This is a genomic window from Amycolatopsis sp. NPDC089917 (assembly GCF_040684635.1).
Taxonomy (GTDB): Bacteria; Actinomycetota; Actinomycetes; order Mycobacteriales; family Pseudonocardiaceae; genus Amycolatopsis.
On the sequence record NZ_JBFBGL010000018.1, the window covers coordinates 1 to 55,951 of the forward strand.

At 69.8% G+C, this 55,951-nt stretch carries 56 protein-coding genes (1 of these 56 cut by a window edge); 32 read left to right on the top strand and 24 right to left on the bottom strand.

Translation table 11 applies throughout. The features are described from left to right. Nucleotides 1-294 precede the first annotated feature (294 nt). The 6 genes from AB0N89_RS15470 to tsaE are packed head-to-tail and all read left to right on the top strand — an operon-like array spanning nt 295 to nt 6,349. Nucleotides 295-1,110 (top strand): DeoR/GlpR family DNA-binding transcription regulator, encoded by an 816-nt coding sequence (locus AB0N89_RS15470; protein ID WP_364204805.1) that lies wholly within the window; start codon nt 295-297, stop codon nt 1,108-1,110. After that, nucleotides 1,100-2,527 (top strand): xylulokinase, encoded by a 1,428-nt coding sequence (gene xylB, locus AB0N89_RS15475; RefSeq protein WP_364204807.1) that lies wholly within the window; start codon nt 1,100-1,102, stop codon nt 2,525-2,527. Before AB0N89_RS15470 ends, xylB begins: the two co-directional genes overlap by 11 nt. A 4-nt stretch (nt 2,528-2,531) precedes the next feature. Then, on the top strand, nt 2,532-3,623 hold the full coding sequence (ugpC, locus tag AB0N89_RS15480; RefSeq protein ID WP_364204809.1) for a sn-glycerol-3-phosphate ABC transporter ATP-binding protein UgpC: 1,092 nt from the start codon (nt 2,532-2,534) through the stop codon (nt 3,621-3,623). A gap of 28 nt (nt 3,624-3,651) precedes the next feature. Beyond that, nucleotides 3,652-4,791 carry an alanine racemase gene (gene alr / locus AB0N89_RS15485; RefSeq protein ID WP_364204811.1) on the top strand — a complete coding sequence of 380 codons (1,140 nt, stop codon included), beginning with the start codon at nt 3,652-3,654 and terminating at the stop codon, nt 4,789-4,791. Then, nucleotides 4,788-5,885 (top strand): alpha/beta hydrolase, encoded by a 1,098-nt coding sequence (locus tag AB0N89_RS15490; RefSeq protein WP_364204813.1) that lies wholly within the window; start codon nt 4,788-4,790, stop codon nt 5,883-5,885. Before alr ends, AB0N89_RS15490 begins: the two co-directional genes overlap by 4 nt. Continuing rightward, the gene (tsaE, locus tag AB0N89_RS15495) at nt 5,885-6,349 is read left to right on the top strand and encodes a tRNA (adenosine(37)-N6)-threonylcarbamoyltransferase complex ATPase subunit type 1 TsaE (RefSeq protein WP_364204815.1); all 465 of its coding nucleotides are present in this window, start codon (nt 5,885-5,887) and stop codon (nt 6,347-6,349) included. The genes AB0N89_RS15490 and tsaE overlap by 1 nt, the downstream gene beginning before the upstream one ends. Here tsaE and AB0N89_RS15500 read toward each other — a convergent pair. After that, nucleotides 6,346-7,677, bottom strand: a complete 1,332-nt coding sequence (locus AB0N89_RS15500; protein WP_364204817.1) for a carboxyl transferase domain-containing protein — start codon at nt 7,675-7,677, stop codon at nt 6,346-6,348. The two genes, tsaE and AB0N89_RS15500, sit on opposite strands and share 4 nt — an antisense overlap. Then, a complete protein-coding gene (locus tag AB0N89_RS15505) occupies nt 7,674-9,095 on the bottom strand; it encodes an acyl-CoA synthetase (protein ID WP_364204819.1) in 1,422 nt (473 codons plus the stop codon). The genes AB0N89_RS15500 and AB0N89_RS15505 overlap by 4 nt, the downstream gene beginning before the upstream one ends. A 294-nt stretch (nt 9,096-9,389) precedes the next feature. Between AB0N89_RS15505 and tsaB the strand changes: the two genes are divergently transcribed. The 3 genes from tsaB to tsaD are packed head-to-tail and all read left to right on the top strand — an operon-like array spanning nt 9,390 to nt 11,577. Continuing rightward, nucleotides 9,390-10,055, top strand: coding sequence for a tRNA (adenosine(37)-N6)-threonylcarbamoyltransferase complex dimerization subunit type 1 TsaB (gene tsaB, locus AB0N89_RS15510; RefSeq protein ID WP_364204820.1), 666 nt, complete (start codon nt 9,390-9,392; stop codon nt 10,053-10,055). Then, on the top strand, nt 10,052-10,531 hold the full coding sequence (gene rimI / locus AB0N89_RS15515) for a ribosomal protein S18-alanine N-acetyltransferase (RefSeq protein WP_364204822.1): 480 nt from the start codon (nt 10,052-10,054) through the stop codon (nt 10,529-10,531). Before tsaB ends, rimI begins: the two co-directional genes overlap by 4 nt. Further along, nucleotides 10,531-11,577: a tRNA (adenosine(37)-N6)-threonylcarbamoyltransferase complex transferase subunit TsaD gene (gene tsaD, locus AB0N89_RS15520; RefSeq protein ID WP_364204824.1), complete on the top strand. Its 1,047-nt coding sequence runs from the start codon at nt 10,531-10,533 to the stop codon at nt 11,575-11,577. Before rimI ends, tsaD begins: the two co-directional genes overlap by 1 nt. Here the strand turns inward: tsaD and wecB are convergent. From wecB to AB0N89_RS15535, 3 genes are all read right to left on the bottom strand, one after another. Beyond that, nucleotides 11,574-12,725, bottom strand: coding sequence for a UDP-N-acetylglucosamine 2-epimerase (non-hydrolyzing) (gene wecB / locus AB0N89_RS15525; RefSeq protein WP_364205004.1), 1,152 nt, complete (start codon nt 12,723-12,725; stop codon nt 11,574-11,576). The genes tsaD and wecB overlap by 4 nt on opposite strands. Before the next feature lie 105 nt (nt 12,726-12,830). Beyond that, the gene (locus tag AB0N89_RS15530) at nt 12,831-13,010 is read right to left on the bottom strand and encodes an LPXTG cell wall anchor domain-containing protein (protein ID WP_364204826.1); all 180 of its coding nucleotides are present in this window, start codon (nt 13,008-13,010) and stop codon (nt 12,831-12,833) included. A 21-nt stretch (nt 13,011-13,031) separates the two neighbouring features. Next, a complete protein-coding gene (locus AB0N89_RS15535) occupies nt 13,032-13,808 on the bottom strand; it encodes a choice-of-anchor P family protein (protein WP_364204828.1) in 777 nt (258 codons plus the stop codon). A 427-nt stretch (nt 13,809-14,235) separates the two neighbouring features. Here AB0N89_RS15535 and xrtP point away from each other — a divergent pair, with 427 nt between their 5' ends. Continuing rightward, nucleotides 14,236-14,739 (top strand): exosortase P, encoded by a 504-nt coding sequence (xrtP, locus tag AB0N89_RS15540; protein ID WP_364204830.1) that lies wholly within the window; start codon nt 14,236-14,238, stop codon nt 14,737-14,739. Beyond that, entirely contained in the window at nt 14,739-16,127 is a 1,389-nt protein-coding gene (locus AB0N89_RS15545) for a glycosyltransferase (RefSeq protein WP_364204832.1), read from the top strand. Before xrtP ends, AB0N89_RS15545 begins: the two co-directional genes overlap by 1 nt. A 66-nt stretch (nt 16,128-16,193) precedes the next feature. Here AB0N89_RS15545 and AB0N89_RS15550 read toward each other — a convergent pair whose 3' ends face one another. Beyond that, nucleotides 16,194-18,089, bottom strand: coding sequence for an N-acetylmuramoyl-L-alanine amidase (locus tag AB0N89_RS15550; RefSeq protein WP_364204833.1), 1,896 nt, complete (start codon nt 18,087-18,089; stop codon nt 16,194-16,196). 179 nt (nt 18,090-18,268) lie between these two features. Between AB0N89_RS15550 and AB0N89_RS15555 the strand changes: the two genes are divergently transcribed. Continuing rightward, nucleotides 18,269-18,967: an HAD-IA family hydrolase gene (locus AB0N89_RS15555; protein ID WP_364204835.1), complete on the top strand. Its 699-nt coding sequence runs from the start codon at nt 18,269-18,271 to the stop codon at nt 18,965-18,967. Here the strand turns inward: AB0N89_RS15555 and ubiA are convergent. Beyond that, nucleotides 18,964-19,824: a 4-hydroxybenzoate octaprenyltransferase gene (gene ubiA, locus AB0N89_RS15560; RefSeq protein WP_364204837.1), complete on the bottom strand. Its 861-nt coding sequence runs from the start codon at nt 19,822-19,824 to the stop codon at nt 18,964-18,966. The genes AB0N89_RS15555 and ubiA overlap by 4 nt on opposite strands. Nucleotides 19,825-20,114: 290 nt before the next feature. Between ubiA and groES the strand changes: the two genes are divergently transcribed. Continuing rightward, on the top strand, nt 20,115-20,408 hold the full coding sequence (gene groES / locus AB0N89_RS15565) for a co-chaperone GroES (RefSeq protein ID WP_007031106.1): 294 nt from the start codon (nt 20,115-20,117) through the stop codon (nt 20,406-20,408). Between the two features lie 100 nt (nt 20,409-20,508). Further along, complete coding sequence (gene groL, locus AB0N89_RS15570; protein ID WP_364204840.1) at nt 20,509-22,122, top strand: chaperonin GroEL; 1,614 nt, start codon at nt 20,509-20,511, stop codon at nt 22,120-22,122. A 361-nt stretch (nt 22,123-22,483) separates the two neighbouring features. On the opposite strand, the gene AB0N89_RS15575 is transcribed toward groL, so the two are convergent. After that, nucleotides 22,484-22,786, bottom strand: coding sequence for a WhiB family transcriptional regulator (locus AB0N89_RS15575; RefSeq protein WP_037335869.1), 303 nt, complete (start codon nt 22,784-22,786; stop codon nt 22,484-22,486). A 209-nt stretch (nt 22,787-22,995) separates the two neighbouring features. Here AB0N89_RS15575 and AB0N89_RS15580 point away from each other — a divergent pair, with 209 nt between their 5' ends. The 5 genes from AB0N89_RS15580 to AB0N89_RS15600 all read left to right on the top strand — a co-directional run bounded on the left by AB0N89_RS15580 (nt 22,996) and on the right by AB0N89_RS15600 (nt 27,439). Beyond that, a complete protein-coding gene (locus AB0N89_RS15580; protein WP_364204842.1) occupies nt 22,996-23,949 on the top strand; it encodes a MerR family transcriptional regulator in 954 nt (317 codons plus the stop codon). A gap of 9 nt (nt 23,950-23,958) precedes the next feature. Continuing rightward, nucleotides 23,959-24,798, top strand: coding sequence for a hypothetical protein (locus AB0N89_RS15585; protein WP_364204843.1), 840 nt, complete (start codon nt 23,959-23,961; stop codon nt 24,796-24,798). A gap of 140 nt (nt 24,799-24,938) precedes the next feature. Continuing rightward, a complete protein-coding gene (locus AB0N89_RS15590; protein ID WP_003073605.1) occupies nt 24,939-25,535 on the top strand; it encodes a response regulator transcription factor in 597 nt (198 codons plus the stop codon). Between the two features lie 383 nt (nt 25,536-25,918). Further along, nucleotides 25,919-26,491 (top strand): sigma-70 family RNA polymerase sigma factor, encoded by a 573-nt coding sequence (locus AB0N89_RS15595; protein WP_026467317.1) that lies wholly within the window; start codon nt 25,919-25,921, stop codon nt 26,489-26,491. Next, nucleotides 26,492-27,439, top strand: a complete 948-nt coding sequence (locus AB0N89_RS15600; protein ID WP_364204845.1) for an anti-sigma-D factor RsdA — start codon at nt 26,492-26,494, stop codon at nt 27,437-27,439. Nucleotides 27,440-27,514: 75 nt separating this feature from the next. Here AB0N89_RS15600 and AB0N89_RS15605 read toward each other — a convergent pair whose 3' ends face one another. After that, nucleotides 27,515-27,901: a DUF5319 domain-containing protein gene (locus tag AB0N89_RS15605; protein WP_005166667.1), complete on the bottom strand. Its 387-nt coding sequence runs from the start codon at nt 27,899-27,901 to the stop codon at nt 27,515-27,517. A 135-nt stretch (nt 27,902-28,036) separates the two neighbouring features. Here AB0N89_RS15605 and guaB point away from each other — a divergent pair, with 135 nt between their 5' ends. The 3 genes from guaB (at nt 28,037) to AB0N89_RS15620 (ending at nt 31,413) form a co-directional block, all read left to right on the top strand. After that, entirely contained in the window at nt 28,037-29,548 is a 1,512-nt protein-coding gene (guaB, locus tag AB0N89_RS15610) for an IMP dehydrogenase (RefSeq protein WP_364204848.1), read from the top strand. Between the two features lie 80 nt (nt 29,549-29,628). Then, the gene (locus tag AB0N89_RS15615; RefSeq protein ID WP_364204849.1) at nt 29,629-30,108 is read left to right on the top strand and encodes a DUF3574 domain-containing protein; all 480 of its coding nucleotides are present in this window, start codon (nt 29,629-29,631) and stop codon (nt 30,106-30,108) included. A 171-nt stretch (nt 30,109-30,279) separates the two neighbouring features. Next, nucleotides 30,280-31,413 (top strand): GuaB3 family IMP dehydrogenase-related protein, encoded by a 1,134-nt coding sequence (locus AB0N89_RS15620; RefSeq protein WP_005166670.1) that lies wholly within the window; start codon nt 30,280-30,282, stop codon nt 31,411-31,413. Nucleotides 31,414-31,515: 102 nt separating this feature from the next. Here the strand turns inward: AB0N89_RS15620 and AB0N89_RS15625 are convergent, their stop codons facing one another. Next, a complete protein-coding gene (locus AB0N89_RS15625) occupies nt 31,516-32,073 on the bottom strand; it encodes a DinB family protein (protein WP_364204851.1) in 558 nt (185 codons plus the stop codon). A 73-nt stretch (nt 32,074-32,146) separates the two neighbouring features. Between AB0N89_RS15625 and AB0N89_RS15630 the strand changes: the two genes are divergently transcribed. From AB0N89_RS15630 to AB0N89_RS15640, 3 genes are read left to right on the top strand one after another with little or no spacing between them, the layout of a single operon-like run. Then, nucleotides 32,147-33,853 carry a GMC family oxidoreductase gene (locus tag AB0N89_RS15630; RefSeq protein ID WP_364204853.1) on the top strand — a complete coding sequence of 569 codons (1,707 nt, stop codon included), beginning with the start codon at nt 32,147-32,149 and terminating at the stop codon, nt 33,851-33,853. 9 nt (nt 33,854-33,862) lie between these two features. Then, complete coding sequence (locus tag AB0N89_RS15635; RefSeq protein WP_364204855.1) at nt 33,863-34,585, top strand: maleylpyruvate isomerase N-terminal domain-containing protein; 723 nt, start codon at nt 33,863-33,865, stop codon at nt 34,583-34,585. A gap of 59 nt (nt 34,586-34,644) precedes the next feature. Continuing rightward, nucleotides 34,645-36,099 carry an FAD-binding oxidoreductase gene (locus tag AB0N89_RS15640; RefSeq protein ID WP_364204857.1) on the top strand — a complete coding sequence of 485 codons (1,455 nt, stop codon included), beginning with the start codon at nt 34,645-34,647 and terminating at the stop codon, nt 36,097-36,099. Here the strand turns inward: AB0N89_RS15640 and AB0N89_RS15645 are convergent. The 3 genes from AB0N89_RS15645 to AB0N89_RS15655 all read right to left on the bottom strand — a co-directional run bounded on the left by AB0N89_RS15645 (nt 36,096) and on the right by AB0N89_RS15655 (nt 39,216). Beyond that, on the bottom strand, nt 36,096-37,541 hold the full coding sequence (locus AB0N89_RS15645; RefSeq protein ID WP_364204859.1) for an aldehyde dehydrogenase family protein: 1,446 nt from the start codon (nt 37,539-37,541) through the stop codon (nt 36,096-36,098). The two genes, AB0N89_RS15640 and AB0N89_RS15645, sit on opposite strands and share 4 nt — an antisense overlap. A gap of 19 nt (nt 37,542-37,560) precedes the next feature. Continuing rightward, a complete protein-coding gene (locus AB0N89_RS15650; protein ID WP_364204861.1) occupies nt 37,561-38,595 on the bottom strand; it encodes a zinc-dependent alcohol dehydrogenase family protein in 1,035 nt (344 codons plus the stop codon). Between the two features lie 90 nt (nt 38,596-38,685). Continuing rightward, a complete protein-coding gene (locus AB0N89_RS15655; RefSeq protein ID WP_364204862.1) occupies nt 38,686-39,216 on the bottom strand; it encodes a DinB family protein in 531 nt (176 codons plus the stop codon). 127 nt (nt 39,217-39,343) lie between these two features. Here AB0N89_RS15655 and guaA point away from each other — a divergent pair, with 127 nt between their 5' ends. Then, complete coding sequence (gene guaA, locus AB0N89_RS15660; RefSeq protein ID WP_364204864.1) at nt 39,344-40,900, top strand: glutamine-hydrolyzing GMP synthase; 1,557 nt, start codon at nt 39,344-39,346, stop codon at nt 40,898-40,900. Between the two features lie 290 nt (nt 40,901-41,190). On the opposite strand, the gene AB0N89_RS15665 is transcribed toward guaA, so the two are convergent. Then, complete coding sequence (locus tag AB0N89_RS15665; protein ID WP_364204866.1) at nt 41,191-41,433, bottom strand: hypothetical protein; 243 nt, start codon at nt 41,431-41,433, stop codon at nt 41,191-41,193. Beyond that, nucleotides 41,426-42,691 (bottom strand): PspC domain-containing protein, encoded by a 1,266-nt coding sequence (locus AB0N89_RS15670; RefSeq protein ID WP_364204867.1) that lies wholly within the window; start codon nt 42,689-42,691, stop codon nt 41,426-41,428. The genes AB0N89_RS15665 and AB0N89_RS15670 overlap by 8 nt, the downstream gene beginning before the upstream one ends. Before the next feature lie 111 nt (nt 42,692-42,802). Here AB0N89_RS15670 and AB0N89_RS15675 point away from each other — a divergent pair, with 111 nt between their 5' ends. Genes AB0N89_RS15675 through AB0N89_RS15685 form a run of 3 tightly spaced genes read left to right on the top strand, consistent with a single transcriptional unit; the run spans nt 42,803 to nt 45,242 of the window. Beyond that, nucleotides 42,803-44,158 (top strand): PspC domain-containing protein, encoded by a 1,356-nt coding sequence (locus AB0N89_RS15675; RefSeq protein WP_364204869.1) that lies wholly within the window; start codon nt 42,803-42,805, stop codon nt 44,156-44,158. Nucleotides 44,159-44,198: 40 nt separating this feature from the next. Next, on the top strand, nt 44,199-44,873 hold the full coding sequence (locus AB0N89_RS15680) for a response regulator transcription factor (RefSeq protein ID WP_005165099.1): 675 nt from the start codon (nt 44,199-44,201) through the stop codon (nt 44,871-44,873). Continuing rightward, nucleotides 44,874-45,242 carry a DUF4345 domain-containing protein gene (locus tag AB0N89_RS15685; protein ID WP_364204871.1) on the top strand — a complete coding sequence of 123 codons (369 nt, stop codon included), beginning with the start codon at nt 44,874-44,876 and terminating at the stop codon, nt 45,240-45,242. 82 nt (nt 45,243-45,324) lie between these two features. On the opposite strand, the gene AB0N89_RS15690 is transcribed toward AB0N89_RS15685, so the two are convergent. Then, complete coding sequence (locus tag AB0N89_RS15690) at nt 45,325-45,672, bottom strand: hypothetical protein (protein WP_364204872.1); 348 nt, start codon at nt 45,670-45,672, stop codon at nt 45,325-45,327. Next, a complete protein-coding gene (locus tag AB0N89_RS15695; protein WP_364204874.1) occupies nt 45,669-46,610 on the bottom strand; it encodes a DMT family transporter in 942 nt (313 codons plus the stop codon). Before AB0N89_RS15695 ends, AB0N89_RS15690 begins: the two co-directional genes overlap by 4 nt. A gap of 102 nt (nt 46,611-46,712) precedes the next feature. On the opposite strand from AB0N89_RS15695, the gene AB0N89_RS15700 reads away from it, so the two are divergent. After that, a complete protein-coding gene (locus AB0N89_RS15700; RefSeq protein WP_364204876.1) occupies nt 46,713-47,612 on the top strand; it encodes a LysR family transcriptional regulator in 900 nt (299 codons plus the stop codon). A 118-nt stretch (nt 47,613-47,730) separates the two neighbouring features. Then, on the top strand, nt 47,731-48,399 hold the full coding sequence (locus AB0N89_RS15705) for an alpha/beta hydrolase (RefSeq protein ID WP_364204878.1): 669 nt from the start codon (nt 47,731-47,733) through the stop codon (nt 48,397-48,399). On the opposite strand, the gene AB0N89_RS15710 is transcribed toward AB0N89_RS15705, so the two are convergent. The 7 genes from AB0N89_RS15710 to AB0N89_RS15740 form a co-directional block, all read right to left on the bottom strand. Beyond that, complete coding sequence (locus tag AB0N89_RS15710) at nt 48,400-49,464, bottom strand: serine/threonine-protein kinase (protein WP_364204879.1); 1,065 nt, start codon at nt 49,462-49,464, stop codon at nt 48,400-48,402. It lies immediately after the preceding gene. A gap of 13 nt (nt 49,465-49,477) precedes the next feature. Further along, on the bottom strand, nt 49,478-51,112 hold the full coding sequence (locus AB0N89_RS15715) for a protein kinase (protein ID WP_364204881.1): 1,635 nt from the start codon (nt 51,110-51,112) through the stop codon (nt 49,478-49,480). Between the two features lie 219 nt (nt 51,113-51,331). Further along, nucleotides 51,332-52,177, bottom strand: a complete 846-nt coding sequence (locus tag AB0N89_RS15720) for a hypothetical protein (protein WP_364204883.1) — start codon at nt 52,175-52,177, stop codon at nt 51,332-51,334. 255 nt (nt 52,178-52,432) lie between these two features. Further along, nucleotides 52,433-53,401, bottom strand: a complete 969-nt coding sequence (locus AB0N89_RS15725; protein ID WP_364204885.1) for a hypothetical protein — start codon at nt 53,399-53,401, stop codon at nt 52,433-52,435. A gap of 606 nt (nt 53,402-54,007) precedes the next feature. Continuing rightward, nucleotides 54,008-54,313: a hypothetical protein gene (locus AB0N89_RS15730; protein WP_364204886.1), complete on the bottom strand. Its 306-nt coding sequence runs from the start codon at nt 54,311-54,313 to the stop codon at nt 54,008-54,010. A 162-nt stretch (nt 54,314-54,475) separates the two neighbouring features. Continuing rightward, complete coding sequence (locus AB0N89_RS15735; RefSeq protein ID WP_364204887.1) at nt 54,476-54,763, bottom strand: chorismate mutase; 288 nt, start codon at nt 54,761-54,763, stop codon at nt 54,476-54,478. 170 nt (nt 54,764-54,933) lie between these two features. Further along, nucleotides 54,934-55,353 carry a DUF1707 domain-containing protein gene (locus AB0N89_RS15740; RefSeq protein ID WP_364204888.1) on the bottom strand — a complete coding sequence of 140 codons (420 nt, stop codon included), beginning with the start codon at nt 55,351-55,353 and terminating at the stop codon, nt 54,934-54,936. A 90-nt stretch (nt 55,354-55,443) separates the two neighbouring features. Here AB0N89_RS15740 and pcrA point away from each other — a divergent pair, with 90 nt between their 5' ends. Further along, nucleotides 55,444-55,951: the 5' end (the start) of a DNA helicase PcrA gene (gene pcrA, locus AB0N89_RS15745; protein ID WP_364204890.1), read on the top strand. Its footprint extends 1,907 nt past the window's final position; the window shows 508 of its 2,415 coding nt (coding positions 1-508); the start codon lies at nt 55,444-55,446; its stop codon lies off the right edge, out of view.

Sequence of the window (55,951 nt, forward strand, 5' to 3'; positions counted from 1 at the left end):
CTCCGGCCGGAGGCCGCGCCCACCGCGCCGATCGTCAGTGATTCGCCGACGTCGGTCGCCCCGGGGGCGCAGCCCGGTTCACCCGCCGTCGAGGGCGCTCTGCGGGCGGGTGCCATCAGAGCGCGATTAGGGGGCGAACATCGAAACGGAGGGGGTGGGGCGGGTGGCGAGGAAATGCGAGAGTTATCGATTTACGTGTTAACTCTGGGCGAATAATCTGGTAAGAAGCAGGTGTGAGCGCCGACACCCACCCCGCCGAGGCCGCGATGGTCCGGGTCGTGAACGGTGTCGCCCATGTCTAAGACCAGGCCCTCGGACGCCGCCGTCGAGCACCGGCGCCAGGAGATCCTCGACCACGTCATCGCCACCGGCGAGGTCCGCATCGACGACCTCACCACCCGGTTCGGCGTCAGCCTGATGACGATGCACCGCGACCTCGACGACCTCGCCGATCGCCGCCTCCTCCGCAAACTCCGCGGCAAGGTCGAGGCGTACCCGGCGACGACGATGGAGTCGGCCGCCCGCTTCCGCGACACCTTCAACCAGGCCACGAAGGACACGCTGGGCGAGGCCGCGGCGGCGCACGTCCACTCCGGTCAGACGGTCTTCGTCGACGACTCGACGACGCTCTTCCCGCTCGTCCGCCGCCTGGGCCTGATCGAAGACCTCACCGTCATCACCAACTCGCTCGAAGCCGCCCGCATTCTCGGCCCGGTCAAGAGCGTCGAGGTCGTCCTCGCGGGCGGCCGCTATCACCACGAATACGACTCGTGCGCCGGTCCGGACGTCCTCGCCTTCCTCGAACGCACGCACGCCGACATCGCGTTCGTCTCGGTCGCCGCGGTCGCGGTCGGCCGCCTGTTCCACCCGGTTCAGGACTACGCCGCGCTCAAGCAGGCCGCGCTGCGCACCGCGAGCCACAACGTGCTGGTCGTCGACAACTCCAAATTCGGCCGCACGGCCACCTTCGCGCACGGGGACATCGGCGACTACGACCTCCTGATCACCGACGATCTGACACCCACCGAGGAGATCGAGGCAGCGCTGAACGCCGGAACTGCCATCGAACAGGTCGAATGCGACCCGGAGGGGCCGGAATATGAAATCTGACCTGGTCGCCGGAATCGACTCCTCGACCCAGTCGACGAAGGTCGTCGTCTGCGACGCGAACACCGGCGAAATCGTCCGCACCGGCCGCGCTTCGCACCCCGAAGGCACCGAAGTCGCTCCCTCCGCGTGGTGGGACGCCTTCCGCGAGGCCACCGACGGCCTGCTCGACGGCGTCGGCGCCATCGGCATCGGCGGTCAGCAGCACGGCATGGTCACCCTCGACGAAGCGGGCGAGGTAGTCCGGCCCGCGTTGCTGTGGAACGACACCCGCTCCGCGAAGGCGGCCGAAGACCTCGGCGGCGAACTCGGTGCCGAGAACTGGGCGAAGTCCGTCGGCTCGCTGCCGGTCGCCAGCTTCACCGTCACGAAGCTGCGGTGGATGGCGGAGAACGAGCCCGAGCTCGCCGACCGCGTCGCCCGCGTGCTGCTGCCCCACGACTGGCTGACCTGGCGGCTGCTGGGCGAGGGCGCCGAGCCGGTCACCGACCGCGGCGACGCCTCCGGCACCGGCTATTTCTCGCCGTCGACGGGCACCTACCGCCAAGACCTCCTCGCGCACGCCTTCGGCGGCCGCACTCCCGACCTCCCCAAGGTCATCGGTCCCGCCGAAGCCGCGGGCCACACCCCGGACGGGATCCTGGTCTCGGCCGGAACCGGTGACAACATGGCCGCCGCGCTCGGTCTCGAACTCGCCCCCGGCGACGTCGTGGTCTCGCTGGGCACCAGCGGCACCGTCTTCGGCGTCTCCGAAACCGCGAGCGCCGATCCGTCCGGGATCGTCTCGGGATTCGCCGACGCCACCGGCCGTTTCCTCCCGCTGGCCTGCACCCTCAACGCCGCCCGCGTCCTCACCGCGACGTCCGCGATGCTGGGCGTCGAGCTCACGGAGTTCGACAAGCTGGCGCTCGCCGCCGCGCCCGGTTCCGGCGGCCTCACCTTTCTGCCGTATCTCGACGGTGAGCGGACGCCGAACCTCCCGGACGCCAAGGGCACGCTCTTCGGCCTGACCCGCGCGAACATGACGCCCGAGAACCTCGCCCGCGCCGCCGTCGAGGGCATGTTGTGCGGACTCGCCGCCGGTCTCGACGCCCTGGTCGAGCAGGGACTCGAAGTCCGCCAGGTCCTCCTGATCGGCGGTGGCGCGCAGTCGGCCGCCGTCCGCGCGGTCGCGCCGATCGTGTTCGGCGTGCCCGTCGTCGTCCCCGAGGTCGCCGAGTACGTCGCGGTCGGTGCCGCGCGGCAGGCGGCCTGGGCCCTCGCTTCCAGCACGGAACCTCCCCGCTGGCAGGAACAGCACGGCTACACCCCACTCGAACCGACCGAGCCGGACCGCGCCGAAGGGCGCCGGATCCAGCAACGGCATCTCGAAGCCCGCGAACTCGGGCACGGCATTTCCGCGAAACCGAAAGAGGACTGAACCGATGGCCACGATCACCTACGACAAGGCGACCCGGCGCTACGCGGGCTCCGAGCGGCCCGCTGTGGACGCACTCGACCTCGAGATCGCCGACGGCGAGTTCCTCGTGCTGGTCGGGCCGTCCGGCTGTGGCAAGTCCACCAGCCTGCGGATGCTCGCCGGCCTCGAGGACATCGACGAAGGCGCCGTCTGGATCGGCGACCGCGACGTCACGCAGCTGCCGCCGCGCGCCCGCGACATCGCGATGGTGTTCCAGAACTACGCGCTGTACCCGCACATGACCGTCGGCCAGAACATGGGCTTCGCGCTGAAGATCGCGGGCCGCCCGGCCTCGGAGATCAAGCAGAAGGTGCTCGACGCGGCCAAGCTGCTCGACATCGAGCAGTACCTCGACCGCAAGCCGAAGGCGCTCTCCGGTGGTCAGCGCCAGCGTGTCGCGATGGGCCGCGCCATCGTGCGCGAGCCGCAGGTCTTCCTGATGGACGAGCCGCTGTCGAACCTCGACGCGAAGCTGCGTGTCTCCACCCGTACGCAGATCGCCGCCCTGCAGCGCCGCCTCGGCGTCACCACCGTGTACGTCACGCACGACCAGGTCGAGGCCATGACGATGGGTGACCGGGTCGCGGTCCTCTCGGACGGTCTCCTCCAGCAGTGCGACACCCCGCGCGCCCTGTACGACAAGCCCGCAAACGCTTTCGTCGCCGGGTTCATCGGCTCGCCCGCGATGAACCTCGTCACCGCGAAGCTCACCGAAGACGGTGCCGAGCTGGGCGGCGCCCGCGTGCCGCTGACCCGCGAGATCCTCGCCAAGGCCGAAGGCGACACGGTCACCCTCGGCTTCCGCCCCGAGTCGATCGAGGTGACCACCAGCGAAGACGGCACGCTGCCGATCAAGGTCGACCTCGTCGAGGAGCTCGGCTCGGACGCGTACGTCTACGGCAAGCTCGCCGAGAGCGACGCCGAAGGCACGAAGTCGAACGTCGTGACCCGTGTGGACCCGCGCAAGCCGCCGGCCATGGGCGACACCCTGCGCCTGCGGATTCGTCCCGACGAGCTGCACGTGTTCTCCGCCACCGACGGGGCGCGCCTGTCCTGAGCCGGTTCGTGGGAAACTGGTGGTCGTTATGACCGCCAGTTTCCCGCGTGCCGAGGTCGTCATCGACCTGTCCGCCATCCGGCACAACGTCGCCCTGCTCGCTTCCCGCGCCCCCGGTGCCCGGACGATGGCCGTCGTCAAGGCCGACGGCTACGGCCACGGAGCGCTCGAGGTCGCCCGTGCCGCTGTCGAGGGCGGGGCCACTTGGCTGGGCACCTGCTCCCTCGGCGAGGCGCTCGCGCTGCGCCGCGCGGGGATCGGGGTCCGGCTCTTCAGCTGGCTCGACACTCCCGAAGCCGACTTCGCGCCCGCGGTCGCCGAAGACATCGACATCGCCGTGAGCTCCCTCGACGAGCTCTCCCGAGTGGCCGACGGCGTGCGCCGGGCACGCGACTTTAGCGGCCTAATCTCGATCGCGAGGGTGCACCTCAAGATCGACACCGGACTGTCCCGAAACGGCTGTCCACCTGCGGAATGGTCAGCGCTGGTCGAGGCCGCGGCGGCCGAGAAGGCGCTCATCGAGGTCGTCGCGATCTGGTCGCACCTCGCGTGCGCCGACGATCTCGGCCACCCCTCCATCGACGCGCAGGCGAAGCGGTTCGACGAGGCGTATGACATCGCCCGCGCGGCCGGGCTGAACCCGATGCGGCACATCGCGAACTCCGCCGCCGTGCTGACCAGGCCCGAGCTGCACTTCGACCTCGTCCGCCCCGGGATCGCGATCTACGGGCTGAACCCGGTGCCCACCGAAGACGACCTGCGCCCGGCGATGACCTTCAAGTCGTCGGTCGTGCTCACCAAACGGATCGCGTCCGGCGAATCGGTGTCGTACGGCCACACCTGGACGGCCGAGCGCGACACCACCCTCGCCCTGGTTCCGGTCGGATACGCCGACGGCGTGCCGAGGACGCTTTCCGGGCGCATGGACGTGTGGCTCGACGGAAAGCGCAGGCCGGTCGTCGGCCGCGTCTGCATGGACCAGCTGATCGTCGACTGCGGAGACGACGAACCGGCCGTCGGCAGTGAAGTGATCCTCTTCGGCCAGGGCGATCTCGGCGAGCCGACGGCCCGCGAATGGGCCGACAAGCTGGGGACGATCGACTACGAGATCGTGACCTCGATGTACCGCCCGCGGATCCGCCGGACGTATCTGGAGGCGGGCTCGTGACACCTTCACGACGACTGCTGGCCATCGTCGGCGGTGTCGGAGCCGTGGCCACCGGCACCGCCGCCGCGATCGCCGTCGCCGCACAGCAGCGGCGGCAGAGTGAGGATCCGTTCGTGGACGAGCCGTTGGGGGATCTTGAACCGGATCGGACGTCGACAGTGGCGGCGGAGGACGGCACGCCGCTCGCGGTCGAGGAGATCGACCCGGCCGATGGAGGAGAACCGGAGCTGACCGTCGTCGGCGTGCACGGTTTCGCGTTGTCCAAGCGCTGCTGGCATTTCCAGCGGCGAGACCTCGCGTCGCTGAAGCTGCCGCGGGTGCGTCAGGTCTACTACGACCATCGCGGGCACGGGCAATCCGGCGCCGCGACCGCCGAAACCAGCACCATCGAACAGCTGGCGCGCGACCTCGACATGGTCCTGCGCTCGGTGGTGCCGGACGGGCCCCTCGTGCTCATGGGGCACTCGATGGGCGGCATGGTGATCATGGAGCTCGCCGCGGAGCATCCCGAGCTGTTCGACGACCGCGTCGGCGGTGTCGCGTTCATCGCGACCGCGGCGGGCGAAGTCGGCGCACGGGGACTGCCGCGGTCACTGCTCTCGAAGTACAACCCGCTCACGCGGGGCGTCGGCGGGCTGGCCGGTTGGCAGCCTGGGCTCGTCGAGTTCGTGCGCGCGGCCGGCGGTCAGCTGACGCGGCAGGCGGTGCGCAGGCTGGCTTTCGGGAGCCGGGACGTGTCCCCGCGACTGGTCGACTTCATGCTGGAAATGCTCGAAGTGACGCCGGTGCGCGGGCTCGTGAACTTCGTCGACACGCTCGGCAGCCACAACCGGTACGCCGCGCTCGCCGGGCTGAAGCACGCGCACGTGCTGGTCGTCGGCGGGGATTCCGACCGGTTCACGCCGATCGCGCACGCCGAGCGGATCGCGGCGGAGCTGCCGGACGCGGAGCTGGTGCGCGTGCGCGGCGCGGGACACATGGTGCAGCTGGAACAACCCGAACTGGTGAACAGCCACCTGATCGACTTGGTGCAACGGTGCACGGGCACCGATGGTGAGACTTCCGACCGGCGAACCTGGTGGTGGCAACGCTGATGAATTTCGCTTTCCCGACTCCCGAGTCGACGATGGATTTCGGGCGCGAGCTCGGACGTTCGCTGCGCGCGGGCGATCTGGTGCTGCTCGCCGGGCCGCTCGGGGCGGGCAAGACGACGCTGACCCGCGGGATCGCGGACGGTCTCGGCGTCGGCGGGCGGGTCAGCTCCCCGACGTTCGTGATCGCCAGGGTGCATCCGGCGGGCGAGGCCGGGGTGGCTTTGGTGCACGTCGACGCGTACCGGCTCGGCGGGGATCTCTCGCAGCTGGACGACCTGGACCTCGACACCGAACTGGAGCGGTCCGCCCTGGTCGTCGAGTGGGGCGAGGGAGCGGCGGAGCGCCTTTCGGACGACTACCTCGTCGTGCGCCTGGACCGCCGCGAGGACGACGTCCGCGAGGTCACCCTGGAGCCGCACGGCACCTGGGCGACCCGCACGCCCGGATCGACTTTCGCGGGCTAATCGCGATCTGCGGGACCGACGACGGAGCGCGCGATTCCCAGGGCGACCAGGTCCTGGGGGCGTAGCCGCAGCCGGTCCGCGAGAGCGGGGACCTCGTCGGAGGGCAGCTTGAGGATCGCCGCGGCCGCCTCGGGCGAGGTGACCGAGAAGTACGCACCGGGGGTCACCCAGGTCGACCCCGGCGACGCGAACGCGAGCGCGCTGCCGGACCCGCCTTCCCCGATCACCAGCGTCGTGATCGGCACGGCCGCGCTCGCGACGGCTTCGAACAACTCCGCGATCGCCGCCCCCGCCCCGGCCCGCTCGGCCGCCGCGTCGTTCGCCGCGCCCGGGGTGTCGACGAGGGTGATCACCGGAATCCCGAGCCTCGACGCGAGCCGCACCAGACGCGCCGCCGTCCGGAAACCCGCGGGCAGCGTCGGCGTCCCGCACTGCGCCGCGTACGCGATCGCGCGGCCGCTTCGCCAGCCGAAGCCGCACAAGACGCCGGAGTCGACTCCGCCACACCTGTCGCCCGAGACATCCTCACGCCAGTCGAAGTACGCATCGAGATACTCCGCCGCCCTCGGCCGATCAGCAGCGCGCGACGCCTGCACAGCGGCCCATCCGTTTTCGGGCAAGTCCGCTGACCCGAGAGCACCTGGAGGCTCAGCGGCTTCCGCTGACGGCGAAGCCAGCAAGCGCAGCCACCGTTCCAACGCCGCAGGAAGGTCCGCGGGCCGCACGATCTGGTCGACCTGGCCCCACGCGAGCTTCGCCTCGGCCGTGTACGCCTCCGCGGGCGCGTCGGCGGGCCGTACCCGGGAACCGGCGAAACCGACCTGCGCCCCGGGCAGCGCGAGAACGACGTCGGCGCTCGCCCCGAGGGTCGCCCAGCCGCCACCGGTGGTCGGATCGCGCAGTACCGAGATCTGCGGCACCGACCGGGCTCCGGCCGCCGCCCGCGCGATGCGTTGCAGCTGCGAAAGCGCGCGCATCCCGTGCTGCATGCGGCTGCCGCCGGTCGCGATCAGCGACACCACCGGCAGCCGGGACTCCACCGCCCGCGCGAACGCCGCCTCGACGCGATCACCGGTCCGCTGGCCGATCGACCCGCCCAGGAAGCCGAACTCGAAGGCGATCACGACCGTCTCGACGTCGCCGATCCTGGCGGTCCCGCAGAGGACGGACTCGTTTTCGCCAGTCCGTTCCTCGGCGCCTTCGCGCGCCTCGCGATAGCCCGGCCATTCGATCGGCCCGTCGTCCGGCTCATCGGACCGCGGAACGTCCAGATCCTCGAAACCGGTCGCGATCTCCTCGATGACCGACCGCGCGGACGGCCTGTTCATCCGAGCGACCGCTTCATGACCTTGCCCATGTCGTTGCGCGGTAACGCCTCCAGATACCGCACCACGCGAGGACGCTTGTGCGGCGACAGCAACCGCGAGACGTGATCGGCGAGTTCCGACTCAGCCGGGCGCTCACCGGCGGGCACCACCCAGGCCACGATGCGCTCGCCGAGGTCGTCGTCGGGCTCGCCGGTCACCGCGACCTCCGCGACACCGGGGTGCTCCATCAGCGCGTTCTCGATCTCGCCCGCGCCGATCTTGTAGCCGCCGCTCTTGATCAGATCCGTCGCCTTCCGGCCGACGATCTTCACGTAGCCGGCGGCGTCGCGGGTCGCCATGTCACCGGTCCGGAACCAGCCGTCGTCGAAGGCGGCTTCGGTGGCGTCGGGACGGTTGAGGTACTCGGTGAACAAGTTCGGCCCGCGGACCTGGATCTCGCCGACGGTCTCCAGTTCCTCGACGGGAGCACCCGATTCGTCCACGAGCCGCAGGTCGACGCCGCCCAGCGGGACGCCGACCGTTCCGGGGACACGCTCGCCGTCGGCACGGACGCTGGTGATCATGAGGGTCTCGGTCATCCCGTAGCGCTCGATCACCTGCTGGCCGGTCGCCGCGGTGATGCGCTGGTGGTCATGGACGGGCAACGCGGCCGATCCGGAGACGAGCAGCCGGGCGCCGCGCAGGGCCTCGGCGAGCGCCGCGTCTTCGCCGACCTCGCCCGCGATGCGGTGATACATGGTCGGGACGCCGAACATCATCGTCGCCCCGGTGGCGAGTTCGCGTGCGACGCCTTCGGTGGAGAAGCGGCCGAGATGCCGCACCGAGCCGCCGCGCCGGAGCGGTCCGAGGATGCCGAGGATCAGGCCGTGCACGTGGAAGAGCGGGAGGCCGTGGACGAGGACGTCGTCGGCGGTCCACTCCCAGGCGTCTTCGAGCGCGTCGAGGGTGGTCGAGATCGCGCGGCGGGGGAGGACGACGCCCTTGGGCGGGCCGGTCGTCCCGGAGGTGTAGACGATCAGCGCCGGGGCTTCGGCGTCCGGTTCCGCGGGGAGATCGCCGGGTGTGCCTTCGAGCGCGATGTCACGGCGGGGCAGATCGGCGAGCCCCTCGGGGAGGGCGGCACCCGGTTCGGCGAGTACGAGGACGGGCTCGCTGTCGGCGACGATGTGGGCGAGTTCGCGCTCGCCGATCTTCGGGTTGAGGGGGATGGCGGGGACGCCGGCGAGCAGCGCGGCGATCACGGCGATGCTGGTGTGCACCGTCGGCGTCGCCCAGACGGCGACGCGGCCGCTCGGTAGATCGCGGGCGAGCGTGCCGGCGACGGTCGTGACGTCGGCGTAGGTCAGGGAGGTGCCGCCGAAGCGGAGGGCCTCCTTGTCGGAGCCGCTCGCCAGCGTGGGGAACAACCGATCGGGCACGTGTGACCTCCTGCTCGACTCCGACGGCCGGGGCGCGTGGAGCCGAGGCCCCTCTCCGGACCGTACCGCCCCACCCTCCCCGCCCCCTGCGACCTGCTTCACACCCAGCGCAGGGAGCGACTTTCGCCCCCTAATCGCGATCCGGTGCCGGGTCGCGGGGCGGGAGGGGCGGGACCCGACAGATCGCGATTAGGGGGCGAAAGTCGACTCCGGCGGCGGGGGAGCGGGCCCGGCACCGGATCGCGATTAGCCCGCGAACATCGCTCCGGGGCGCTGGTCGTAGGCTGGGTAACCGTGCTGGTACTGGCCATCGACACCTCGACCCCGGCGGTCACCGCGGGCCTCGTCGCCCTGGACGGCGACGTCCTCGAGTCACGCGGCGACCGCGTCACGGTCGACCCGCGCGCGCACGGCGAGCTGATCACGCCCCACGCCCTGGAAGCCGTCAAGGCCGCGGGCGTCACGCTTCGCGACCTCGACGCTATCGTCTGCGGCGTCGGCCCCGGCCCCTTCACCGGCCTCCGCGCCGGCATGGCCACCGCCGCGTCGCTCGCCCACGCCCTCGGCATCCCCGCCCACCCGGTCTGCAGCCTCGACGCGATCGCCGCCGACGTCGCCCCCGGCGAAGCGCCCTTCCTCGTCCTCACCGACGCGAGACGCCGCGAGGTCTACTGGGCCGCGTACGCCGCCGACGGATCCCGCGTCGACGGCCCGCACGTCCAGCGGCCCGCCGACCTCGAGACGACCATCGAGGTCGCGGCGGGCGACGGCGCCCTCCTCTATGCGGACGCCCTCGGCGTCCAGCCGATCGAGCCGCGCTTCCCGTCACCGCTCGGCCTGGTCAAGGCCGCCCGCGAAGCCCTCCTGCAGGACAAAGAGCCCGCCCCGCTCACCCCGCTCTACCTCCGCCGCCCGGACGCCGTCGAACCGGCCGCGCGCAAGAAGGTGACCACGCCGTGAGGCTGGAACCCTTACGCCGCAAGGATATTCCCCGCTGTGTCGAGATAGAGAAGATCCTCTTTCCCGGCGATTCGCCGTGGACCGCCTACGCCTTCCACGCCGAACTCGACGGCGGCGGGTACTACCTGGTCGCCCGTCCGGAGGAAAGCGACGAGGTCATCGGTTACGCCGGGCTCGCCGTCGTCGGCCGCCGCGGCGACTACGAGGCGAGCGTCCACACGATCGGCGTCGATCCCGGCCACCAGCGCAACGGCATCGGGACCATCCTGCTCAAAGCGCTCCTCACCCGCGCGGACGAACTCGCGGCGCCGGTCTTCCTCGAAGTCCGCACCGACAACGACGCGGCGATCACGCTCTACGAGCGGCACGGTTTCGAACGCGTCGGCCTCCGGAAGCGCTACTACCAGCCCTCCGGCGCCGACGCCTACACGATGGCCCGCCCGCGGGCCCAGGTCCGAGACGAGGTGGCGGGCTGATGCCGCGCATCATCATGGGCATCGAGAGTTCGTGCGACGAGACCGGCGTCGGTCTCGTCCGCCTGCACGACGACGGCACGGTCGAACTCCTCGCCGACGAGGTCGCCTCCAGCGTCGACCAGCACGCCCGCTTCGGCGGCGTCGTGCCCGAGGTCGCCAGCCGCGCGCACCTGGAGGCGATGGTCCCGACGGTCGAGCGGGCCTTCGACATGGCCGGGCTGAAACTGTCCGATGTGGACGCCATCGCGGTGACCGCCGGACCCGGCCTCGCCGGCGCGCTCCTGGTCGGCGTCGCCGCCGCCAAGGCTTACGCCGCCGCGCTCGACATCCCGCTCTACGGCGTCAATCACCTGGCGGGACACATCGCCGTCGACACGCTCCAGCACGGGCCGTTGCCGGAGCGCTGTCTCGCCCTGCTCGTCTCGGGCGGGCACACGCAATTGCTGCTGGTGGACGACATCGCGTCCGAAATCACCGAGCTCGGGTCCACAGTGGACGACGCGGCGGGCGAGGCCTACGACAAGGTCGCCCGCGTTCTTGGTCTGCCGTATCCCGGTGGCCCGCCCATCGACAAGGCCGCCAAGAACGGTGACGGCGCGGCCATAGCGTTCCCTCGCGGCATGACCGGACCGCGCGACGCGAAGTTCGATTTCTCTTTCTCCGGTTTGAAAACCGCCGTCGCGCGCTGGGTCGAGGGCGCGGAGCGCCGCGGCGAGGAGATCCCTGTCGACGATGTCGCCGCGTCGTTCCAGGAGGCCGTCGCCGACGTCCTCACGATGAAGGCGATCCGGGCCGCCAAGGAACACGGCGTGGACACCTTGGTGATTTCCGGTGGTGTGGCGGCGAATTCGAGGCTCTCCGAACTCGCCGCCGAGCGTTGCGCGGAAGCCGGGATCACCCTGCGCGTCCCGCGGCCGCGGCTGTGCACGGACAACGGCGCGATGATCGCCGCGCTCGGCGCGCACGTGGTCGCCGCCGGACGTCCGCGGGCGTCGCTCGACTTCTCGGCGAATCCGGCACTACCGGTTCAGATCATTTCGATCTAGCGTGTTTCGGCGGTGGTGCGCGGCGCCGGGGCGAGATTGAGCAGCTCCTCCAGCGCCGCCACCGCGAGTGCGGCGGCATTGCCGTCGCCGTAAGGGTTTCCGGCGTGCGTCGGATGGAGATCGCCGCGCAGGATCTTCGCCGCGGTGTCGGCGATGAGACCGGTGTCCGTCCCGACCAGCCAGGCGCAGCCCGCCTCGATCGCTTCGCGTCGTTCGGTGACGTCGCGCAGCACGAGGACGGGCGTGCCGAACGTCGGCGCTTCCTCTTGGATACCACCGGAATCGGTCAGGACGAGTTCGGCCAGCCGCAGCGCGCGTACGAGATCGGGATATTCGAGCGGCTCGGTGATCGTCACCCGCGGCGTCCCGCCGAGCGCGGTCATGACCTGTTCCCGCACGGCCGGATTGGGGTGCACCGGGAACAGCACCTGGACGTCGCTGTGCTCCGCGACGATCAGTTCGATGGCCGCGAGCGTGCGGCTCAGCGGCTCGCCCCAGGACTCGCGCCGGTGCGACGTCACGAGAACGAGGCGCTCGCCCGCTTCGGAGATCTCCATCTCCAGCAACGCGAGCGCGGTGTCCCTGGCCGGGAGATCGCGCTCGGCGATCTCGATCACGGCGTCGACGACGGTGTTGCCGGTGACCGCGATCCGTTGGCGCGGAACACCTTCCGTGCGCAGCGCGGCCGCGGCGCCCGGTGTCGGCGCGAGATGCAGCGCGGCGATGCGCGAGATCATCTGCCGGGTTCCCTCTTCCGGGAACGGCGCGGCGAGGTCGTGCGTGCGCAGCCCCGCTTCGAGGTGCACCACCGGGATCCCCAGCCAGAACGCGGCGAGCGCGCCCGCCAGTCCCGTCGTCGTGTCGCCCTGGACGACGACCGCCGCGGGCGCGACCCGGCGCAGCACCCGGTCGAGCGCGGGGAGCAGCCCTGAAACGAGTTCCGCCTGGGTGCCGGTGGTCCGGTGCGGGGTGTCGAGCCAGGCGTCGACCGGCAGCCCGAACGGGATCAGCGCCTGCTCGACCATGCCTTGATGTTGTCCACTGTGGACGATGAAAGGCCGCAGGTGCGGATGCTCCGCCAGCGCCAGTGCCAGCGGAGCGAGCTTGACCGCCTCCGGCCGGGTCCCGGCCAGCAACATCACGTCCACGCGTTCGCGCTCCTCATCCACGAGTTCGAGTGTCCCGCAAACCGCGGGTGGCGGCCGCCGGCGTGCGAGGGACCCACGCCGGCGGCCGTTCTGTCCTGGGGAGTGTCAGTTCCCCGTCTGGCCGAGCCGTTTCGTGCGGCGGTAGCCGGCGATGACCGCGATGGTTCCGAGAACCAGCAGGATCACCCCGACCGCCAGCCACCAGCCGACATCGGCCCCGGTGGCGGCGAGGGCACCCACCCCGCCACCGGCGACGCCGACTCCGGCACCAGGCAACTTGTACATCTCGACCTCACTTCACCCTGGTCAGGCGGTGGTCGCCGGACGACGGCCGCGCACGACGCGGATACCGACCGGAACGGCGACGGCGCCGAGCAGGCCGAGACCGATCCACAGTCCCGCGCCCGAAGCGAGCGGCACGGGCAGACCGGCCGGACCGCAGGTGGCCGACGAGACGATCACGTCGCCGGAACCCAGCGGGGTGAGCGCGTCGCCGAGCAGCTTCACGTGGATCGCGTTGACCGTGAGGCTGCCGTCGCCGTTCTTGATCTGTTCGTTCAGGATGATCGTCGCGACGTTCGCGGCGCCAAGGCCGACCTTGACCTGGGTGTTCGGTGCGGGTGTCGAGTCGACCGCGCCCGCGCTGCCGAGGTTCGCCCCGACCAGGTTCGTCGCGCCCTGCACCCCCTTCTGGGTCGCGGTGCAGGTGGCTTCGACGACCTTGATGCCGACGTCGCCGAGGGCGCCCTTGAGCAGCGGGAGACCGACGTCGGCGGTGCTGGCCTTGGCCGTCACGGCACCGGAGTTGTCGTCGCGCTTGGCTTCGGTGTTGATCGCGCCGGCGGTGAGAATTCCGGTGAGGTTGGCCTTCGCGAGGCTGTTGGTGGTCGGTCCGGAGGTCTTCGCTTCGGCGAGCGGTCCGGCCTTCACCGCGTCGAGGCCGAGGAGCTTCACATCGACCTTGACGCCGTACGCGGAGCCGTCACCGGGGGCCGCCGAGGCGGGCGCCGCACCGGCGAGGGCAACGCTCGCCACCACAGCGGCGAGCAGTCCGCCCCGTCGCAAGAGGTGCGTGTTCTTCAACTGATCCTCCGAATTGTTCGTGGGGGTTTTCTTTCATCTGCGGTCGGCACATGGGCACAACCGATGCGGACGAATCCTCAGCTGGCCTGACTCGGCTCGCGGACCGTCTATCGCCGAGTGTTTCTCAAATTGAACAAAAAACTGCCAGGATCACCGGATCAGGTGGACTTCCGGGCCTTTGCCGCAGGTCGGCGACGACATCACTCTTTCGGCCTAGTCAGTTTCTCCACGATCGTGCCGAAAGGGCTCATGATCATGTCGTTAATGCGAACCCCGGTCGAAAGGACCCGCTCTCGCTGACTTACTCTCGTCGGCGAGGTCCCTGTCCGCTTCGTCGAATCCCGTCGTCTGCTGCGTCTTTCCTGAGAGGGTCACCGTGGCCGTTGCGAGCGCTCCTTTGCCGAGTTCAAGCCGGTTCCCGCTGCGTATGGCGGTGCTGGCGGTGATCGCCGCCGCGGTCGCCCTGGTGCTGGCCGAACGCCTGTATCGGGTGTTCGAAGTGCAACTCTCCGGATTGATACTAAGGGTTATCACCACATCGGGTGTCTTCGTCGCCGGTGAACGCGAGACTGTCTACTTTGGGTTGTCGGGCGATACTCCACTCGGGTTACGAATGACGCCGGAATGCTCTTCGGCATTCATGTTGCTGCCGTTGCTCTTGGTGACCGCGGTCATGTTGTATTTCCGCCCGAAGAATGCGAAGAGGCTGTTCTTCTCGTTGTCCATTTCGGCGGCGGTGGTCATTCTTGTCAATCAGCTGAGGGTTTTGGCGATCGTCGGCCTGGTGAACTGGCTCGGAGTGGACGAAGGTTATTACTGGGGACACACCCTGCTCGGTTCGATGGTCAGTGTCCTCGGCGGCGCGGTCGCCCTCGTGCTGTTCGTCTGGCTGGGCACCCGCAAGTCCCGGGCCGAGCGCGGGGCCGCCTGATGGGCGGCGGTTCGGTCAAGATCCTTCTCGCGATCACGCAGGCGTTCGCGCTCACAATGAGCGTCGCGTTCATCGTGTACGTGGTCGTGATCGTCGTGCCGTACCTGCGGCGCAAACCCGCGCCCGTCGGCGACGCCGCCGACTTCACCTGGCACTTCTTCGTTCCCTGCCGGGACGAGCAGACCGTCATCCGCGAAACGGTGCGGTACCTTCGTTCGACGTTCCGGCACGCGCACGTCTGGGTCGTCGACGACGACTCCGAGGACCGCACCGCCCGGGTCGTCAAGTCGATCTGGCGGCGCAACGGCGGCTACGACCCGTATCTGCACCTCGTTCCCCGGCGCCGTCCGGAGGCGAGGACGGGCAAGGGCGACGCGCTCAACGCCGCCTATCAGGCGCTGAACTTCTGGATGGGCCCGAACGAGAGCCGTGACGACGTGGTCGTCGTGGTGGTCGACGCGGACGGCCGTCCGGCGGAGAACTGCCTCGAAGTGTGCGCCGCGGACCATCTGTTCGGTGACGAGTCCATCGGCGCTGTGCAGCTCGACGTCTGGATGGGCAACGCCGACAGCCGTCCGCCGGGGAAGAACTGGTTCTCCCGCGCTTTCGGGCTGAAGCTGGCGCAGATGCAGGATCTCGAGTTCCGCACGGCCATCGCGGCGATCCAGACCTCGCGCGGGTTCACCGGCACGATCTCCATGGGCGGCAACGGCCAGTTCACCCGGCTGTCCGCTTTGGACTCGATCGCCGGCGACGACGAACAGCCGTGGCGCGGTTCGCTGCTGGAGGATTTCGAACTCGGCGTGCACCTGCTGACCGCGGGCTGGCGGACCGGGTACACCCCGGATTCCCATGTGAAGCAAGAAGGTCTGTACAGCCTGCGGCGGTTCCTGGTGCAGCGCACGCGCTGGGGCCAGGGCACGATGCAGTGTTCGCGGTATCTGCGGCGGATCTGGGATTCGCCGCACGTGAGCACGCTGGGCGCGGCGGAGATGATGTACTACCTGGCGCAGCCGTGGATGCAGCTGCTCGGCTCGCTGCTGTACCCGATCCCGTTCATCCTGCTGCTCGTCAGCACGGCGGGGGATCCGGCGCAGATGTGGACGTGGTTCGCCGACGACGGCGCGTGGATCCTGTTCGCGATCTACGGCTCGTTCGGGCTCCTGCCGTTCATCGTGTGGGGCCCGATCTATCAGTTCAAATGCCTGAAGAGCCGCAATTTCCTGCGCGGGCTCGGGATGGGCTTCGCCTACGCGCTCTACATCTACACGTTCTACATCACGTCGTGGCGGGCGCTGTTCCGACTGGTCCGCGGCCGGAACGGATGGTCGAAGACCCGGCGGAACACCGAGCACGCGCCCGGCGTCAAGGTCGCCCTGGACTCCTGACCCGCTCCCGCGCCCGGATCGCGTTTAGCGGGCTAAACGCGATCCGGGCGTGGCGAGCGAGCTGGGTCAGAAGGCGGGCACGATCCGGACGTCGTCCGCCTTCACGAAGGCGATCCGGTGCCCGAACTGGATCTGCACGTACCGCGTCTTGCCCTTCACGACCACGTGGTCCGCCGGGTCGAACGTCGTCGCCGAGAAGTACTCGGAGCCGACCACGGTGCCGAGCGAGTACCGCTGCCCGGCCGGGAACGTGTACGGCAGCGGGACGACCTGCTGCACCGGCACGTTCGCCGGGTAGGCCTCCGCCTCCGGATACGCGCGCCCGAACACCGGGACGGTCGCCAGACCGGGCTTCGGCGTGACGACCAGGCCGAACGCCGGGCTCGTCGTCCGCACGTCGCGGAACCAGCCCTTCTGGCCCAGGTACCAGATCGCCGTCCAGCCGTCACGGCGCTCGGCGACCACGTACCGCTGCCCGGTCTCCGCCCGGCTGCCGACGTCGGAGACGTCCATCGTGCTCACCGAACCGTCCGGGCGCAGGCCGATGTCCTTGAGCAGCGGCGCCGAGTCGTTCGGCTCGCTGCGCAGCACGACCGAACCAGACCCCCTTGCCGGGCAAGGCTTTCCGGCGCCCTCGCAGCCGGTGAACGCGGGCTGGTTCGTGGCGAAGTCCGGCGTGATGGTCACCAGCGGCGAACCGGGACGGCCGAAGCCCGCCAGCGGCGCGCCCATCAGGTCGAAGTAGTGCGCCCAGTCCCAGTACGGGCCCGGATCCCAGTGCATGCCCTTGATCGTCGAGGGGATCGTGCCCGGGACGTTGTCGTGGCCGATGATGTGCGCGCGGTCGAGCGGGATGTCGTACTTCCGCGCGAGGTAGCCGACGAGCTTCGCGGAGGTGCGGTACATCGCCTCCGTGTACCAGGTGCCCTTCGCGGCGAAGCCTTCGTGCTCGATGCCGACGGACTTCGCGTTGACGTACCAGTTGCCCGCGTGCCAGGCGACGTCCTTGGTCGGCACGTGCTGCGCGATCTGGCCGTCGGACGAGCGGATCGTGTAGTGCCAGCTCACGTACGTCGGGTCCTGGACCAGGTCCATCGCCGTGTTCCAGTAGCCCTCGGTGTCGTGGATGACGATGTACTCGACCTTCTGGCTCTTCGGCCGGTCGGCCTTGTCGTGGTTGCCGTAGTCGTTGTTCGGCAACTCCTGGTACGGCGCCGGCACCGAAAGGCACGAGACCTTCTTCGGGCACTCCGTCTTGGGGTCTTCCGCCTGAGCGCGTGCGGTGCTCACCGGCGTGGCGGCGAGGGTGACGCTCTGGCCGTCGTCGGTCTTGCGGCTGACGCCCTTGGCGATGGTGCCGAAGACTTCGTCGGCGAAGGACTTGGCTCCCGTGTCGTCCTTCGCGCCGCTGTAGCGCGCGACGGCGTCGTACCAGTCACCTGCTTCGCGGTGGTACTTCGCCAGCAACGCGGCGCCACCGCGGATGTTCTGCGTGGGGTTCGTACGCAGCGTCGCGACGTCCTGACCGATCAGCGAGGAGGCCTCGTCGATCGTCTGGAGGCCGGGTGGTGGCGGCTTCGGCGCCGGAGTCACGGGGAGTTTCGCCTGGCGGGCGTCGTCGCCACGCGGGTCCTCCCCGCCTTCGTCGTGATGCGTGCCCGCGCCCGCTTCGCGCAGGTCGGTCAGGTGCATCGGGCCGTAACCGGCGGACGTGCTCGGCGTGCCGGCGTTGAAGTCCCAGCGAGACTCCAGGAAGGAGACGCCGAGCAGGATGTGCTCGGGGACGCCGAACTCCTGTGCGGCGGCCGCGAAGTCCCGTTGGCGCTGCTGATCCGCGGGAGCGGCTTCGGCGGGGACGGCGGCGAGGAGACCGGCGGCGAGAGCGAGGACCGCGAGCCCGGCGGTCCGTTTGGACCGGCGCCGGAGCGGCTCGAGGGTGACGGGACGGAAGGGACGCGGCATGGGCGTATACCCCCAGTGACTAGGTCTGCTGAACAGGACCGACCCCAATGGTCGGAACCTAACCAGAAACCCGTCTCTTCCGTAAGGTCCCCGCAGATCGCGATTAGGGGGCTGAACATAGGTGTGCCGGCCAGATCGCGATTAGCCCGCGAAACAGAGGTCGGTGGCAGGGTGGAGGCATGACTGGGGTGAGGGAACTTCTGCAGGAAAAGGACCACGTCTTCCTCGACTTCGACGGCCCGGTGTGCGACGTGTTCGCCAGGCTGGCGGCGAGCGAGGTGGCGGACAGGCTCAAGCGCCTCGTCACCCCCGATCTGCCCGCGGAAGTGAGCGCTTCCGCTGATCCGTTCGACGTGCTCCGGTACGCGGCCTCGTGCGGGCCGAACGCCGCGCACGTCGTCGAGCGGCAGCTCAGCCGCTTCGAGGTCGAGGCCGTTTCGCAGATCTCGCCTGCTCCCGGTGTCGTGGAGGTGCTCCGCGAGTGGGCGGCGCAGGGGTTCACCGTGACGATCGTCAGCAACAACTCCGTCGACGCGGTCCGGTCCTTCCTCACGCTGCACGAACTCACCGGGCACGTTCGCCGGATCAGCGCCCGGACGACGAGCGACCCCGCGCGCCTGAAGCCGCACCCGGCACTCCTCGATGCCGCGGTGAAGGCTCTGGGCACTTCGCCTCGCCAGTGCGTGATGATCGGTGACTCGGCCGCGGACGTCTTGGCCGCTCGCGCCGCCGGAGTCGCTTCGATCGCTCTCGCGACGACGCCCGTCAAACGCCGGACGCTCGCCGCTCTCGACCCCGATGCCCTGGTGGACGCCCTCGCTGACCTGTGTTCAGCCCCTAATCGCGCTCCGGCGCCCGACCCGCGTTTAGCGGGCTAAACGCGATCCGCGAGCAGGCCCAGGAAGAGCACCATCCCGACCAGGTTGTTGTTCATGAACGCCCGGAAGTAGCCCTCCCGCTCGCGAGCCGCGGTCAGCCTGCCCTGGTGGACGAACAACGCGCCCGCGACCACGACGGCGAGGTCGAACCCCCAGCCGAGCGAGCCCACCCGGCCGATCACCACCAAGAGCACCAGCATCACGCCCTGCAGGACGCCGACAGCCAACCTGTCGTGACGGCCGAACAGGATCGCCGTCGACTTCACGCCGATCTTCAGATCGTCGTCCCGGTCGACCGCGGCGTACTGCGTGTCGTACGCGACGACCCACAAGAGGTTGGCGAGGAACAGGAGCCAGCAGACCGGCGGCAGGGATTCCCCCGAGGCGGCGAAGGCCATCGGGATCGACCAGCCGAACGCCGCGCCGAGCACGACCTGCGGCAGATGCGTGTAGCGCTTCGCGAACGGATACGCGCACGCCAGAACCAGCGCCACCACCGAGAGCGCGACGGTCAGCGGATTGAGCGTCGTGGCCACCAGGAAGGAAAGCAGCACGAGAACCCCGAACAGGCAGCGCGCCTCCCTGCCCGTCGCCGCGCCGCTGGGCAGCGGACGGTTCGCGGTGCGCTTGACGTGACCGTCGAACCCGTGGTCCGCGAAGTCGTTCACCACGCAGCCCGCCGCGCGCATCAGCCACACGCCGGCGACGAAGGCGGCGACGATCCCCGGCGACGGCGGACCGGCGAGCCACAGCGCCCACAGCGTCGGCCACAAGAGCAGCAGGGCGCCGATCGGCTTGTCCGCCCGCATCAGGCGCAGGTACACCGGCAGCTTGTCCCGCGCGAGGAGCAGCGACATCGTCCTCCCCTCCGGCGTGTGTCGATCCGAAGGTAAGGGCGCGATGGCGTCCACGGTCCGAACTCGACCCTCAGGGGCAACGTGCGGTGATCGGATGGGCACGTGCCCCGGAAAAGGGCCGGTCAGGCGCTCGCGGACAAGGTGAGCGGACCCTCCTTGCGGAGCTGGCACTCACATGGCTAGAGTGCTAATTGCACGGCCCGAACACGCCCCGGCACCCGCGACGGCGGGGGTGGTAGGAGCCGTAATTCATCCTGCCAACGCTTTCGACGACCGTGGAGGTCAACCCGGTGAGCGTGAACATCAAGCCGCTCGAGGACAAGATCGTTGTCCAGACGAGTGAGGCCGAGGAGACGACCGCTTCCGGCCTCGTCATCCCCGACACCGCCAAGGAGAAGCCCCAGGAGGGCAAGGTTCTGGCCGTGGGCCCGGGCCGCATCGACGACAAGGGCAACCGCGTCCCGCTCGACGTTTCCGTCGGCGACGTCGTCATCTACTCCAAGTACGGCGGCACCGAAGTGAAGTACAACGGTGAGGACTACTTGATCCTTTCCGCCCGCGACGTGCTGGCCGTCATCAACTGACGTCCGCTCTCAGCGCATGACGCCCCGGGCCCCGCATTGCCGGGGAACGGGGCGTTCGTGTTTCCCGAGCTTTAGAACTGGAAGGTAAGCGGAACAGGCCATGCCCAAGCAGATCAGTTTCGACGAGGACGCTCGTCGCGCGCTCGAGCGCGGGGTGAACAAGCTCGCCGACGCGGTCAAGGTCACCCTCGGCCCGCGTGGTCGCCACGTCGTGCTCGACAAGAAGTTCGGTGGCCCGACCATCACCCTCGACGGCGTCACCGTCGCTCGCGAGATCGAGCTCGACGACCCGTTCGAGAACCTCGGCGCCCAGCTCGCCAAGAGCGTCGCCACCAAGACCAACGACGTCGCCGGTGACGGCACCACGACCGCGACCGTGCTCGCGCAGTCGCTGGTGAAGGTCGGCCTGCGCAACGTCGCCGCCGGTGCCAACCCGACCTCCGTCGGCCGTGGCATCGAGGCCGCCGCGGAGAAGGTCATCGCGGTCCTCAAGGAGAAGGCGACCCCGGTCAAGGGCCGCGACAACATCGCCCAGGTCGGCACCGTCACCTCGCGTGACGCGGCCATCGGCGCCCTGCTCGGCGAGGCCGTCGAGCGGGTCGGCGAAGACGGCGTCATCACGATCGAAGAGTCGTCCACGCTGGCGACCGAGCTCGTGATCACCGAGGGTGTGCAGTTCGACAAGGGTTTCCTGTCGGCGCACTTCGCGAGCAACCCGGAGGAGCAGAAGGCGATCCTCGAGGACGCCTACATCCTGCTCGTCCGCGAGAAGATCTCGGCTCTGGCCGACCTGCTCCCGGTGCTGGAGAAGGTCGTCGAGGCGAAGAAGCCGCTGCTGATCATCGCCGAGGACGTCGACGGTGAGGCGCTGTCGACCCTCGTCGTGAACTCGCTGCGCAAGACGATCACCGCCGTCGCGGTCAAGGCGCCGTTCTTCGGCGACCGCCGCAAGGCGTTCCTGGACGACCTCGCGGTCGTCACCGGTGGCGAGGTCATCTCGGCCGAGATCGGGCACAAGCTGTCCGAGACCACGCTCGCCCAGCTGGGCAACGCGCGCCGGATCGTCGTCACCAAGGACGACACCACGCTCGTCGACGGTGCCGGCACCAAGGACGACATCGCCGGGCGCGTTTCGCAGATCCGCAAGGAGATCGAGAACACCGACTCCGACTGGGACCGCGAGAAGCTGCAGGAGCGGCTGGCGAAGCTCGGCGGCGGTGTCGCCGTGATCAAGGTCGGCGCGGCCACCGAGACCGAGCTGAACGAGCGCAAGCACCGCATCGAGGACGCCGTGGCTTCGACCAAGGCGGCCGTCGAAGAGGGCATCCTGCCCGGCGGTGGCTCGGCGCTCGTGCACGCGGTCAAGGAGCTCGAAGGCGGCCTCGGCCTCGAGGGCGACGAAGCGACCGGTGTCCGCATCGTCCGCGACGCGCTGTCCGCCCCGCTGTTCTGGATCGCGACCAACGCGGGCCACGAGGGCGCGGTCATCGTGAACAAGGTCCAGGAGCAGAACTGGGGGCACGGCTTCAACGCCGCCACCGGTGAGCTCACCGACCTGCTGGCCGCCGGCATCGTCGACCCGGTCAAGGTGACCCGGTCCGCGGTGGCGAACGCCGCTTCCATCGCCCGGCTCGTGCTCACGACGGAGAGCTCCGTCGTCGAGAAGCCGGCCGAAGAGGAGCCCGCCGCGGCCGGTCACGGCCACGCGCACTAGTTCCACCCCCGAAGCGGGGCGGCACTCCACCCGGAGTGCCGCCCCGCTTTGCTGTCTCGGCTCTGCCCTGCAGGAGCGACTTTCGCGGGCTAATCGTGATCCGGGCGCTGGGGAGCGCGACCGCAGGGCCGAGCGACTTTCGCCCCCTAATCGCGATCCGGCGGTCGGGCCGGACAGATCGCGATCAGGGGGCTAAACAGAGGTCGGGAGGCCGGCGGGTGCCCAGGCCGGGCAGAGCGACTTTCGCGGGCTAATCGTGACGCGCGGCGGCGAGAGCAGGGGCGGAGCGGCGGGGCGTGGACGAGCGGAAGGGCGGCACCCCACCCGGATGCCGCCCTTCCGCGTCGCCCACTCGGCCGGATCAGCCGTTCGACATGCTTAATGTGCGCTTGTCCGCCTTGATGATGTGCTCGCGTTCCGATTCCGACAGCCCGCCCCAGATACCGTACGGCTCGTGTACGGCGAGCGCGTGGTTCCGGCACATGGCCAGCACCGGGCACGCCAGGCACACGGCTTTCGCCCTCGCCTCGCGGCGGGCTCTGGCCGGCCCGCGCTCGCCGTCAGGGTGAAAGAAGGACGCGCTGTCCATGCCCCGGCACGACCCTTCGAGCTGCCAGTCCCACACATCCGCGTTGGGTCCCGGGAGCCTGCGTGTGTCCGCCATCCTGACCGCCTCCGTCATCCGGTCGAAGCGTTTACCTGCTCTGCTGCGCTGCGGATACTCCATTCGGTGCAACGGCGGTAACGTTAGAAGCGCGCCAATACTTGTTCAAGAGATTCAAGACGATTCAGCCGTTAGGCATCCCCCGGATGTGTGAGCGGTACTTTCCGTTCCGGTTGCCCCCGTCCCGGGCTGCCTGGATATTGGGTCGAGTGGGATCTCGGATCAGCAGTGAAGAACCCACCCTGCCGGTGGCCTCGGTCGCACGCCGGCTCGGGGTCGCACCGTCCACCCTGCGCACCTGGGACCGCAGATACGGCGTAGGACCGAGCCGCCACACCAACGGCCGTCACCGCCGCTACGGCAGCTCCGACATCGGCCGCCTCGAACTGATGCAGCGCGCGTTGCTACGCGGCGCCTCGACGGCTGAAGCGGCGAAGTACGCCCTCGAACAGATGCCCCGGACGACCACGGAAATCCCGGACGCCTCCGTGGTCCAAGTGGACGAGCGGGCCGCCGCGCCGCCCGCAGAGGATCACGACGTCCCCTCCCGCCTCGCCAGGCGCTTGAGCACGGCCGCGCTCGCGATGGACTTCGGCGCGGTCCAGCGCATGCTCGCCGACACGATCCGCGAACTCGGCGTCCTGCCCGCCTGGACCGGTGTCGTGTCGCCGGTCCTGACCGCGCTGGGCGCCCGCTGGCGCGGCGTCAGCGCCGGCGCGGAGGTCGAGTACCTGCTCGCCGAATGCGTGTACGCCGCCCTCGTCCGCGCGACGCCGGTGCTCCGTGAACCGCGCAACCAACGGCCGGTCCTGCTGACCTGTGTCCCGGACGAGCGCGACAACCTGCCGATGTACGCGCTCGCCGCGGCGCTCGGCGGCCGCCGGATCGGCGCCCAGCTGTTCGGCGCCTCCCTGCCCGCCGAGGTGCTCGCGGTGACGGTCCGCCGCAGCGTCCCGGCGGCGGTGGTGCTGTGGTCCGGACGGCGGGCGACCGCGGACCCGCGCCTGTTCGCCAGGGTGTCCCGCGGCCGTCAGCGCAGCAGGCTGTTCGCCTGCGGGCCGGGCTGGGATCCCGCCACGCTCCCCGACAAGATCGAACTGCTCGGCGAATTGACGAGCGCCGCCGACCGGATCGAGCACGTTCTTGTCGGTGCGAGGCGATAGAAAGGACCGATGGAAGAGTCCTTGCGGTCCGCCGCGTTCGGTGACGGCCTGCCGCCGCCGAACTCCTTCGCGGTGCCCGCGTCACCTCGCGGACGGCTGATCGCCGCGATCGGGCTCGGCGCGCGCGGCCGGTACGCCGCGGCGGCCACCCTGCTGGCCGGTTTGCGCACGAGCAAGGACCCGGTGCTCGCGTCGCTGGCCGCGAGCACGCTGGCGTCGCATCGACGGCAGCTGGGCGGGCACGCGGCGGCCCTCGTCCTCGACGGCGAGGCGCTCGCGCGGGCGATCGCGGTGCCGCGAGGTGAGCCCGATCCGGACGGCCTGGACGCGGAGGGGGCGCGAGCCGACGCCTTCCTCGGTCTCGCGGCGGACAACCTCGGGCGCGGCAGGCTGACCGCCGCCCGGCGGTTGCTGGCGCGTGCGGAGGCGCATATCGGCAACTGGCGTAGCCGGACCAGGGCCGGTTGGGTGGGCGCGGAAATCGAACTGGCCGGTAACATTTCCGGGGCGGCGATCGCACCTGCGGAAATGGCGCTGGAAACGGCGCGTGCCCGCGGAGCTTGCCGACATGTCGTCAAATCGCAGCTGGTACTCGCCGTAGCCGTCGCGAATCGAAGTTCCGCTGACCGGAACCGGGCGAAAGCGCTGGTGGAGAGCGCGCGCGAAACGGCTGAAAAATACGAATTCAATTCACTTCTGTGGGTGGCGTGCCTGGTCGCGGCCGACTTCGAGGCGGGACACGCCGATGAGTATCGATTCAGAGGGTCCGAACTGTTGCACGCAGTGTTACGGCACGCAGATCCTTGCGGGAGGTGGCTCGCCCGGGAATCTCCGTGGGTCCCCCTCTGAGGGCGTCTAGCCTGTTGGAGGGCCCATTCCGGCAACCGGGCTAAGAAACTTCAAAAAAAGCCACCGGATCGTGTCAAGGTTCGGGCTAAAGCGTCCGATAGGGGAAGTGGAATGTCACCCGGCTGCAGGAAGGAAACCCCGTGACGACGGTCTTGATCTGCGACGACCGACGCAGTGTCCGCGAAGGGCTCACTCGAGTGATGTCCGCGGTCCCAGGGGTCAGTCGCATCGACTGCGTAGCGCACGGTGACGAGCTGCTGGCCCGGTACTCCCGTCAGCCGGTCGACGTCGTGCTGGTCGGTACCCAGCGCGCCGTCCCGACCGGCGTCGAAGCCACCCGGCGGCTCGTCTCGGCGAACCCCCAAGCGAACGTGATCGTGTTCGGTGCCCCGGACGACGCCGGCAGCATCGCCGCCGCCATCGCCGGCGGAGCCCGCGGCTACCTGCGCTGGGACGCCTCGCGTCCCGAGCTGGTCGCCGCACTGGCGCACACGCTCGCCAGCACCTCGGTGCCGGCGCCGCGGCAGCCGTCCGACCCCGGCGTCCAGCTCACCGAGCGCGAACTCCAGGTGCTCCGCGGGATGAGCCAGGGCAAGAGCAACGGACAGATCGGCCGCGAGCTGTACCTGTCCGAGGACACCGTGAAGACCCACGCGCGCCGCTTGTTCCGCAAGCTCGGAGTTCGGGACCGTGCCCAAGCGGTCGCCCACGGATTCCGCCGTGGACTTGTTTCCTGACAAGGCTTTCTTGATTTCGCTGCTGGGATCGCACGACGGGTGACGAACGGGCCGGGGGAGTACCCCTGGCCCGTACCTGTGTTTCCCGTCACGCTTCGTACTTTTCCGTTCACCGCTCGGGCACTCTTGCCCGAGCGCGTCCGCCTCCGGGCGGATCGCCGTACCCCGCTGCGTTCCCGCTCGTCGATGTTTCGACCATGAGCGAAGGGAACCGGCGAAGCCCCGGGTTTCAGCGTGCTCGCCGTGAAGGCGGCGCGCCGATGACGGCCGTCAGCGAAGGCGGCCCGCCCGAGCGGTACGGTAGCTGTCACCGGTAGTGGCATCCGAAGTCACACGCCGGACTCTTTGCACGCCTATACGTAACACTGGGACTGTTGTCTGCGATGGCCAATGTGGGGGACGGACTGGATGAGCCGGTCGCCGCTGCTGTTGAGGGTGATCCTCAAGCGGTCGAGCGGTTGCTGGCGGCCATCCGTCCTTTGGTAGTGCGGTACTGCCGCGCTCGGGTTGGCAGGCAGGAGCGTTCGTTCGCTTCCGCAGACGACGTTGCTCAGGAGGTGTGTCTCGCGGTGCTCACGGCATTGCCTTCGTACCGTGATCAGGGCCGCCCGTTCCTGGCCTTCGTCTACGGGATCGCCCAGCACAAGGTGGCCGACGCGCATCGCGCCGCGGCCCGCAACCGCGCCGAACCGGTCGCCGAAGTCCCCGACGAGGTCGAGGGCGGCGTCGGTCCCGAGCAGCGTGCCCTCCAGGGCGAGCTGAACGAGCGCATGTCCCAGCTGCTGCGAGTCCTGCCCGACAAACAGCGTGAAATCGTGGTCCTGCGCGTGGTCGTGGGATTGTCCGCCGAAGAGACGGCCGAGGCCGTGGGGTCCACCCCCGGCGCCGTCCGGGTGGCCCAGCATCGCGCCTTGGCGCGCCTACGTAAGGTTCTGGCCGCTGAGGAGGTGATCTGAGTGACCGACCGCGACCATCGGTTCTCCCCTGGGACCGATCGTGAACTGACGGCCTTCGAGAGAGGGCTGACGTCCTCCGAAGCCGAGTTCGCCGCTGATCTGTCGGCCGTTCAGGCCGATGACGCGCTGCTCGACGCCCTCGGTGGCTCGGATCCGAAGATGGCCGACGACCTCGGCGATCAGGAACTCAACGCGCTGCTGCTGGCCTGGCGGCGCGACATCGACAGCGAACCGCTCGCGGAGCTCGTCGACGTCGACACCGCCGTCGTCACCGTGAAGACCGCCGCGCTCGCCCGCAAACACGGGGGAAGACGTCGGCTGCTGGTCCCGGTGGCCGCCGCCGCGGCTGTCCTGGCCATCGCCTTCGCCGGTACCGGTCTCGCCGCGAAGGACGCGCAGCCTGGTGACACGCTCTGGGGCCTGACCAAGGTGCTTTACGCCGACCACGCCCGGTCGGTCGAGGCCGCAGCGGCGGCCAAACTCGATCTGGAGAAGGCCAACCTCGCGCTCGCCGGCGGGCGCCTCGACGACGCGCGCAAGGCGCTCGACGAGGCACAGGCCGCGCTGAGCCAGGTGACCGACGACGAGAACCGCGACCAGCTGTTCGAACAGCACCGCCAGCTGAGCGCTCAGCTGCAGAATCCCACGCAGCAGCCCCTGCCGCCGGATCAGCAGTCGCCCACGCAGACGCCGGTCGCGACGACCCCGCAGCCCACTCCGCAGCCGACGCCTCCGCCGACGTCGCTGCCCGGAGGCGGTAACCCCGGCACGAGCCTGCCGGGCACCACGACTCCTTCGCCGACCCCGCCGACCTCAAGCAGCCAACCGCCGCCGCCCACGACGTCGACGACGCCGCCGGCCTCGGGCAACGACCCCGGCGGCTCGCGCAACGAGCCGTCGCCGGGCGCGGGAGCGCAGGCTCCGGCCGTGGTCCAAGAGACGAATTAGTACCCCTGAACGCCGAAAGGGCCTGGTGAGAGAGATCTCACCAGGCCCTTTCGGCGTTCAGAGGACGAAACGCGCTCAGTACGCGCTCTCGTTGGCCGTGACACCGTCCGCGAAACCGCGGCAGTAGTCCCAGCTCACGTAGTCACCGGGGTTCGGATCGAACGCGGGCTCGTGCGGCCGCATGCGGCCGTCGGCGAGCAGCTGCTCGAGACTGGCGCGCAGCAGATGCCAGTCGTGGTAGTGGGGTTCGTCGCATTCACCGCAGTCGACCACGATTCCCCGTACCCCGCGCGGTTCGAGAAGCGCCTGGTAGACGGCGAGATCTGAGAGGTCGGCCAGCAACTCGGTGCGCTCTTCGTCGCTGATCGGCTCGTCGAGCCGGTCGGCGTCGTCGATGAACGCGCGGGCCGGGTCGTCCGGGTCATCCGCGAACGGGTCTGGGGGCAACGCATCTTGCGGCACGCCTGCACGCTACCGGGCGCACACCCGGGCCGGGCGGCCGCCCGGCCCGGATATCATGAGGGGCAGGCCCCCGCCGTGCGCCACCAGCCCGCGGCGGTTCCCATTTATCACCGCTAGGAAGGCCCTTCGCCTGCTATGACCAGCGACAGCGTCACCTCCCCCGTCCCGAGCAAGTTCGCCATGCTCGGGCTGACCTTCGACGACGTGCTGCTGCTGCCTGCCGAGTCCGACGTGGTGCCCAGTGCGGTCAGCACCCGCACCCGGCTCTCCCGCAACGTCACCCTGAACATCCCGCTGGTCTCCGCCGCCATGGACACGGTCACCGAAGGCCGGATGGCGATCGCCATGGCGCGCCAGGGCGGGATGGGCGTGCTGCAGCGCAACCTGCCGATCGACGACCAGGCGGCCGCCGTCGAGGTCGTGAAGCGTTCCGAAGCGGGCATGGTGACCGACCCGGTCACGTGCTCGCCCGAGGACACCCTCGCCGAGGTCGACGCCCTGTGCGCGCGGTTCCGGATCTCCGGTGTGCCGGTGACCGACGCCGCCGGGTCGCTGGTGGGCATCATCACCAACCGCGACATGCGGTTCGAGGTCGACCACACCCGTGCGGTGCACGAGGTGATGACGAAGCCGCCGCTGGTCACCGCGCAGGTCGGGGTCACCGCGGAGGCCGCGCTCGGGCTGCTGCGCCGCCACAAGATCGAGAAGCTGCCGATCGTCGACGGCGCGGGCAAACTGCGCGGGCTGATCACGGTCAAGGACTTCGTCAAGACCGAGCAGTACCCCAACGCCTCCAAGGACACCAACGGACGGCTGATCGTCGGTGCCGCCGTCGGCGTCGGGCCGGACGGGCACAAGCGCGCGATGGCGCTGGCCGACGCCGGGGTCGACGTGCTGATGGTCGACACCGCGCACGGGCACTCGCGTGCCGTCGTCGAGACCGTCGCGCTGCTGAAGAAGGAACTGGGCGAGACCGTCGACATCGTCGGCGGCAACGTCGCGACCCGGGCCGGCGCGCAGGCGCTGGTGGAGGCGGGTGCGGACGGGATCAAGGTCGGCGTCGGCCCTGGTTCCATCTGCACCACCCGCATCGTCGCCGGGGTCGGCGTCCCGCAGATCTCCGCGATCTACGAGGCCGACCAGGCGGCTCGCCCGGCCGGGATCCCGGTCATCGGCGACGGCGGCATCCAGTACTCGGGCGACATCGCGAAGGCGATCGCGTCCGGCGCGTCCACGGTGATGCTCGGCAGCCTGCTCGCGGGCACCGCCGAATCGCCCGGCGACCTGATCCTTGTCAACGGCAAGCAGTTCAAGACTTACCGCGGCATGGGCTCGCTGGGCGCCATGCAGTCGCGCGGCGAGGCGAAGTCCTACTCGAAGGACCGCTACGCGCAGGACGACGTGCTGAGCGAGGACAAGCTGGTCCCGGAGGGCATCGAGGGGCGGATCCCGTTCCGCGGGCCGCTCGCGAACGTCGTCCACCAGCTGGTGGGCGGGCTGCGGTCCGGGATGGGCTACGCGGGCGCGTCGACGATCCCCGAGCTGCAGGAGGCGCAGCTGGTGCGGATCACCGCCGCGGGGCTCAAGGAGAGCCACCCGCACGACATCACGATGACCGTCGAGGCGCCGAACTACACCACCCGTTAGTCCGCCCTTTAGGACACTTACCCATCCGGTTCCGTTCCCGGGAGACTTGGCCCGCTGATCAAGTCTCCTGGGAGGAACAGATGTCTCTCACGTCGCGCAGGACCGCGCTGGCCGTCTTCGCCGCCGCGGCCCTCGGGCTCGGTGGCGGGGTCGCGGCTTCGGCCGTCCCCACCGCCACCGCCGCGCCTGCCGCGCCTCAGTCCGTCGAGGCCGCCGCCTTCCAGACGTCGCCGGGTGAGCTGTGGAAGCGCACCGAGCTGTACTTCGGCACGACCAAGCCGGGCGGCGGGGAGCTGACCGACGCCGAGTTCGCCGCGTTCACCGACAAGGTCGTCACGCCGCGGTTCCCGGACGGGTTCACCGAGCTGACCGGACGCGGCCAGTGGCGCGGTTCGGACGGGGTGATCTCGCGGGAGAAGTCGAAGGTGATCGTCGTCGTGTACCCGTTCAGCGACCGCGACGCGAACCGTGAGATCGAAGAGATCCGTACCGACTACAAGAAGGCGTTCGCCCAGGAATCCGTCCTCCGGACCGACTCCGTGGAGAAGGTCTCCTTCTGACCCACCAGCCCCACGCGCCCCACCCGCGCGACTTTAGCCCCCTAATCGTGAAACGGGTGGGGCGAGTGGGGCTGGTGTGACTTCGGGCCCGGTTCGGGAGCCCCGTCGCAGGTCACCCACGCGGCCTAGCGACAATGGGGTGTAACGGTCGTCGGTGAGAAGGGACTTGACGTGCGGGATCTGGTCGAGATCGGCATGGGCCGCACCGCGCGGCGGGCGTATGACCTCGATGACGTGGAGATCGTGCCGTCGCGGCGCACCCGGTCGTCTTCGGTCGTGTCCACCGCGTGGCAGATCGACGCGTACCGGTTCGAGTTGCCGCTGGTCACGCACCCCACCGACGCGATCGTGTCGCCGGGAACCGCGGTGGCCGTCGGCGAGCTCGGCGGGCTGGGCGTGCTCAACGCCGAAGGGCTCTGGGCCCGGCACCCGAACGTCGAGGAGGCGATCTTCCGCCTCGTCCGGGCCGCGGAGGACACCGAGGACCCGACCGCGATCGTGCGTGAGCTGCAGGAACTGCACTCCGCCCCGATCCGGCTGGACCTGCTGACCGAGGCGATCAAGACCGTCCGCGAGTCCGGCGTCACCGTGGCCGCGCGGGTCAGCCCGCAGCACGCCGCAGAGCTCACGCCGGACCTGCTGGCGGCGGGCGTCGAGATCCTCGTCGTGCAGGGCACGATCATCTCCGCGGAGCACGTCCAGCGCGACGCCGAGCCTCTGGACCTGAAGGACTTCATCGGGCGTCTCGACGTTCCGGTGATCGCGGGCGGCGTCAGTGACTACCGCACCGCGATGCACCTGATGCGCACCGGCGCGGCCGGCGTCATCGTCGGGCACGGCGCGAGCCGTGGCGTGACGAGCACCGACAGCGTGCTCGGGATCGGGACGCCGATGGCGACCGCGATCGTCGATGCCGCCGCCGCGCGGCGTGACTACCTCGACGAGACCGGCGGCCGGTACGTGCACGTGCTCGCCGACGGCGGGATGAGCGTGTCCGGCGACATCGCCAAGGCCATCGCCTGCGGTGCCGACGCGGTCATGCTGGGCGCGCCGCTGGCCGCCGCCTCCGAGGCGCCGGGGCAGGGGCTGTACTGGACGTCGGCGGCCGCGCACCCGTCGCTGCCGCGTTCGCGCGTGGCCCTGGGGCCGGACTACGCCGTCGACCTCAAGACGCTGCTCTTCGGGCCGTCCTCGGACGCTGAGGGCGTCGTGAACCTCTTCGGCGCGCTTCGCCGCGCGATGGCGAAGACGGGCTACTCGGACCTCAAGGAGTTCCAGCGGGTGGGCCTGACCGTCCGCCGCTGACGCTCGCTTCCCGGCCCGGATCGCGTTTAGCCTGCTAAACGCGATCCGGGCCGCTTTGCGTTCAGGAGCCCCAGGCGTCCCTCCTGTTTCGCGTTTAGCCCGCTAAAGTCGCACGGCTGCCTTGGCGGCGCGGTCGATTTCGGCCCGCCGGGCCTCCCAGAAGGCAGCGTCCTTGCCGGGCACCTCGACGGTGCCGTCCAGGTGCTCCCGCAGGATGTCGGCGTGCCCGGCGTGCCGGTTGGTCTCGGTCAGGATGTGGACCAGGACGTTGAACAGCTTCACGTGGGGACGCGGCCACCACGGCACATGGCCGGGCGAGTCGACGGCGAGGGCGGAGATGGTCGCGTCGGAGTGCTCCCAGACCCGCTGATAGAAGCCGATGATCTCCTCGCGCGACTCGTGCTCGGTCGCCCACAGGTCGGCGCCGCGTTCGGGGATGGCCTCGGGGAACGGCCGGTCGAAGACCTCGCCGAAGTACCGGGCCTCCCAGGTCGCCAGGTGCTTGACCAGGCCGAGCAGGTTGGTTCCTGTCGAGGTCAGGGGACGGCGGATGTCGTACTCGGGCAGCCCGTCGAGCTTCCGGAGCATCGCTTCGCGGATCTCTCGCAGGTCACTGTGCAGGTATTCCTTCGCGAAATCGTCGATCACCAGTCCGAGCATGCCCGAGCCGGAAGGTAACCAGCGAGTAACTTACCTCTGGTCAGAAAGGGTGGCCGGGGTTACAGTCGAGGGTGTGACTGCCAGTAACACCACCACTGAAGACGACTTCGACTACGACGTGATCGTCGTCGGTTCCGGGTTCGGCGGCAGTGTCGCTGCCCTGCGCCTGACGGAGAAGGGTTATCGCGTCGCCGTCATCGAGGCGGGCCGCCGCTTCGCCGACGACGAGTTCGCGAAGACGTCCTGGGACCTTCGCCGCTATGTCTGGGCGCCCCAGGTCGGCTGCTACGGCATCCAGCGCATCCACATGCTCAAGGACGTCATGGTGCTCGCCGGCGCGGGCGTCGGCGGCGGCTCGCTGGTCTACGCGAACACGCTGTACCGCCCGCTGAAGCCCTTCTACGTCGACCCGCAGTGGTCCCACATCACCGACTGGGAGTCCGAACTCGGCCCGCACTACGACCAGGCCAGCCGCATGCTGGGCGTCGTCACCAACCCCAGCGTCACGCCGTCCGACGTCGTGATGAAGGGCGTCGCGGCGGACATGGGCGTCCCGGAGTCGTACCACCCGACGCCGGTCGGCGTGTACTTCGGCAAGCCGGGGGAACGCACCGAGGACCCGTACTTCGGCGGCGCGGGCCCGGCGCGCACCGGCTGCACCGAATGCGGCGCCTGTATGACCGGCTGCCGCGTCGGCGCCAAGAACACGCTGGTCAAGAACTACTTGTACCTCGCGGAGAAGGACGGCGCGAAGGTCATCCCCCTCACCACCGTGAGCGCGATCAGCCCGCGAAACGCAGGTGGGTACGAGGTGAGCATCCGGAAGACCGGGACCACCTCGCGGAAGTTCCGGCACAAGCTCACCGCCGCACAGGTGGTGCTCGCCGCCGGGACCTGGGGCACGCAGAACCTGCTCCACAGCATGCGCGACACCGCCAAGCTGCCGAAGCTCTCGCCGCGTCTCGGCGAGCTGACCCGCACCAACTCCGAGGCCATCATCGGTGCCGCCCGCACGTCGGTCGACGAGGAACGGAACTTCAGCCGCGGCGTCGCGATCACGTCGTCGATCCACCCCGACGACAACACGCACATCGAGCCCGTCCGCTACGGCAAGGGCAGCAACGCGATGAGCCTGCTCCAGACCATCGCGACCGAAGGCGATTCGGCGGTCCCGCGCTGGCGCCAGGCCGTGAACTTCATGGTCAAGCACCCGGTCCAGACGGTCCGCCTGCTCAACGGCTACCGCTGGAGCGAGCGCACGGTGATCCTGCTGGTGATGCAGAGCCTCGACAACTCCATCACCACCTACACCAAGCCCGGTCTCTTCGGCCGCCGCAAGTACACCTCCAAACAGGGCCATGGCGAGCCGAACCCCAGCTTCATCCCCGCCGGGCACGAGGCCAACCTCCGCACCGCCGACCGCATCGGCGGGATGGCGGGCGGCACGTGGGGCGAGATCTTCGACATCCCGCTGACGGCGCACTTCATCGGCGGCGCCCCGATCGGGACGGCGCCCGCCAACGGCGTGATCGACCCGTACCACCGGGTCTTCAACTATCCGGGCCTGTCCATTGTGGATGGCTCGGCGATCACGGCGAACCTCGGCGTGAACCCCTCGCTGACCATCACCGCGCAGGCCGAGCGAGCGTTCTCGCTGTGGCCCAACAAGGGCGAAAAGGACAATCGGCCGCCGCAGGACTCGGCGTACGCGCGCTTGGAGCCGATCGCGCCGAAGAATCCCGCGGTTCCGGCGGACGCGCCGGCGGCACTTCGGCGCTAAATTGAGCATGTGACAGCCGCCGAACGCGCCCACGCCCTGCTCGAACGCGTCCGCACCCTGCACGACGAATGGGAGCGCCTGGTGCGCGGGCTCGACGAGACCGCCGTTCGCGGTCCGAGCGGGCTGCCGGGCTGGACGCGGGCCCATCTGCTGTCCCATCTCGCGCGCAACGCGGACGGCCTCGTCAACCTGCTGACCTGGGCGAAAACGGGTGTCGAGACGCCGATGTACGCCGGAGAGGCGGCCAGGGACGGCGATATCGAAAAGGGCGCGTACCGATCCGCCGAGGAGATCGCCGAGGACGTCGCCGGTTCGGCGGCACGGCTGGTCGAGATCGCGTCGAGCCTGCCGGACGACGCGTGGTCGGTCCGGGTGCGCGCCCGGCAAGGCAGGGAGATCCCGGCGGAGTTCGTGCTCTGGCTCCGCCTCTCGGAAACCTCGATCCACCTCGCCGATCTCGACCTCGGCTACGACTTCGCCCGGGTCGCCGACCTGCTCGGCGACGAGTTCGACGTCGTCGTCGGCAACGCCATCGGCATGTACGGCGGCGACCTGCCCGCCGTGCTCCTGGTCGCCGCCGAGCCGAACGGGTACCGGCACGAGTGGCGGCTCGGGGAAGGTGAGCCGGTGACGCTGACCGGCACCCGCGGTGAAGTGCTGAAATGGGTGACCGGCCGTGGTGACGGATCCACTTTGGACGGCGACGTACCGCCGCTCCCGCAGTGGCTCTGACCGTGACTCGGCCGGGTGATCATGGGCAACCTCGCCGTGACCCGCACGTCTTCACAAGTATGAAGCTGGGGCGAAGGAACTTTCTCAAGCTCGCCGGTGCGACCGCGGTGGGGGCGGCCGCGACGGCGTGCTCCACCACGCCTCCCGCGCAAGCGCCCACGTCTTCTCCCGGCACGTCATTGCCGCAGAGCAGCAGTGTCGCGCCGCCGTCCGGTCCGCCGGACTGGGCCGCGTTGCGGAACAAGGTTTCGTTGCTCCTGCCGGGGGATTCGGGCTACGACAACGCCAAACGCGTGTTCAACCCCGCTTTCGACGGGCTCAAGCCCGCCGCGATCGCGAAATGTGCCAAGCCGGAAGACGTGCAGGCCGCGGTCGAAGCGGCGGCGAGGCGGGTCCCGATCGCCGCTCGCAGCGGTGGCCACAGCTATGCCGGCTACTCGGTTCCCGACGGCGGCTTGATGATCGACCTCGGCGGAATGTCCTCAGTGGACGTTCAGGGAGACCAGGTCGTGATCGGCGCGGGCGCGAAGCTGAAGGACGTCTACGCCAAACTCGGTGGCGCGGGACGTTGCCTGCCGGCGGGGTCCTGTCCTAGTGTCGGGATCGCCGGGCTGACCCTCGGCGGCGGTATCGGTGTCCTCGCCCGCAAATACGGACTCACCTGCGATCACTTGGTGTCCGCGCAGGTCGTCACCGCGGACGGGAAGCTCCGGACCGCGTCCGCGGATTCCGAACCGGACTTGTTCTGGGCGTTGCGCGGCGGTGGCGGCGGCAACTTCGGTGTCGTCACCTCGTTCACTTTCCGAACGGACCCGTCGCCATCGGTCGTTTCCGTGTTCTCCCTGCGCTTCCCGGCGGGCAGTGCGAACGATGTCCTCGCCGAATGGCAGCGGTGGCTGCCCGAAGCTCCGCCGGAGCTGTGGGCGAACGTCGTGTTGTCGGGTGGATCTCCTGTCGGTGCGCGGATTTCCGGCTGCTACGTCGGGGATTCCGCTTCGCTCGCCAAGGTGCTGGACAAGCTGACCGCCAAGGTGAACGGAACGCGGACGGTGAAGCAGCTCGACTATCTCGGCGCCATGAAGTACTTCTCCGGCAGTGAAAGCCGACAGTCCTTTGTGGCCTCATCGCGAATCCTCGGCGAACCGGCGGATCCCGCGAAGCTGACGTCGATCCTCGACGGCAGGCGCGGCATGGACCTCCTGGTCGACGGTCTCGGCGGCGCCGTCGCCGAAGTCGCGCCGGACGCCACCGCTTTCTGGCACCGGAAGGCGATCGGCAGCGTGCAGATCTACAGCCAGGCGGATACGCGAAATCGTTCCGCCGCGACGAATTCCGTCGCGGAGGTGGTGTCGGGGATCGGGCTGGGCGGGGGCTACGTCAACTACATCGACCCCGCCCTGCCCGACTGGATGACGGCCTACTACGGCGACAACGCCACCCGGCTCAAGCAGGTGGCGAAGACCTACGACCCGGACAAGGTGTTCGGGTTCGCGCAGGCCGTCACCCCGGCTTAGAGGTCGATGCCGGTGAAGACGGTGACGCGTTCTTCGGTGAGGTCGTTCATCGCGGCGAGGACACCTTCGCGTCCGGCTCCCGATCCTTTGACGCCGCCGTAAGGCATTTGGTCCGCGCGATAGGACGGGACGTCGCCGATGATCACGCCGCCGACTTCGAGTTCGGTCGACGCGTAGAAGGCGAGATGTACGTCGCGGGTGAACACCCCGGCCTGCAGGCCGTACGCGGATTCGTTGACCGAAGCGAAAGCCTCGTCGACACCATCCACAATGGACACCGCGAGCACCGGGCCGAAGATCTCCTTGGACCAGGCCTTTGTGGACGGTGGGACGTCGGTGAGCACGGTCGGCTCCACCGTCGCGCCGTCCCGTTTCCCGCCGGTGAGGATCTTCGCGCCCGCGGCGACGGCTTCGTCGATCCAAGCCACGATCCGCTCCGCGGCGGCTTCGTCGACGACCGGTCCGACGTCGGTGTTCTTGTCGTAGGGGTCACCGGTTTGCTGTGACTGCACGGCTTCCACCAAGGCGGGCACGAATTCTTCGGCGACCTCGCTTTCGACGATGACCCGCTGCACGGCGATGCAGGACTGCCCGGCCTGGTAGTTGCCGAAGGTCGCGATGCGGTGCGCCGCGCCTTCGGGATCCGGCCAATCGCGGAGCACGACCGCGGCCGCGTTGCCGCCGAGTTCGAGCACGACGTGCTTGCGCGGCGCGGCGTCCGCGATCGACCAGCCGACCGGACCCGAACCGGTGAACGACACGACCGGCAGACGCGGGTCCGCGACCAGCGCCGAGGTCTCCTCGTTGCCGAGCGGCAGCACGGAGAACGCGCCTTCCGGCAGGTCCGTCTCGGCCAGGATCTCGCCGAGGATCAAAGCGGCCAACGGCGTGCGCGGCGCGGGTTTGACGATGATCGGCGCGCCGACCGCGAGCGACGGCGCGACCTTGTGCGCCACCAGGTTCAGCGGGAAGTTGAACGGCGCGATGCCCAGCACCGGGCCGCGCGGGATGCGACGCGTGAGGGCCAGCCTGCCCTCGCCGGCGGGGTCGGTGTCGAGGCGCTGCAGGTCGCCGCTGAACCGGCGGGCCTCCTCGGCGGCGATCCGGAACACCGACACCGCGCGCCGCACCTCGGCGTCGGCCCACTTGAGCGGCTTGCCGTTCTCGGCGGTGATGACCTCGGCGATCTCCTCGGCCCGGCCGGCGATGACCCGCGAAACGTGGTCGAGCGCCGCGGCGCGGCTGTGCGCCGAGGACCGCCGGAACTCCTTCGCGACACTCGCCGCCGCGCTCACCGCTCGTTCGACCTGCTCCGGGCCGGGCACCGCGACGGTCGCGACTTCGCTCCCGTCGTAGGGGTGATGCACGGTGAGCGTCGAAGCGCCCTGCTCAGGGCGGCCGGCGATCCAGGCGGGACGCGGCTCCGGGGTGATCATGTCCATGGATGACAAGGTATTCCAGTCAGGGCTTGACGAGCACCTTGAGAGCTTCGCGATCCGCCATCGCGCGGTAACCGTCGGGGACCTCTTCGAGCCCGATGGTCCGGTCGAACACCTTGCCCGGCTGATACCGGCCCTCGACGACGTCGTCGAGCAGCTCGGGGATGTAGTGGCGGGCGGGCGCGACCCCGCCGGTGACGGTGATGTTGCGGCGGAAGAGCGACGGGCCGATCGGGCCCTCGGCGTACTGCGGCAAGCCGACGCGGCTGACCGTGCCGCCGGGACGGACCGCGCCGACGCCCATCTCGAAGGCGGGCTTCGTGCCGACGCATTCGAGGACGGTGTGCGTGCCTTCGCCGTTCGTCAGCTCTCGCACCTTCTCGATGCCTTCGTCGCCGCGCTCGGCCACGACGTCGGTCGCGCCGAACTCGCGGCCGAGGTCGGTGCGGGTCTGGTGCCGTCCCATCAGGATGATGCGCTCGGCGCCGAGTCGCTTCGCGGCGAGGACCGCGGAGAGGCCGACGGCGCCGTCGCCGATGACGGTGACCGTGGTGCGTTCGTTCACGCCCGCCTTGACCGCGGCGTGGTGGCCGGTCGGGAAGACGTCGGAGAGCGTGAGGAGCGAGGCGAGCAGGTCGTCGTCCTCGGTGTGGGGGAGTTTCACCAGGGTGCCGTCGGCCTGCGGGACGCGGACGGCCTCGCCCTGGCCGGCGTCGACGCCCTTCGCGCCCCAGTGGCCGCCGTGCAGGCAGGAGGTGTGGAGGCCTTCGCGGCAGAACTGGCAGGTGTTGTCGGAGTAGACGAAGGGCGCGACGACGAGGTCCCCGGCCTTGAGCGTGGTGACGTCGGCGCCGACGGCCTCGACGGTGCCGAGGAATTCGTGACCGATCCGGGCGCCGCGGTCGCGCGCGGGCATGCTGCCGTACGGCCAGAGGTCGCTGCCGCAGATGCAGGCGCGGACGACGCGGAGGAGGGCGTCGGTGGGCTCGCTCAGCTTCGGGTCCGGGACGGTCTCGACGCGTACGTCGCCGGCGCCGTAGATGACAGTCGCTCGCAAGACGGGGTCCTTTCCTGGGCTGGCCCCAGTATGGGCGCGTCGAGTTTCGCGGGCTAATCGCGACGCGGGCCGGGGATCGAGTTTCGCGGGCTAATCTCGATGCGCGTGGAGGTCCCGCAGGAGGAGGACCTCGGCGCCGTGGTGGATGGCCTCCCGGTTGATGTGCAGGACGAGCGTGACGAGCGGGTACTCGGCGTACGGGCCTTCGGCCTCGCCGCAGGGCCGTACGAGGCCCTCGGCGGTCAGGCCGCGGACACCGTCACGCCAGCGCGCGTACGCGTCGTCGAGCTGGTCCAGCGCTTCCTTGGCGGAGGCCGCGTACGGGAAGGTCTGATAGTCGAGGGGCGGGCCGCCGAAGTGCGACGCGTTCCGCATCCCGAAGACGCCGACGATGATGTGGGCGAGGCGCCAGGCGATCGTCGTCACCGGCGGTGGGGACGGCTCCGGATACGCCCAGTCGATCATGAGCTTGCCGGTCTCGTCCGGCCGGATCGTCCAGCAGTCCTCGGCGGGTTCCCAGAAGTATTCGTCGTCGCCAAGGGTGTCCAGCCGTGACCGGAGGTGGTGCGTCCAGTGCCAGTCGAGCTGTTCGGAGAGTTCCTTGCTCCAGTCGATGCCCATGCCTTCGGACGGTAGGCCGCGTCGCGGTCATCCGCTGTCCTGAATCGTGAGGGGGTTGGCGGCGGAGTGACCGGGCCCACCTGGGACGATGGTGGGGAAGCGTACTGCTCTGATCTGGAGGTTTCAGGTGCCCAGTCCCACCGGTCCGGTACTCGTCGTGGACTTCGGGGCGCAGTACGCGCAACTGATCGCGCGCCGCGTGCGCGAGGCGCAGGTGTACTCCGAGGTCGTCCCGCACACCGCCACCGCCGAGGACATCCTCGCCAAGGACCCCGCCGCGATCATTCTTTCCGGTGGTCCTTCCAGCGTGTACGCGGAGAACGCCCCCGCCCTGGCCCCCGGCCTTGTCGACGCGGGCGTGCCGATCCTCGGGATCTGCTACGGCCACCAGGTGCTCGCGCAGGCCCTCGGCGGCACGGTCGAGCCGACCGGGATCCGCGAGTTCGGCCGCACCGAGGTCCGCGTCGCCGGTGAGGGCGGTGTCCTGCACGCCGGTCTCCCGAGCACCCAGCCCGCCTGGATGAGCCACAACGACAGCGTCACCAAGGCCCCTGAAGGCGCCACTGTGACCGCGTCGAGCGACGGTGCCGCCGTCGCCGGGTTCGAAGACGTCGAGCGCCGCTTTGCCGGCGTCCAGTACCACCCCGAGGTGCACCACTCGCCGCACGGCCAGGAGGTGCTCCGCCGCTTCCTGCACGACATCGCGGGCATCAAGCCGCAGTGGACGACGTCGTCCATCGTCGACGACCAGGTCAAGCGCATCGCCGAGCAGGTCGGCGACGGCCGTGCGATCTGCGGACTCTCCGGCGGCGTGGACTCGGCGGTGGCTGCCGCGCTCGTGCAGCGCGCCATCGGTGACCGGCTGACCTGCGTGTTCGTCGACCACGGTCTGCTGCGCTCCGGCGAGCGCACCCAGGTCGAACGCGACTTCGTCGCCGCGACCGGGGTCAACCTGGTGACGGTCGACGCGCGTGACCGGTTCCTCGACGCGCTGGCCGGGGTCACCGACCCCGAGGAGAAGCGCAAGATCATCGGCCGCGAGTTCATCCGCGTGTTCGAGCAGGCCGAGCGCGACCTCAAGGCCGAGGGCGACTACAAGTTCCTGGTCCAGGGCACGCTGTACCCGGACGTCGTCGAGTCCGGCGGCGGCGAGGGCGCGGCGAACATCAAGAGCCACCACAACGTCGGCGGGCTGCCCGACGACCTGCAGTTCGAGCTCGTCGAGCCGCTGCGCCTGCTGTTCAAGGACGAGGTGCGGCGCGTCGGGCTGGAACTCGGACTGCCGGAGACGATCGTGCAGCGGCAGCCGTTCCCCGGGCCGGGTCTCGGCATCCGGATCATCGGCGCCGTCGACGCCGAGCGGCTCGAGACGCTGCGTGCGGCCGACGCCATCGCGCGCGAGGAGCTCACCGCGGCCGGGCTGGACGGCGAGATCTGGCAGTGCCCGGTGGTGCTGCTGGCCGACGTCCGGAGCGTGGGCGTCCAGGGCGACGGGCGGACCTACGGGCACCCGATCGTGCTGCGGCCGGTGTCGTCCGAGGACGCGATGACCGCGGACTGGACGCGGCTGCCCTACGAGGTGCTGGAGAAGATCTCGACCCGCATCACCAATGAGGTCGCCGAGGTGAACCGGGTGGTCCTGGACGTCACGTCCAAGCCGCCGGGCACCATCGAGTGGGAGTGACCGGCTGCCGCCCGGACTCGACTTTCGTCCCCTAATCGCGATCCGGCGCCGCCAGGTCCCCGGGCGACCGGGATCGCGTTTAGCGGGCTAATCGCGATCCGGCGGCCCGGGCACCTGCGCGAGCCCGTTTCGACTTTAGCGGGCTAATCGCGATCTGGTGGTCCGTGGGCACCTGGGTGACCGGATCGCGATTAGGGGGCGAAAGTCGAAACGGGGCCGGGGTGGGAGCAAGGCGAAGGCCCCGGCGAGGGGCCGGGGCCTTCGGAGTGGGGTGGATCGTGGGCGGGCCGCTAGCGGCGGCTCTTGCGCAGCGAGGCGGCGAGAAGCAGGACACCGACGAAGATCGCCCCGCCCGCCATGACCCACCGGAAGTCGAACCGCGGAAGCCATGAGGCACCGTCCGAGAGGACGTAACCCGACACCAGCAGCGTCGCGATCCCGACGAACAGGGTGATGAGGTCCACCCCGCGCTTCGCCGCCTGAGCCGCCTGGGTCTGCGTGCTGTCGTAGTTGTCGTAGTCGTACTCAGCCACGACGCACCTCCACGTTCCCGACACCGTTCTTGACCTTCAGAGTGATCTTCTGCCCGCTGTCGCCGGGCGAGGTGAAGTCGATCGTGTCCTCGCCGACCCCGGAGCGCGACTGGCCGAGGCAGTCGACGTCTCCTGCTCCCGTCTCGCAGGAGACCTTTACCTCGGCACCCGCCGGCACGAGCACCGTCGAGTTGCCCGCCCCGGAGGTGACCTTCGTGGTCACCGCCGCTCCCGCGGGCAGCTTGGTCAGGTCGAGGTTGATGTCCCCCGCCGAGCGGTGGTACTCCGGCAGCACCTCGGACACCTGGGTCGGCGTGCCCTGCAGGTCCCCGAGACCGCCCTTGACGGAGAAGTTCTCGAACGGGACCGTCGTCAGCGCCATTCCGGCGATCGCCAGCGGCACCGCCAGGCCGATCAGCCCGCGACCGCCGCGCACGAACGAACCGGCCACCAGCCCGATCCCGACCACGGCCAGGGTGAGCCCGATGACGTGCGGCAGGGTGAACCACGGCTCACCGTCCAGGCCCATCACGGTGCCGACCCCGCCGACCAGCACGGCGAACCCGAAGGTCGCGGCGCCGATCTTCGACTTGCGACGACGGGGCATCGGCGGCGCCGGAGGCGGCGGAGGGGTCTGCGGCGGCAGACCACCGGACGGCGAAGCGTTCGGCAAGTCCCAAGCGGACGGATCGGCCGCGAGCGGGTCCCAGCCGCTCTCGGTCGCCGTCGAGGCGGTGGCCGCGGACGCCATCGAGAACGCGGCGGCCGGCTGAGCCGGGGTCGGCATAACCGGCCGGTTGTACTGCCCGCGGTTGCGGTGCAGCAGGTACAGCGCGACGGCCATCAGCGCGAAACCGATCAGCCCGGTGCCGTCACCCATCCAGCCGCCGCTGAAGGTCCAGGTGATACCGGGGAACAGCAGGATCAGCAGCAGTACCGCGAACGCCGGTGAGCTCGACGCGCGGCCCCGGCCGATCAGGCCCTCGAACGCGGATACCTGGTCGCCTTCCTGCGGCAGGAACAGCCAGCCCAGCAGGTAGACGAAGACGCCGAACCCGCCGAACACGGTCGCGGCGACCAGCGCGACGCGGACCACGGTCGGGTCGATGCCGTACCGGTAGCCGAGCCCCGCCGCGACACCGGCGAACTTGCGGCCCGCCACCGGGCGGACCGGCCTGCTCCGCCAGAAATCCTTGACGGTCTCTTCGAAGCCGGCCGCCGGGCCGCGCTTCGGAACGTGTGTCTCACTCCCACTCATGCCACAAAGAATGCGCCCCGATGTTCCCTCGCCACATCCGGGAACGTCCCTGAGGTTTCCCCCAGCGGGAAGAGTCAGGGGTTTCCCCGATGGATCAGTACCGGACTCCGTGTGACCATGGAGAACGTGCAGGAATCCGCCCCCAACGACCTCGCCGACCAGGTGAAGCCGACGATCATCGAGCGCCCTCCGGCGCCCGTTCCCGGCAGCCTGTCCCCGGCACCGTTCGAGCCACCCAAGATGTACCGCCGCCGCTCCGGCCGCGCCATCGCGGGTGTCGCCGGCGGCCTCGCCGACCACCTCGGCGTCAAGGTGCTTTGGGTCCGGACCGCGTTCGCGTTGCTGGCCGCGCTGAACGGCGCCGGCCTGCTCGCGTACGGCCTGCTCTGGGTCTTCGTCCAGCAGCAGTCCGGTGAGGTCGAGCCGGAGAAATCCGCGCCGAAGGAGAAGCAGCAGGCATTCGGCCTCATGGCGTTGGGCGTCGGTCTCGCCGTCGCCAGCGGCACGCTGACCGGCCTGATCAGCGGCTGGGTCGCCATCCCGCTGGCGTTGGCGATGATCGGTGCGGCCGTCGTCTGGCGGGAGGCCGACGAGTCACAGCGACGTCGCTGGCGAGTCAGCGCCAAGGGCGGTGTCGCCACGGCGTTCCTCGGCGGCGGGGGCTGGTCGGCCGCGATCCGCGTGGTCGCCGGCGTCGCGCTCGTGATGACCGGCATCGGCGTGGTCGTCCTGGAGAGCGGCAGCATCGATCAGGTCAAGTTCGCGCTGGTCGCCGTGATCGCGACGCTGATCGGGGTGGCCGTGCTCACCGTCCCGTTCTGGCTGCGCCTGGTCCGCGACCTGTCCGACGAGCGCATGGCCCGTATCCGCACCGACGAACGCGCCGAGATCGCCGCGCACCTGCACGACTCGGTACTGCAGACCCTCGCGCTGATCCAGAAGCAGGCGGAATCGCCGCGGGAGGTCGCCAGGCTCGCGCGCGGGCAGGAACGCGAACTGCGCGGCTGGCTGTACGGGCCGTCGGGGTACGGCAAGAGCAAGAAGAGCGAGGAGGAGGCCGTCAGCGGGCAGCTGTCGGAGGTACTCGCGGCCGCGTGCGGCGAGGTCGAGGACGCGTTCGCGATCTCGGTGCAGCAGGTCGTCGTGGGGGAGGCGACGCTGAACGAGCCGCTGACCGCGCTGGTCCAGGCGGCGCGCGAAGCGATCGTCAACGCCGCCAAGCACGCGGGTGTCGACGAGGTCAGCGTGTACGCCGAGGTCGAGCCGACGGCGGTGACGGTTTTCGTGCGGGACAGGGGCAAGGGGTTCGACCCCGATGTCGTGCCGAGCGACCGGCACGGTCTCGCCGACTCCATCCGGGGGCGGATGGAACGGCACGGCGGGAAGCTCAAACTGCGTACCGCACCGGGGGAAGGAACCGAGGTCCAGCTGGAGATGCCGGTCAAGGCGGGGAAGGGCGCGGCGTGAGGTCGCTATGCTCACGGGACAGGGCGAGCGAGGGAGCATCGTGACGGAGAACCAGCAGACGCGGGAGCCGGTCAAGGTCTTCCTCGTCGACGACCACGCGCTCTTCCGGGCGGGCGTGCGCACCGAATTGGACTCGATCACCGACGACGTCCGCGTGGTCGGCGAGGCGGGCTCGGTGGCCGAGGCGGTCGCGGGGATCGCCCGGACCAAACCGCAGGTCGTCCTGCTCGACGTGCACATGCCGGACGGCGGCGGCGCCGAGGTGCTGCGCCGGGTGCGGCCGGAACTGCCGGACGTCGTGTTCCTCGCGCTGTCGGTCTCCGACGCCGCGGAGGACGTGATCGCCGTGATCCGGGCCGGGGCGCGCGGATACGTCACGAAGACGATCTCGTCGAAGGAACTCGTGCGCGCGGTCGTGCGAGTCTCGGACGGCGACGCGGTGTTCTCGCCGCGGCTGGCCGGGTTCGTGCTCGACGCGTTCGCCGACCGGCCGGGTTCCGCGCCGATCAGCGACCCGGACCTGGACCTGCTGACGCCGCGGGAACGCGACGTGCTGCGGCTGCTCGCGCGCGGGTACGCGTACAAGGAGATCGCGTCCGAGCTGTTCATCTCGGTGAAGACCGTCGAGACGCACGTGTCGAGCGTGCTGCGGAAGACGCAGCTTTCGAACCGGTACGAGCTTTCGCGCTGGGCTTCGGACAGGCGTCTCGTCTAGGTGGCGTCCGTTCTCATCGGCCTGGTGGCCCTGTTCTTCCTGGGGATGGGGCTGCTCGGGCTCGTCGATCCGCGGCGGCTGATCCGGCCGTTCGGCATCGCGCTGGAGTCCGCGACCGCGCGGACCGAGGTGCGCGCGGTCTATGGCGGGTTCGGGGTGGCTGTCGCGGTGCTGCTCGGGTTCGCGGCCTTCGACGTCGGCGGGATCCAGCGGGGCGCCGCGATCGCGGTGGCCGTCGCGCTCGTCGGGATGGCCTTCGGGCGGTTGGTCGCGCGGTTCGCGGAACAGCCCGAGAGGTTCTATCCGAGCTGGCTCTACTTCTGGGTCGAGATCGTCATGGCCGCCCTGCTGGTCGTCTCGGCTCTTTGAGGCCGCGTCGACTTTCGCGGGCTAATCGCGATGCGGTGAGGCCCTGGACCTGCCGGATCGCGATTAGCCCGCGAAAGTCGAGTCAGGCGGGGCGCGTGAATTCGTGGGTGACCTCGATCTTCCCCACGATGTGCGTGTTGAACTCGGCCAGGTCCTCGGCCGGGACCCAGAGCTCCAGGATGGTCTTCCCGCCCGCCTGCTGGACGGGGTACCGCCGCACGAAGTCCGTCTCGACCTCGAACCGCGTCACGAAGCCGGCGCCGTCGTACCGCACGTTCCAATCCCGGGCGATCTTGATCGCGTAGTCCTCGTTCAGCACCGGATAGAAGATCGGCTGCTCAGGCAGCCGCGGCGGCCACTCGCGCCAGCCCGACTCCCGCACGAGATCGAGCTCGACCGGCCCCGTCGGGCGCCACAAAGTCGTCGTCACGGCGCGGCCTCCCCGGCGGCCGCGAGGGGCCGCTCCACCACGGGGGCGGTAGCAAAGGTCCCCCGCTCCCTCGGGCGGAGCCGGGTCAGCGCGACCCCGCCCAGCACGACGACCATCCCGGCGATCACCCGGAAGTTCAGCGGCTCGGCCAGGAACACCGCCCCCAGCAGCACCGAGACCACCGGCAGCAGGTACCCGACGATCGACGCCGCGACGGCGCCCTCGCTCGCGAGGAGCTGATAGTTCAGCGCGAACGCGATCCCGGTCGACCCGATCCCCAGGATCACCACCGCGACGATCGCACCGGTGCTCAGGTGCACCGGTGCGAAGCCGCCCATCGGCATCGCCAGCAGCAGGAACCCGGTCGCCAGCAGCATCTGCCCGCCTGCCAGCGCCATCGGCGAGTCACCGGTGCCGGTGAGGTACTTGCCCTCGTACACGAACGCGAAACCGTAGCTCGCGGCCGCCGCGAGGCACGCCAGCGCGCCCCAGCTGAGCAGGCCGGACGCCTGCCACGGCGCGAAGATCAGCAGGATCCCGGCGAGCCCGGCGATCAGCCCGGCGACCCGGACCGCGGTCATCCGCGTGCGCGCGCCGAGCATCGGCGCCGCGACCAGCACCCACAACGGCGTCGTCGCGTTCAGGACGCCGGTGATCCCGGAGTCGACGGTCAGCTCGCCCCACGCGAGCAGCAGGAACGGCAGCGCGTTGTGGAAGAACGCCGCGACGGCCAGATGTCCCCAGACCCGCCGTCCCGACGGCAGCCGGTCCCGGCCGAGATAGCAGAGCCCGATCAGCACGGCCGCGCCGAGCGCCACCCTCGCCAAAACCAGCTGTACCGGCGAAAACGCGCCCAGTCCCAGTTTGATCCAGAAGAAACTCGATCCCCACATGAGCGCCAGCGCGCCGATCCGCAGCAGGGTCTTCGTCTCGCCCACCCCAGTCCTCCTTAAGTGCCTGGCCCAGCTTCGCCGCGCCGACGTGTAAGGACAAGCGAAAATAACTGCATGAAGCCTTAAGGAGAACTGTACGATCGGGGCATGCTGGACGTCCGTCGCATGCAGGTCCTCCGAGCCGTGATCAGCAGCGGTTCGATCACCGCCGCCGCCCGGAATCTGGGCTACACACCTTCCGCGATCAGCCAGCAATTGTCCACTCTGGAAAGAGAAGCGGGCGTCGAACTGCTCGAACGCGTCGGCCGCGGCGTGCGGCCGACCCCGGCCGGTTCGCTGCTGTCCGAACACGCGGAAACACTGAGCACCCAGCTCGCGAAGGCCGAAGCCGCGCTCACCGAACTCAAGGAAGGGCGCACGGGCAGGCTCGCGATCCGCTACTTCGCCACGGCGGGCGCTTCGCTGGTGCCCTTGGCCGTCGCCGCCCTGCGCCGGGAATTCCCGGGCGTCCGTCTCGACCTGAAGCTGGTCGAGCCCGACGACTCGCTGCCCGAGATCGAGTCGGGCAAGGCCGACGTCGCGATGATCGTGCTCCCCAGCGACACCCCGCGGATCAAGGGCGCCGAGTACATCCACCTCCTCGACGACCCGTACCGCGCGATCCTGCCGAAGAACCACCGTCTCGCCCGCAAACGCGTCCTCGATCTCGGCGAACTAGCGGAGGATCCGTGGGTCGGCGTCGACGGTCTCCCCGGCGCCTGCCGCGACATCCTGCTCGACGCCTGCGGCGCGGCCGGATTCGCCCCGAACCACGTCGTCGAATCCGAGGATTACCAGACGGCGCAAGGGTTCGTGGCCGCCGGTCTCGGGGTCGCGCTCATCCCGGAACTCGGCCTCGGCGCCCCGCACCCCGGCGTCGCCATCCGCAAGGTCCGCCGCCCCGATCCGGTGCGGTCCATCCACGCGGCCGTCGCCGCGCACGCCAGGGAACACCCCGCGGTGCGGCGATTCCTCGGCGCGATCCGCGAAGGTGCCCGAGCGGCCTGACCGGATGGGTAGGCGGCGATGATCGGTTGGGCAGGAAACCCGGCTGAGCTTGAACAGCCCGACCGGCGGCCGACAACCTGGCAGGGACCCTGCGAACTCCGCCAGTGAAAGGACCCCCGTGCGTCCCTTGATCATCCTGCACGGCTCTTGGCACCAGCCCGCCCATTTCGACGACGTCGCCGAGCGCCTGCGCCGGGAAGGCGTCGACGTCACCGTCCCCGACGTCGGCGCGCGACCGATCGCCGAAGTCACCCGTACCGTCCAGGAGATCGTCGACCGGGCGGCCGAACCGCCGGTCGTGCTCGGGCACTCCTACGGCGGGGTGATCGCCGCCGGGCTGGAGCGGGTCTCGCATTTGATCCTGCTGGCCGCGATCGTCAGCGAACCGGGGGAGACCGCCCGGTACTGGATCGAGCGGGTCACCGAGGAAACCGGTCGCGAACCCGAGTCGCTGCCCCTGATCTTCGACGACGAGGGCATGACCCACCTCGACCTCGCCGCCGTCCGCGAGGCGCTGTACGCCGACTGCTCGGACGCCGTCGCCGAGCGTGCCACGGCGCTGCTGCGCCCGGAGCCCGTCTCGATCTTCACCGAATCGCCGATCGGTGCCTCGTGGAAGGAAATTCCTTCCACCTACATCACCTGCTCCGAAGACCGGGCGCTCGCACCGGAGATGGTCGCCCACTTCGCCGCGCGGTGCGACACGAACGTGACGTGGCGGGCCAGCCACAGCCCGTTCCTCAGCCGCCCCGTCGAACTCGCGACGCTGATCCGCGAGCGGCTCTAGCTAGATCAGGAACAGCTCGGCGAACAGCACCCCGATGAGGATCGCCGCCACCACGGCACCCGCCGTGATCAGCCATTTCCGGGTGTCCGGCGACTTCGCCGCGGCCGGCGCCGCGGGAGCGTAGTGCTGCTGCTGCGGCGCCGGTGGCACGTACTGCTGAGGCGGCTGCTGCTGAGGCGGCTGGAACTGCTGCGGCTGCTGCTGGGGGAACTGCGGGACCGGCTGCTGCGGCGCCGGGGGCATCGGTACGGGCATCGACGCCGGCATCGTCGGCATGGCGGGCGCGGTCGGCGGGATGAACGCCGTCTGCCGCCCCTCGGTGATCGCGCCGAGCGAGCGGACCGTGTCGGCCATCGTCGGCCGCACGTCCGGTTCGGGCCGCAGCATCTTGCGCAGCGCGCCGGCCAGCGGACCGGCGGTCTGCGGCGGCCGTTCCGACGACTCGCCGTCCTCGCCGAACGGCGGCACACCCTCGACGGCCGTGTACAGCGTCGCGCCCAGCGAGAACACGTCGGACGCCGAAGTCGCGGGCTCGCCGCGCGCCACCTCGGGCGCCCGGTACGCGGGGCTCGCGCCGCCACCGGTGATGCCGATGTCGGTGAGCTTCACGCCGCCGTCGTCGGCCAGCAGGACCGTGCCCGGCTCGACGGTCCGGTGCACCACCCCGGCCTCGTGCATCGCGGCCAGCGCCCGGCCGAGCATGATGCCCAGCGCGGCGGCCTGCTCCGCGGTCAGCCTGCCGTGCTCGGCCAGGAAGGCCGACATCCCGCGCGACGGGATGTACTCCATCACCAGCCACACGTCCGGCCCGTCGGGCAGCACGTCGTACACCTTGATGGCGGTGGCGTGCTCGAACTTGGCCGCGTCCTTGCCCTCTTGGACGACGACGGCCTTGGCCTGCTCCGCCCGGTCCGGCGGCAGGCCGACGGGCAGGTACATGCGCTTCATCGCGACCGTGCGCAGCAGACGGGTGTCGAACGCCAGCCACACGATGCCCGCCCGGCCACGCCCGATGGGCTGGTCCAGGCGGTACCGGCCGCCGACGATGGAACCTTCAGAACTCAATGCAATCCTCGGATTACGGGGTCGCCGGAGGCGATGTCGGCTCGGACTCGGACTTTGTCGGCGACGGCGCACTCGAACTCGGCGTCTTCGTCGGCGTTGTCTTGGTCGGCGTCTTGGTCGGCGTCGGCGGGTCCGGCTCCTGGGGCTGAGTCACCTTGCTCGACGTCTTCTTCGACGACGACGTCTCCTTGGGCGGCTCGGACGACTGCGTCTCCGACGGCGATTCCGTCGTCTCGGGAGCCGAGGACGTCGGTGTCGGGGACGGCTTCGTCGAGGAGTTCCCCACCTGCGCGGGCGCTTCCGGGTTGTTCGGGCTCAGCAGCCAGAAACCCAGCGCGGCCAGCGCCACGACCACGACACCGCCGATGATCGCGGGCTTCTTCCACGAGCCCGGCTTCTCGTCGTCGTCCTCGTCCACCGGACTGGTCTGCGCCCGGGTGGGCGGTGGCGGGGGAGGAGGCTGGTCGTCGTAGTCGTCGTCGTAAGGATCGTCGTCGTACCCGCCCGCGGGGATCGGGACGGCGCGCGTGGGCGCCGGGCCACCGCCGGGGTGACCGCGCTCCGACATCAGCGCCGTCTCGTCGTAGTTGTCGTACCCGTCGTAGTCGTCTTCCGGGTACCCCGACGCGGGCGGCTGGTGGTAGTCGTCCTCGTCGTCGTAGTACGACCCGGCGGCGGCCTGATCGTCGAGGAGCGAGCCCGAGTGACCGGCCGATTCGCTGTCGAGCGCCTGGGTCCCGCCCGCGCCCGCGACACCGCCGGCGAGCGCGCCCGCGACGGGGGCGGCGAGCATGGTGTCGTCCGCGGGACCGCCCAGAGGCGTCTCACCCCGGGCGACAGCGGCGAGGAGTTCTTCGCACTCTTCGGCGGTGGGACGGTGCCGCACCTCCGGGTGCAGCAGCACGGCCAGCACGCTGGCGAGCGGGCCGGACTGGCGCGGCGGGATGATCTGCCCGGCCGCGACCGCGTGCAGCAGGCTCAGCGTGTTCTCGCTGAGACCGAACGGCGGCTGGCCTTCGCAGGCCGCGTAAAGCGTCGAGCCGAGCGAGAAGACGTCGGACTCCGGACCGGGGTCGCCGCCGATGGCCACCTCGGGCGCCAGGTAGGCGGGGGTACCGGCGATCATCCCGGTCTTCGTGACCGTGACGTCGTCCTTCGCCCGCGAGATGCCGAAGTCGGTGATCTTCACGGTGCCGTTGGGCGCCAGCAGGATGTTGCCGGGCTTGATGTCCCGGTGCACGATGCCGACCGCGTGCGCCTCGGTCAGCGCCGCCGCGACCTGCGCGCCGATCCGCGCCACCTCCGTCGGCGGCAGCGTCCGCTCCTCCTGCAGCACCTGGGCGAGGCTGGTGGAGTTCAGGTACTCCATGATCAGGCACGGCTGGCCGTTGTCGTCGGTGACGACGTCGAACACCGAGATGGCGTTCGGGTGGTGCAGCCTGGCGGCGATCCGGCCTTCCCGCATCGTGCGCTGGCGGGCGTCTTCGGCGCCTTGGGCCTCGAGGCCGGGCTGCAGCAGCAACTGCTTGATCGCCACCGTGCGGCCGAGTACCTCGTCATGCGCTTGCCAGACGGCACCCATCGCGCCTGTGCCGATCCGCTGGACTATGCGGTATCGACCGGCGACCAGGCGACCCTCGTCGCTCACGCGACCTCCCTTTGGGCTCCGTCTTCACGTCGCGGAGTCGTCCGCGCACGCGGTGCGGCCTTCAGCACGCCACAGCCTTGGAGCGTATGCACATGTAGTGGTCTGTGTGCCGGCTTTTCCGAGACCGACTCGTGACAAGGCTAGGCGCTCACTCTGCGCACACACACGCGGTACGCTCTGATCGCCCTGGGTGGAAGGCCGGTTTACGCGGGGTGTCCGTCACATGTGCTGCGCGGACAGCAGCCGCGCGTCGGTGATCAGACCCGTCGTCTCGTCGGCGAACGCCAGCACCTGGGTGACCCGCACCAGTCCGCCGTCCGGGTTGCGCATGGTCACCACGGCGAGGATCGTGCCGTCGGCCTGTTCCCGGAGGTCCTGGATCTGGATGGCGTCCATGGAGCTCCAAGCCTCGATCAGCTTGCCGGCTTCGGACTGCGCCAGCACCGGCGTGAGCAGGGACTTCGCGCCGTAAGGATCGGCGTCGACGGTCTGGTAGAACTTCCGGACCGCGTCGATCTTGCCTTCGGACGTGCTGATCGCGGCCGGCTTGGTGGCCGTCCGCGAGCTCGTGCTGCTGGTCGCCGAGCCCTGCCTCGACAGCGAACCCGAACCGGTGCCGGAAGACGGCTGGGCCGCCGTGCTGGTGCCGGTCGACGTCGGCTTCTCGTGCTTGAGCTTCGGCTCGGTGGAGTCCGGGACGGCGAGCCCGCCGAGCGCGGCGGCTCCGCTCATCACCTCGGGAGCGGCGGCACCCGGCACCGAACCCTGCCGCTGGGTTCCCGCGAGCACGCCCGCGGTGACGACGGCGCCCGCGACCAGCAGTCCGGCGGCGACCAGACCGGCCATCTTGGCCCGCCGGGCGGCCTGGCTCTCCGGCTCGTCCGAGTCGGGTTCCGGCTTCGGCGACGGCTCTTCACGGGTGCGGGCGGGAACGAACTTCTGCGGCTCCCGGAAGACCTGCTCGAGGTACTCGCGGTCGACGCGGGTGTCGTTCAGGATCTCTTCCGGGATGACGTCCTCGACACGTACGGCGTCCTCACGCCGTATGCGCTGTCGATCAAGCACGAAATTCCTCGCTCTGGTCCGGGGCAGGCGCTGGGCCGTTCGGCCGACGCCATTGGTCCGCGCGGCCGTCTTCTGAACGGTGCGGACCTTGCTGTCGTCAGGTAACCCTGTGGAGACGGTCCACGGCCAGGCTCTATCGCCGGAATGCCGTCGCGATACGACGAACGGCAGCTTAGGTCACCCACCCGGACCAGGGACAACCGCTCGGCGCACCGCACGTGCAGAGGAACAGGACACCTGCACGTGCGCGATCGCCTACATGCCGTCGTCGACGATCTTGTCGTCGTCACCGAAGGTGAACGTGCGCTGCTCCATGGTCTTCGTCCCGTCTTTGTGAGTGACCTCGACGGTGTTGACCGTGACGCCGCGGCGCTGGTCGATGCTGACCTTCTTCACCTCGAAGTAGGCGACGTCGGCGTAGCGCTCGCGCAGGCCCTGCGCGCCTTCTTCGCGCAGGCCGCCGGAGGTCACGGCGGCGGCTTGCTGGGGATTGGTGGTGACGGTGTTGAGGAAGGTCTCGGTGTGGTCGCCCATCGCCTGCGCGTCCGGCTGCGACGCGTACCAGGGGGAGGTCGTGGTGGTGCGGTCGGCGGGCATGACCGGCGGCTTCTGCGGCCGCTCGCTCGACGTCGACGACGCGGGCCGTCCGGTCGTGGCCGGTCCGCCCGAGCCGGGCTGGGACGCGCTGCTGCCGGTGCTTTCCTCGTCCGAAGGCGTGCCGGAGTTGGCGGAACTGCGGTCGTCCTGGGAGGAGGAACCGGTCGCGGAATCGGACGGGTCGCCCGCCGTGCCGCCCTCCGGTTGCGTGGTCGGATTGCCGGCGAGGCCGTCGTTGGTCAGCGGGGCACCGCCGCGGTATCCGGGCCAGCCGCCCTGGCTCTGCTGCTCCGGCAGCGGTTTGCCGACCAGGAACGAACCGGCGAAGAGCAGGCCGACGACGACCAGCGCGGACGCCGCCGCGGCGAACCAGGCCGCTTTGCGCCAGGTCTTGGGCGGAGTCACCGAAGCGGGCACCGAACCGAGGTCGAAGGTGCTCAACCCGTCGATCGGCGGGACTGTGTAGACGCGGACGTCGTCGTCGTCGGTCTCGACCGGCGCGGGACGACGGGGAGCGGGCGCTGTCAGCGTCACCTTCGTGCGCTGCGCGGCCTTCGCGCGCCGTTCCTCCGCGGAGGGCCGGACGGGTTCGGTGAACGAGACCTCGACGCGTGCCGGGCGTTCCACGGGCACCTCGCGAGCGGGCTGGGGGAGCGGCAGGTGGCCGCTCGATGGGGCGTAGCCGGGGCTCGGCGCCCTCCTGTTCCGCGGTGGCGGCAGAGGAAGGGAACCGGTGGAAGGCGGGGCGAACTCACGGTGTGCGTGATGCCCGTGCCCGGTGGGGCGCTGCCGCCTCGGCGGCACGGGTGGGGTCCAGCTATCGGTACCGCCCGCCCGGTGACGGCCCGCGTGCACGGCGCCGTCCCGTTCTTGGTGTTCCGCCCAGCCGTTCATGTCCGAGCGACCCCCTCACGGGCCGGCCCTGACGGCGATGTGACACCGGTTAAGCCGAACGGAGCAGTGACTTCACGGGATCCCTCGCTTGCAGACTCCCGGGCAGTCTCGTGAGCAAATGCACGCGCATGCGACTGTGGGCGCGCGGGGCCGTAGCCCCCGCGCGCCATGCGGGCATCGCCCGACCCAGACGCAAGGGTCCTCACGGGGACCACACTAAAAGCCCGACGCCCCGCAAGTCTTCACCCAGTCTGCAAGTTGCAGATGTTTCACTCGGTCGGGCGCGGCCGAACGGGCCTCGGTGACGTAACGCAGCGCTATCGGTGCTGGTGAAGCCCTTTAGTTGCCGCTGCGGTACTTCTGCTGGGTCGATTGCAGGGCCTTGGTGGCCGTGATTCCGCTACCCGCTGCAAGCAAAATCGCGATGATGTCGAGCGGCGTTCCCCCACTAGTGAGCAGCCAGGCGAACAGGGAGGCCGCGGTGGTACCCGCGGCGATCGGCCAGCGCGTTTTGATGTACTGGGCGACGGGGGCACCGCCCGCGCGCTTACCCGCCGCGTTGTTCAGCATGGCGAGATAACCGAGATGGCCCAGTGCCGCCAGGACACCGGCGATCGCGATGATCACGGCGATGAGGTTAATCATGCTGTCCAGTTTGCCTGGTCTCACGCCGCCATGGCTCGGGGAACACCCTGAGTTTCGCCTCACGGCACGAGATCGTGACGTGGCCGGATCGCGTTCAGCGGGCTAAACGCGATCCCGGCGCGACGCGGGGGGAGCAAGGGACCTTTGCTGTCGCCCCTGCCTCTAACGACCCAGCCTGCCCCGGCCCAGGTTCAACAGCGCCATCGCCAGCTGCCGCCCCTCCGGGCCGAGTTCGCGGTAGCGCGCCAGCACGTCCATCTCGCGGTTGTAGACGATCCTCGTACCGCCCGCGGCCATCCTGGCGGCGCCGATCGTCTTGGAGACCTCCACGCGGCGTTTGACCAGCCGCAGGATCTCGCCGTCGAGGACGTCGATCTCCTCGCGGAGCGCGCCGATCTCTTCAGCGGTGGCGATGGGCTCGTCGGCGTCCGGCTTCTGTGTGGTGTTCATCGGGACCTCTCTTCGGTCCGGATTCCCTGCTGGCCCCCGGAACAGCGTAAAGCCCCGGGGTCCGCGGACTCCGGGGCTTCGGGTGATGGCATTTCGGCACTATGCGATCACGGGAGCCGGAGTCCGGGTCCCGTAAAAAAATCGCGTCGCGAGGTGCCGCATACCGATCATTATGCCACAGCGAAGCCGTCCTCCCGTTTGAAGTGGCGGCGGGCGCCGCGGACGCGCGCGTGCACGAGGACGCTCATGGCCAGCCAGAACATCGGCATCGCGGGCCAGAAGAACGGCACCCCCGAAACCGTCCAGCGCACGATCAGCAGCACCGAGAGCGCGACGGCGACCGCGAGGTGGATCCGCACCGCCCGATGCCCGAAGACGACGGGACTCCGCCTCGGCGCGGGCTTCGGCAGGTCGGAGGTGAGCGCGGCGAGTTCGTCCGTGTATTTGGTGGAATACACAGCGCTCAGCCGGTCTTCTACCTCTTCGAGGGTGAGACGGCCTTCGCCGCCGGCGGCCTGGATAAGCGAGGCGACCCGCTCCCGGTCGGTGTCGGCGGCCCTGAGCCGGGAGGGAATTCCGTTGGTGTCCATGGCATCCGATCCTCCGCCGCGAACACCGTCCGCGCGTCGGACGGCAGGCGACAACACCGCCTACGCCCGGCGCTGTAGCGTGGACCGGCGATGAACACCCTCTTCGATCTCCCAGCGGACGGTCCGGTCAAGCCCCGGAACACGGACCTGCTCGACGACCTGAACCCGGCGCAGCGCGAGGCCGTGACCCACGCGGGCTCGCCGCTGCTGGTCGTCGCGGGCGCGGGCTCGGGCAAGACCCGGGTGCTGACCCGGCGGATCGCGTACCTGCTGGCCGAACGGGACGTGCACCCCGGCCAGATCATGGCGATCACGTTCACCAACAAGGCGGCCGCGGAGATGCGGGAGCGGGTGAGCGACCTCGTCGGCCGCCGCGCCAACGCCATGTGGGTGTCGACGTTCCACTCCATGTGCGTGCGGATCCTGCGCCGTGAGGCGAAAACGCTGGAGATGTCGTCGAGTTTCTCCATCTACGACTCGGACGACACCAAGCGGCTCATCACCCTCGTCGCCCGCGATCTCGACATCGACCCGAAGAAGTACGCGGCGCGCACGCTGGCCGTGCACATCTCGAACCTCAAGAACGAGCTGATCGACC

What these genes read in the sequence shown, in the direction of transcription:
- groL (WP_364204840.1), top strand. Translation starts at nt 20,509, where the DNA reads ATGCCCAAGCAGATCAGTTTCGACGAGGACGCTCGTCGCGCGCTCGAG.
- ugpC (WP_364204809.1), top strand. Translation starts at nt 2,532, where the DNA reads ATGGCCACGATCACCTACGACAAGGCGACCCGGCGCTACGCGGGCTCC.
- AB0N89_RS15615 (WP_364204849.1), top strand. Translation starts at nt 29,629, where the DNA reads ATGTCTCTCACGTCGCGCAGGACCGCGCTGGCCGTCTTCGCCGCCGCG.
- AB0N89_RS15555 (WP_364204835.1), top strand. Translation starts at nt 18,269, where the DNA reads ATGACTGGGGTGAGGGAACTTCTGCAGGAAAAGGACCACGTCTTCCTC.
- AB0N89_RS15500 (WP_364204817.1), bottom strand. Translation starts at nt 7,677, where the DNA reads ATGAACAGGCCGTCCGCGCGGTCGGTCATCGAGGAGATCGCGACCGGT.
- AB0N89_RS15585 (WP_364204843.1), top strand. Translation starts at nt 23,959, where the DNA reads ATGGAAGAGTCCTTGCGGTCCGCCGCGTTCGGTGACGGCCTGCCGCCG.
- AB0N89_RS15700 (WP_364204876.1), top strand. Translation starts at nt 46,713, where the DNA reads ATGCTGGACGTCCGTCGCATGCAGGTCCTCCGAGCCGTGATCAGCAGC.
- tsaD (WP_364204824.1), top strand. Translation starts at nt 10,531, where the DNA reads ATGCCGCGCATCATCATGGGCATCGAGAGTTCGTGCGACGAGACCGGC.
- AB0N89_RS15595 (WP_026467317.1), top strand. Translation starts at nt 25,919, where the DNA reads ATGGCCAATGTGGGGGACGGACTGGATGAGCCGGTCGCCGCTGCTGTT.
- AB0N89_RS15530 (WP_364204826.1), bottom strand. Translation starts at nt 13,010, where the DNA reads ATGTACAAGTTGCCTGGTGCCGGAGTCGGCGTCGCCGGTGGCGGGGTG.
- AB0N89_RS15740 (WP_364204888.1), bottom strand. Translation starts at nt 55,353, where the DNA reads ATGGACACCAACGGAATTCCCTCCCGGCTCAGGGCCGCCGACACCGAC.
- alr (WP_364204811.1), top strand. Translation starts at nt 3,652, where the DNA reads ATGACCGCCAGTTTCCCGCGTGCCGAGGTCGTCATCGACCTGTCCGCC.
- AB0N89_RS15545 (WP_364204832.1), top strand. Translation starts at nt 14,739, where the DNA reads ATGGGCGGCGGTTCGGTCAAGATCCTTCTCGCGATCACGCAGGCGTTC.
- ubiA (WP_364204837.1), bottom strand. Translation starts at nt 19,824, where the DNA reads ATGTCGCTGCTCCTCGCGCGGGACAAGCTGCCGGTGTACCTGCGCCTG.
- xylB (WP_364204807.1), top strand. Translation starts at nt 1,100, where the DNA reads ATGAAATCTGACCTGGTCGCCGGAATCGACTCCTCGACCCAGTCGACG.
- AB0N89_RS15730 (WP_364204886.1), bottom strand. Translation starts at nt 54,313, where the DNA reads ATGATTAACCTCATCGCCGTGATCATCGCGATCGCCGGTGTCCTGGCG.
- tsaE (WP_364204815.1), top strand. Translation starts at nt 5,885, where the DNA reads ATGAATTTCGCTTTCCCGACTCCCGAGTCGACGATGGATTTCGGGCGC.
- AB0N89_RS15655 (WP_364204862.1), bottom strand. Translation starts at nt 39,216, where the DNA reads ATGGGCATCGACTGGAGCAAGGAACTCTCCGAACAGCTCGACTGGCAC.
- AB0N89_RS15735 (WP_364204887.1), bottom strand. Translation starts at nt 54,763, where the DNA reads ATGAACACCACACAGAAGCCGGACGCCGACGAGCCCATCGCCACCGCT.
- xrtP (WP_364204830.1), top strand. Translation starts at nt 14,236, where the DNA reads ATGGCGGTGCTGGCGGTGATCGCCGCCGCGGTCGCCCTGGTGCTGGCC.
- AB0N89_RS15575 (WP_037335869.1), bottom strand. Translation starts at nt 22,786, where the DNA reads ATGGCGGACACACGCAGGCTCCCGGGACCCAACGCGGATGTGTGGGAC.
- AB0N89_RS15550 (WP_364204833.1), bottom strand. Translation starts at nt 18,089, where the DNA reads ATGCCGCGTCCCTTCCGTCCCGTCACCCTCGAGCCGCTCCGGCGCCGG.
- guaB (WP_364204848.1), top strand. Translation starts at nt 28,037, where the DNA reads ATGACCAGCGACAGCGTCACCTCCCCCGTCCCGAGCAAGTTCGCCATG.
- AB0N89_RS15670 (WP_364204867.1), bottom strand. Translation starts at nt 42,691, where the DNA reads ATGAGTGGGAGTGAGACACACGTTCCGAAGCGCGGCCCGGCGGCCGGC.
- AB0N89_RS15645 (WP_364204859.1), bottom strand. Translation starts at nt 37,541, where the DNA reads ATGGACATGATCACCCCGGAGCCGCGTCCCGCCTGGATCGCCGGCCGC.
- AB0N89_RS15625 (WP_364204851.1), bottom strand. Translation starts at nt 32,073, where the DNA reads ATGCTCGGACTGGTGATCGACGATTTCGCGAAGGAATACCTGCACAGT.
- AB0N89_RS15470 (WP_364204805.1), top strand. Translation starts at nt 295, where the DNA reads ATGTCTAAGACCAGGCCCTCGGACGCCGCCGTCGAGCACCGGCGCCAG.
- AB0N89_RS15640 (WP_364204857.1), top strand. Translation starts at nt 34,645, where the DNA reads ATGAAGCTGGGGCGAAGGAACTTTCTCAAGCTCGCCGGTGCGACCGCG.